Here is a 57091-nt window from a genome sequence, read left to right as displayed (position 1 = left end):
CCGTGGTACAGCGAGATGCCCCCGGGGCGCCGGTCCGCCGTGGGCCTCGTCGCCCAGGCGGGGATCACCTCGTTCATCTCCTGGCTCGAGGGCACCGCGTCGACCCCGTGGATCGCCGCCGCCGACGTCTTCGGGTCCGCCCCGCGTGAGCTCCTGCGTTCGGTGAGCCTGCAGCAGACGCTGCAGCTCATCCGCGTCGTGGTGACCGTGGTCGAGGAGCGCGCGAAGGACGACGAGATGCTCCAGGAAGCGATCCTGAAGTACTCGCGGGACATCGCCTTCGCAGCGGCCGACGTCTACGCCCGCGCCGCCGAGGCCCGCGGCCTGTGGGACGCCCGGCTCGAGGCACTGGTCGTCGACTCGATCCTGTCGGGCGAGTACGACGACGAGCTGCCCTCCCGCATCGCCGCGCTCGGCTGGCACGGCCACGGCGAGGTCGCGGTGCTCGTCGGGAACGCACCGAAGCAGCTCGAGGTCGACCAGATCCGCCGCACCGCGCGCCACATGGACGCCGACGTGCTCATCGGCGTGCAGGGCTCTCGGCTCGTGGTCGTCATCGGGCGGGCCACCCCGCGTGACGACGTCCCCGAGGGCGAGGAGCCGGTGTCCTTCACCGCCATCGCCCAGGCCCTCGAACCGTCGTTCGGCGAGGGGCACCTGGTGCTCGGCAACGAGGTCCCCGGGGTCGTCGACGCCTCGACCAGCGCGAAGGGCGCCCTCGCCGGGTTCGCCGTCGCACGGGCGTGGCGCGGTGCTCCCCGTCCGGCACTCGCCGACGACCTGCTGCCGGAGCGGGCCCTGGCGGGTGACCCGCTCGCTCGGTCGGCACTGGTGCAGCGCATCTACGTCCCCCTCAAGGACCAGTCGACCGAGCTCCTGCAGACGCTCTGGTGCTACCTCGACACCGGCCGGTCGCTCGAGGCGACGGCGCGCGAGCTGTTCGTGCACCCGAACACCGTGCGCTACCGGCTCCGCCGCGTCGCCGACGTCATCGGGTGGGACGCCACCCACGCGCGTGACGCCCTGATCGTGCAGTCGGCGCTCATCCTCGGCGCGATGTCCGAGTCGAACGCCGGTCGACGGCGCCTGCCGCCGCGTCGCTGACCCGACGGTAGGGATCGCACAACGTCCCCGCCGGATCGCTGTCGGATGTCCACACGGGCCGACAGCGGCGCGGCGACGAGGATTGACCGGTGATCGTCGTCGTCGCGCCCGGACAGGGCTCCCAGACCCCCGGCTTCCTCGCCCCCTGGCTCGAGGACTCCGCCGTCCGTGACCGCGTCGGAGCGTGGTCCGAGGCGATCGGCGTCGACCTCGTCGAGCACGGCACGAACTCCGACGCGGACACCATCAAGGACACCGCCCTCGCGCAGCCGCTCATCGTGGCTGCCGGGCTCGTCACCGCCGACGCCCTGCTCGCCGACGGCCGTCGTGCCCTGGTCGGTGGCGTCGCCGGACACTCGGTCGGCGAGTTCACCGCCGCCGGTGTCGCCGGGATCCTCGAGCCGACCGACGCCGTCGCGCTGGTCGCCGAGCGCGGCCGGGCGATGGCGGACGCCGCAGCGCTGGAGCCGACGTCGATGGCCGCCGTGCTCGGCGGCGACGCCGACGCGGTCGCCGCAGCCCTCGAGCAGCACGGGCTCGTGCCGGCCAACCACAACGGCGGCGGCCAGACCGTCGTCGCCGGTCCCGCCGCCGCCGTCGCAGCACTGGCCGCCGATCTGCCGGCTCGCGCCCGGGTCGTGCCGCTCGCCGTCGCCGGCGCCTTCCACACGCGGTACATGGCCCCCGCGGTCGACCGGGTCGCACCGGTCGCGGCCGGGGCGTCGGTGCAGGACCCGACGCTGCCGATCTGGACGAACGCCGACGGATCGCGCGTGGACGACGGCCGACGGTTCGTCGACCTGATGGTCCGCCAGATCGCGAGCCCCGTGCACTGGGACGCCGTCATGGCGTCCTTCTCCGCCGCCGGTGTCACCGGCATCATCGAACTCGCGCCGGCGGGCGCGCTCGTCGGGCTGGCCAAGCGTGGCCTGCGCGGCACGCCCACCGTCGCCGTCAAGACCCCCGACGACCTGCCCGCCGCCGTCGAGCTCCTCGAGCAGGACGCGCGCGCAGCAGCCGTCCCGGACGATCAGCCGGTGGGCGAGCAGCCCGCAGGCGAGGAAGCAGACGCAACCGCATGACCGACGCCACCACGCCGTCCCCCGCAGCCGACGGGACCGACGCGCCCCGCGCCTCCCGTCCGGTGCTGCAGCAGCGTCGCGGCCACGAGTACACCCGCATCATGGCGTTCGGTGCCGCCCGCGGTGAGCACGTCGTGCCGAACGAGGACCTCGTCGGTCCGATCGACTCCTCCGACGAGTGGATCCGCCAGCGCACCGGCATCGTGACGCGCAAGCGTGCCGGCGCCGACGTCGAGGCGGTCGACCTCGCCGAGGCCGCGGCGCGCGAGGCCATCGAGAAGGCCGGCATCACGCCCGAGCAGGTCGGCGTCGTGCTCGTCAGCACCGTCACCCACACCGTGGCGACGCCGTCGATGGCGTCGTTGCTCGCGGAGCGCATCGGCGCGACGCCCGCGGCGGCCTACGACGTCAGCGCGGCCTGCGCCGGCTACGCGTACGGCATCGCCCAGGCCGACTCGTTCATCAAGTCCGGGCTCGCCGACCACGTGCTGGTCGTCGGGGCCGAGAAGCTCAGCGACGTCGTCGACCCGACCGACCGCTCGATCTCGTTCCTGCTCGGTGACGGTGCGGGTGCCGCGATCGTCGGCCCGAGCGACTTCCCCGGCATCGCCCCGACGATCTGGGGCTCGGACGGCTCGAAGTGGGACGCCATCGGCATGACGGCGACGTACAACGAGTGGGCCGCCGGAGCCCCGCGTCCCACGATGCGCCAGGCCGGTCAGACGGTGTTCCGCTGGGCCGTCTGGGAGATGGTCAAGGTCGCGCGGCAGGCGCTCGAGACCGCTGGCGTCCGTCCGGAGGACCTCGCCGCGTTCGTGCCGCACCAGGCGAACATCCGCATCATCGACGAGTTCGCCAAGCAGCTCGGCCTGCCCGAGACGGTGACGATCGCCCGCGACATCACCACCACCGGCAACACCTCCGCCGCGAGCATCCCGCTCGCCACGCACCGCCTGCTCGAGGAGCACCCCGAGCTCTCCGGCGGTCTCGCGCTGCAGATCGGCTTCGGTGCCGGTCTCGTGTTCGGCGCGCAGGTCGTCGTCCTCCCCTAGTCCCCCATCCCGGCTCGGCTCCGGGCACCCGTACCACTCGTGCCCTAGGCTGGTCCACGGTCAAACGACACCCCCCTCAAGGAGAACACCCATGGCCCTGTCCAACGAAGAAGTCCTCGCCGGCCTGGCCGAGCTGATCAACGACGAGACCGGCATCGCGACCGACACCGTCGCCGCCGACAAGTCGTTCACCGACGACCTCGACATCGACTCGATCTCGATGATGACCATCGTCGTGAACGCCGAGGAGAAGTTCGACGTGAAGATCCCGGACGAAGAGGTCAAGAACCTCAAGACCGTGGGCGACGCCGTCGACTACATCACGAAGGCCCAGGCCTGACGCGAGCTTCCTGAGCGCCGCGGACCGCGCAGATCCCGCGGGCCGCGGCGCTCACCTCGTCCACCAGCGGTGGAGCTCCCACCGGCGCTCGACCACACCGGACGGGCGCCCACCGGCGCTCGACCACACGGACGGGCGTCCACCGGCGCTCGACCAGTCCACACGAAAGACACGTCGTTCCATGACCAAGAAGACCGTCGTCGTCACCGGGATCGGTGCGATCACACCCCTCGCCGCGACCGCCCCGGAGACCTGGGACGCGCTGCTCGCCGGCGGGTCCGGCATCACCCGCATCGAGGACGAGCGCTACTCGTCGCTCGAGATCCCCGTCGAGTTCGCCGGCCAGGCACGCCGCTTCCTCACGGACCAGCTCACGCGCCCGGAGACCAAGCGCCTCGACCCCTCCTCGCAGCTGTCGCTCGTCGCCGCTCGTGAGGCCTGGGCCGACGCCGGCATCGACCCCGAGACCGTCGTCCCCGAGCGCCTCGTCGTCGACTGGGCGACCGGCATCGGCGGCGTCAACACGCTCCTCGACGCCTGGGACACCCTGCGCGAGAAGGGTCCGCGTCGCGTCATGCCGATGACGGTCCCGATGCTCATGGCGAACGGCCCCGCCGCCGCCATCGAGATGGAGTTCGGCGCGCGCGGCGGTGCCCGCACGTACCTCTCCGCCTGCGCCTCGTCCACCGAGTCGCTGGCCGAGGCCTACCGCCACATCGCCGACGGCGACGCCGACATCGTCATCACCGGTGGCGCCGAGGCCGCACTGCACCCGCTGCCCCTCGCCGCGTTCGCCGCGATGCAGGCACTCTCGCGACGGAACGACTCCCCCGAGACGGCCTCGCGTCCGTACGACGTCACGCGCGACGGCTTCGTGCTCGGCGACGGCGCCGCAGCGCTCATCCTCGAGTCGAAGGAGCACGCGGAGGCCCGCGGCGCGACGATCTACGCCGAGGTCGCCGGTGCCGGGATCACCTCGGACGCCTTCCACATCACCGCGCCGGACCCCGAGGGCAGCGCCGCCGCCCGCGCGGTCATCACGGCGCTCGAGCACGCCGACGCCGCCCGCGAGGACGTCGTCCACGTCAACGCCCACGCCACCTCGACCCCGGTCGGCGACGTGGCCGAGTACCACGCGATGCGCCGCGTCTTCGGCGACCACCTCGACAACGTGGTCGTCTCGGCCACCAAGGCGTCGACGGGGCACCTGCTCGGCGGTGCGGGTGCGATCGAGGCCGCGTTCACGGTCATGGCGCTGCACCAGCGCGTCGCGCCGCCGACGATCAACCTGACCGAGCAGGACCCGGAGATCGTGATGGACGTCGCGACCGCGCCGCGCGAGCTGCCCGCAGGTGACCTGCTCGCGGTGAGCAACTCGTTCGGGTTCGGCGGGCACAACGCCGTGGTGGCGTTCCGCACGGCCTGATCCGTCGTCGCCGACCCGTCGTCGGCCTGGAGGCCCGTCCTGCGTCCGCAGGGCGGGCCCCCGTCCGTCACGGGGAGCCGCCCGTCCATCGGCCGCCGGTGCCCGGGCCGTTCCGGTCCCAGGACCTGCCGCTCATGTTCCGCGACGACGGCGTGTCCTGCGACCGGGACGTCCGCAGGCGGCACGTCGTGCGACCTGAACGAGGCCAAGGGCACAGCTCCTCGACGACAGGCGTGCCGCACGCGGGGACGACGGACGCCGCCGACTCCGGAGGGAGCGGGCGGCGTCCGAGTGGTGCGGAGGGCGCGGGAGGGGTCAGCCGACGCGGTGCAGCCAGACGACGGGGTTGCCCTCGGCGGCGTGCCGGAAGGGCTCGAGCTCGTCGTCCCAGGCCTGCCCGAGGGCGAGACGGAGTTCGCGGTGGAGTTCGAGGGCGTTGCTGCCGGCGACCTCCATGGCGTAGCGCACACGGTCCTCGGGGACGACCATGTTGCCGGACACGTCGGTCTGCGCGAAGAAGACGCCGAGGTCGGGCGTGTGCATCCACCGCCCGCCGTCGGACTGCGCGGTCGGTTCCTCGGTGACCTCGTAGCGCAGGTGTTCCCACCCGCGCAGGGCAGAGGCGATCGCCGCACCGGTGCCGACCTGGCCCGTCCACGTGAACTCCGTCCGGCGGGAGCCGTCGAGTGCGGGCTGGTCGAGCCACGAGAAGTTCACGGCGCGGCTCATCGCGCGACCGGCCGCCCATTCGACGTGCGGGCAGAGCGCGCGTGGTGAGGAGTGCACGTACAGCACCCCTGTCGTCGTTCCGTTCACGATTCCTCCGCTTCGTCAGGTGCGACTTCCCCATCGACCTGTGGTGCGGAGTCCCGGTAGCGGAACCATCGGTATCAGATTGTGATGTCCCTGCGGACACGCCCATTATGCAGCGTCCGCGCTGGGAACGCCACACCCGGCCAGCAGACCGCGCGGGCGGACCGGGCGGGCCTCAGTGCAGGACGGCGCCCTGCTCGTCGACGGGGTGCCGCTCCCCCGCGGTGAGTGCGACCGGGAGGCGGTTCTCCTCCGGGGGCACCGGGCAGGCGTACTGGTACGAGAACGCGCAGGGCGGCAGGACGAGCCGGTCCCAGTCGAGCGCGACCTCGGCCGCGCCGTCGGGCTCGGGCAGGTACAGGAAGCGTCCCATCGAGTACGAGCTGCCCGGGTCGCTCTCGGGCAGGGCGCTGGTGGTGTCCTGCACGATGAGCTGCAACCGCGGCCGGCCGTGGTACGGCGCGGACCGCACCGCGGTGAGCCGCACGGGAACGTCGTCCACCGTGGTCTCGATCGTCCCGGCGACGGGCAGGGGGTCGCCGGCGGCGTCGGTGAGGTGACCGGGTGCCTCCTGACCGGACCAGGGTTCGTACCTGCCGGCCGTGACCCACCCGCCCGGCCGCGGGGCGAACCGGGCGATGCGTGCGAAGCGGGAGACCGCGTCGGAGGCCGGGTCCCAGACGCGCAGCGTGGAGCCGTGCACCGTGCCGGCGAGCCCGTCGGCGAAGGCGACGGTCGACGGCACGACGGCGGTGTCACCCGCGACCAGCACCGTGCCGTCCACCGGGACGCCGTCGACCACGACGCCGTCCGCCGCCGCGGCGGTGACGGTGAGACCACCAGGGACCGGTGCCCACTGCCCGGCGACCGGCCACACGGGCTGCGGGCGGTCGACGTGCTGCGCGTTCACCAGGGCGAGCGGGCCGCGCGCGCTGCGGGCCCAGGCATCGCGGGCCGCGACGTGCTCGGCCAGGTCCGGGTCGACGGTGCTCACGACTGCTCCTGGCGGGGGTAGATGACCTTCTGCACGATGATGATCACCGACGCGGCGACCGGCACGGCGACGAGCGCCCCGAGGACCCCGCCGATCGTGCCACCGGCGACCGCGGCGATGACCACCAGGGCGCCCGGCACCTGCACCGCGCGCGACATGATGCGCGGGGAGATGAGGTACGCCTCGACCTGCATGTAGACGAGGTAGTAGATCGCGGCCGCGAGCGCCGTGGCCGGCGAGGCGAACAGGCAGAGCAGGGAGATGACGACCGCCGCGGCGAGGGTGCCGACGAGCGGGATGAGCGAGCCCAGGAACGCGAAGGTCGCCAGCAGCACGGGCAGCGGTGCACCGATGATGAGCAGGAACACGAGGCTGAGGATGCCGTTGATCAGCGCCTGGCTGATCTGTCCGACGACGTAGCGGCCGACGGCCTGGGTGATCTGCTCGCTGACGTCGACGAAGTTCTGCCGACGTGTCGCCGGCACGAAGCGGTAGGCCATCGACTTCAGGCCCCGCATCGACGCCAGGAAGTACAGCATCAGGATGATGACGATGATCGCGCCGGTCAGGCCGGACAGGATACCGCTGCCGACCGCCAGGATCCCGCCACCGAGGCTGAGGAGGTTGCCCGGGTCCTCCACGAAGGACTGCAGCGACTCCAGCGCGTGGTTGACGTCGACGGCGCCGGCGAACTGCTGTGACAGGTCCTGGACCCACTCCTGCTGCGAGATGTCCTGGACGATCTCCGGGAAGTTCTGGACGAGGTTCGTCGCCTGCTGGATGAGGATCGGGACGACCGCGAACACGACGCCGGCGAAGGCGGACAGGACACCCACGACGACGATCGTGATCGCCGACCAGCGCGGGATGAACCGTTCGAGGAAGGACACCAGCGGGTCGATGCCGAGCGACAGGAAGAGCGCGACGCCGATGTAGACCAGGACCGTGCTGAGCTGCTGGACGATCACGCCGGCCAGCAGGGCGATGAGCACGCCCAGGGCTCCCATGAAGCCGATGCGGAACGCGTTCACGCGCACGCCGGTGCCGACCCGGGTCGCCTCGAACGTCACGTTCGGGGTCGGCGCGTGGTCGTCGGGGGTCTCACGTCGTCGCGGCAGGTGCACGTAGGGCGGGCGGGACTTGAACCCGCGATCGTTCGGTTATGAGCCGAGTGCCTTGACCAGCTTGGCTACCGCCCCTCGTCGGGGACCGTCAGGCCACCGACTCCCCACGATACAGCGACTCGAACGTCGCGAGCGTGCGGTTGATGTCGTGTGCCTCGATCATGGCCAGGCTGCGCTCCCGCATCGCCTGGTAGTCGTCGTCGGACGCCTGCAGCACCTGTGCGAGCTTCGCAGCGAGGTCCTGCACGTCGCCCGGCGTGAAGAGGTACCCGTTGCCGTCGATGAGGTGCGGCAGTGCCATCGAGTCCGCGGCGACCACCGGCAGCCCGGACGCCATAGCCTCGAGGGACGAGATGCTCTGCAGCTCGGCGGTGGACGGCATCGCGAAGACGGTGCCGTTCGTCAGCGCCTGGCGCTTCGCCTCGTCCGACACGAAGCCGGCGAAGCGCACCCGGTCCTCGAGTCCGAGTTCCTGCACGAGCGTCTTCAACTTCGGGATCATCTCGCCGCCACCGACGATGGTGAGCGTCGCGTGCAGCTCACTCGGCAGCAGTGGGAGCGCTCGGACGAGCACGTCGAGGTTCTTCTCCGGCGCGACCCGGCCGACGAACACGATGTCGTTCCCCGCGGGGCGACCACTGCGGGCGCTGTAGCGCGACGCGTCGATGCCGCAGGAGATCGCGAGGACCTGCTGCCCGGCGATGGCCTCGCGGAGGTAGTCCGCGGCCAGCACCGTCGGCGTCGTGATGGCGTCGGCGAGCCGGTAGGTCTTGGCGGCGTCGTTCCACGCGATCTTCAGCGCGATCGGCAGCGTGCGACGGCCGAACGGGACGTACTCGAGCAGGTTCTCGGGCATGAAGTGGTTGGTGCCGACGATGCGGATGCCGCGCTCGTGGGCCTCCTGCACGATGCCGCGCCCGATGACGATGTGCGACTGGATGTGCAGCACGTCCGGCTGGACGGCGTCGAGGATCGGACCCGTCCACTTGCGGACGCTCCACGGCCACACGAAGCGGAGCCACGCGTGCCACGGCCACTTGTACGACTTCAGCCGGTGGACGGTGAGGACGACGCCGCGGTGCTCCTCGTCGAACGTGCCGTGGTGGGCGCTCGACGCCGGGGCCACGACGTGGACCTCGTGGCCGCGCTCCGCGAGCCCGACGGCGAGCTGCTCGGCGAAGGTCGCGGCGCCATTGACGTCCGGCGGGAAGGTGTCGGCCGCGATCATGACGCGCAGCGGTCGGGACCCGCCCGTCGCACCCGTCGACTCGGCGGTGGCGGTGGTGGCGTCCTCTGACACGGCTGGCATCGTCCTCTCGTGGGCGGTTGCTGGTCGGGCCTCGACGGTACCGCACGGGCCCGAGCGCCCGCGTCAGCCGCGCGGACGACGCCGATGGCCGACAGCGACCACCGACGCCGTCAGCAACCGCGTCAGCCGCGCGGACGACGCCGACGGCTGACAACGACGACCGACGCTGTCAGCAACCGCGGACACGACCGCCCACGCCGCGAGCCGACCGCGGTCAGCGCCGCGTCTCGGGGTGGTGCTTCGCGAGCAGGAACACGCCCGTGATGGCGATCACCGCAGCGACCAGGAAGCCGACCACCGCGATCCACGGCGCCCCGGCAGCCTCGCCGAGCACGATCACGCCGATGCCCACGGCGACGATCGGGTCGATGACGGTGAGGCCGGCGATCACCAGGTCGGCGGACCCGCTCGAGTACGCGTTCTGCACGAAGTACCCGCCGAGCACCGCGGCGACGATCACCCCGACGACGGCGATCGCGGTCAGCCAGTCGAACGTGCCGTGCAGGAACCGGTTCAGCACGACCTTGGCCAGCGTCGCGACGAAGCCGTAGAGCACCCCGGCCACGACGATGTAGTACATGGCGCTCGCCCGCTTCGCCGCGAAGCGGAACGACAGGAACACGGCCACCAGGACGATCGCCAGCACCACCAGGATCGTCACGAGCTGCTCGTGGGTGATCGCGCTCTCGCGGCCGACGACGGCGGCGATGCCGACGAAGATCCCGACACCGATGATGCAGGTCCAGACCGCCCGTCGCGCCTGCTGTCCGAGCGGCACCCCGGAGGACCGTGACGAGAACCACGTGGTGATGACGAGCGCGACGGCGCCGAGCGGCTGCACGACGATGAGCGGGGCGTTCGTGATGCTGATGAGCTGGAGCACGACGGCCAGACCGAGCATGAGCGTGCCGAGCACCCACCAGCCGCTGCCGAGCAGCCCGAGGACGTGCCGCACCGACAGCCCCTTCGACTGCCGACCGAGCCGGGCCTCGACGCGCTGCACCCCGCGGCTCTGGAACTGCGCTCCGAGCGACAGGAAGACCGCACCGACGAGCGCGACGGGGATCATCAGGGCCTGGAACGGGGTCAGGTTGACCGCGTCCGGGATCGGGAGGTCCGTCGTCACGCGACGAGGCTACCGGTCCTCGCCGGATAACCTGGGTGGATGCCCGTCCTCCCCATCCGCATCACCGGCGAACCCGTCCTCCACGAGCGCGCTGCCGAGGTCACCGCGTTCGACGACGACCTCCGCGCACTGGTGCAGGACATGTACGAGACGATGGACCTCGCCCCCGGGGTCGGTCTCGCGGGTCCGCAGGTCGGGGTCGGCAAGCGCCTGTTCGTGTACTCGTGGACCGACGACGACGAGGTCCTGCACCGCGGGGTCGCGATCAACCCGGTGCTCTGGACCACTCCGCCCGTGCCGGAGACGGTCGAGGAGCTCGACGAGGACGAGGAGTCCGAGGGCTGCCTCTCGATCCCGGGTGAGCGCTTCCCGCTGCGTCGGGCCGAGGGCGCCCTGCTCCGTGCGGTCGACGAGCACGGGAAGCCCTTCGAGGTCGAGGCCCACGGGTGGCTCGCCCGCGTCTTCCAGCACGAGTACGACCACCTGGACGGCTACCTGTACGCCGACCGGCTCGTGCACCCGTACGGCAAGCAGGTCGCGAAGGCGATCCGCAAGAGCAGCTGGGGCGGCCCGGGCAAGTCCTGGCTCCCCGGTCGCGACCACCCCGAAGGCTGACCGCGCGGTCGGCTCCGGCGCACGTCCCAGGGCGGCACCGGCGGTCGGCCGGGAGGCCCGGCTCAGCCCCGGTAGGCCGTCAGCGACTCCTGCAGGCGGTCCCGGTCGGGGTGACCGGGGCAGTACGCGACGAGTCCGGCCGCCAGCTCGGCCTGGTCCGGCGTCGAGACGCCGTCACGCCACGGCGACGCTCCGCGCTCCGCGCAGGTCGCCGCGAGCTCCTCGAGCGTGGCGGTACCGTCGGCCGCCCGGACCGCGGCCCGCTGCTGCGCCGACATCTCGGTGCCGGTGATGCGCTCGGCCCGGCAGTCGGTGCGCTCGGCCTCCCACACGGCGGCGTACGTCGTGTACGTCTCCCCAGTGCCGTCGGCGTCGACACCCGTCGTGTCGCTGCTGCCGTCCGCGGCGCCGCTGCACACGAACGCGAAGACGATCGGCGCGCTGCCCGTCGCGGAGACCTCGGACCGTGCTGCGGAGTCGAGCGAGTCCTCCGGCTCCGGTTGCCCGGCGGTGCACGCGGTGAGCGCCACCGCTCCGAGGACGACGAACGCCGCGGCGAGGGTCCGGCGCACGGTGATCACCTGTGAACGCTAACAGCTTGCGACCGGGCGGCGCCTGCGAGCCAGCCGGAAGCCGAACACCGGCCGCCGCCCAGCGCCGGCTCCGCGCGAGACTCGGCCGTGCGGACACGTTCGTGGTCCGGTGCCCGAGAAACCGTCCGCGGAGCCGAGTCTCGCGGTAGCGGCAAGGGCGCCGAACCCCGGGAACGCAAGAGGCCCCCACCCCGGAGGGTGAGGGCCTGTCGCTCCCCGAGTTGGACTCGAACCAACAACCTGCCGGTTAACAGCCGGCTGCTCTGCCAATTGAGCTATCGAGGATCACTGTCCGCTGGCGAATGTGGTGCGAACAACGGGTAACAGCATAGCAGCACCCCGAGCCCGCTCCGCGCATCGGCCGCGCATCCCGGGCGCGCCGCGTCGTCGAGCTCTCCGGCCGGGCCCGGCACCGTCGGTGCTCAGTAGCCCGCGACGGGGTCCACGACGCCGACGAACCCGTCGCCCGAGCCGGACAGGAACGCGGCGGTGTTCGCCCGGACGCGCTCGGCCAGCAGCGGCGCGACCATGTCCGGGGTGTCGGCCTGGTGCGGCGTGACGACCACACCCGGCTCGTCCCAGAGCGGGTGGCCGTCGGGCAAGGGCTCCGGGTCCGTCACGTCGAGGCCGGCGGCGGCGATCGTGCCCTCGCGCAGCGCCGCGACGAGCGCGTCGGTGTCGACCAGTCCCCCGCGCGCGATGTTCACGAGACGCGCCGAGGGCTTCATGAGTCCGAACCGGCGCGCGTCGAACAGCTTCGCCGTCCCCGAGGTCATGGCCGCCGCGACCACGACCACGTCGGCGTCGGGCAGCACCTCGTCCAGGGCGTCGGTCGTGACCGTGCGGTCGGCTCCCGGCACCGGGTCGTCCGAGCGGCGCACGACCGTCACGGAGACCTCGAACGGGGCGACGAGCCGGATGTACTCCAGGGCGATCCCGCCCGCGCCGATCAGAACGACGTTCCGCCCGTAGAGCGACACGCCCTCCGGCTCGGTCGCCCAGGACGTCGCGCGGGCGCGCTTCTGCAGCACCCGGAGCGTCGCGAGCGTCAGCGCGAGGGCGTGCTCGGCGACGGGTTCCGCGTAGGCACCCTTGGCCGACGTGAAGAGCACCCGGTCCCCGTGCTCCTGGATCAGGTGGGCGAAGGCGTCGACGCCCGCGAAGGGCAGCTGGACCCAGCCGACCGAGGGCCCCTGGTCCAACGCTGCCGCGAGCCCGTCGGGGTCACGGGCGTCGAGCCAGACGATCCCCCGCGTGTCCGCGCCGAGGTCGCCGACCGTGCCGCCGGCGGCCCGCACGGCGTCCGCGTGCAGGTCGGCCGCGGTCGGCAGGATCGCGACCGGTCCGGCCGTGGGTGCGTCGACGGGGAGCGGCGCGCCCGCGTCGGTGACGACCGCGCGGTGTCCGCGGCTGCCCGCGGTGTCGGGTGCGGTCGTGGTGCTCATGCGTTCTCCTGACGCTCGGTCCGGGGAGCGGTGCCCGCCCCGGCACCGACCGGACGACGGGGGGCGGACGAGCGCCGCGGGGCGGTGGTCGCGGTCGGACGACGCTTCACGGGGCGCGACGCGGTCGCGGCGAGCGTCTGCACGTAGGGGTCGACGGGGTTGTCGAGGACCTCGTCGAAGGTGCCGAGCCCGACCAGGCGGCTCTCGGCGAGCACACCGACGCGGTCCGCGAGCGCCCGGGCCTCGCGGAGGTCGCTCGACACCACGACGGCCGAGAACTGCCGACCGCGCTGCAGGTTCGTCAGGGCCTCGAGCACCGACTGACGGACCAGGACGTCGACGCCGCGTGCGGGTTCGTCGGCGACGAGGAGCTGCGGCTCGAGGATGAGCGCGCGTGCGAGGGCGACACGCTGCCGCTGCCCGCTCGACAGCTCCCACGTGTTCAGGCGCATGACGCCGAGGGGCAGGTGCACGGCGTCGACCAGTCGCGCGACCATGAGCCCGGCCTCCTTGCGGTCGAACCGCCGGTCGCGCAGGTAGATCGGTTCGGCGATCGCCTCGCCCACGGTCAGGTCGGGGCTCAGCCGGTCGGCGCCGTCCTGCGGCAGGTACCCGATGCGGCCGGTCAGCCGCTGCGCCTTCCGCGAGGACGGGCGGAGCCCGCGCACGTGCTGACCGAGCACGGTGAGCTCACCGCCGACGATCTGTCGCCGGTGCGCACCCTCGCCCTCGCCGGTCGCACCGAGCTGCCCGGCGATCGCGGCGGCGAAGGTGCTCTTGCCGGAACCGGACTCACCGATGAGCGCGAGGATCTCGCCCTGGCGAACGGTCAGGCTGACCCCGTCGACCGCGCGGATCGGCTCCGATCCGCGCACGCCCCGGTACTCGATCGAGACGTCGTCTGCGACGACCGCCGGGCCGTTCACCGCGATCATGGGTCCCCTTCCGCGCCGCCCCCTGGCGGCGGTTGCGCGACGGACCGGTGTCGCGTCGTCGGTGGTTCGCCGGAGGTGACCGGCCGGGAGGCGCGGCGTGCGTCGACGACGCAACGCCGTGCCTCCAGGCCGGTCGCGTCGGGTCAGGACCCGGCGTTCTCCAGTGCCACCAGCGTACGCCGTCGCTCCGCCTGTTCCGCCGGGTCCGGCACGGGCAGCGACGCGAGCAGCCGCTGCGTGTAGGGGTGCTGCGGCGCACCGAGGACCTCGGCGGTGGTGCCCGTCTCCACCAGGTCGCCGCGGTACAGCACCGCGATGCGGTCCGACAGTGCGCCGACGACCGCGAGGTCGTGGCTGATGAACAGCGACGCGAACCCGAGGTCCTGCTGCAGCTCGAGGAAGAGCTCCAGCACGCGGGCCTGCACCGACACGTCGAGCGCGCTCGTCGGTTCGTCCGCGATGAGCAGCTTCGGCCGGAGTGCGATCGAACGCGCGAGCGAGGCGCGCTGCCGCTGGCCACCGGACAGCTCGTGCGGGTACCGGTCGCCGTAGGACGCCGGGAGCTGCACCATCTCGAGCAACTCGCCGACGCGCTTGCGGGCGGCTCGGGGGTTCCGCACCTCGCCGTGCACGACGAGCGGCTCGGCGACGCACTCGGCGATCGTGAGCAGCGGGTTGAACGAGGTCGCCGGGTCCTGGAACACGAACCCGATGTCCTTGCGGTGCCGCTTGAAGTCCCGCTCGCGGTACCCGAGCATCTCGGTGCCGAGGACCTCGAGCGACCCGCCGGTGACGCGGGTGAGCCCCGCGATGGCCCGACCGATCGTCGTCTTGCCGGAGCCCGACTCCCCCACCAGCCCGAGCACCTCGCCGGGACGGACGTCGAGGTCGACGCCCTTCACGGCCCTGAAGGCGGGTGAGCCGAGGCGGCCCGGGTACTCGATCTCGAGCCCCTTCGCGCTGACGAGGGGCTCGACGTCGGTCGCGACCACCGCTCGGCGGGCCGTCCCGGTCGAGGCCTCCAGCCGGGGCACGGCGGCGAGCAGGCGCTTCGTGTAGTCGGCCTGCGGGTCCGCGAAGAGCTGCGCGACCGGTGCCTCCTCCACGACCTCGCCCTGGTACATGACGGCGACCCGGTCGGCCAGGTCGGCGACCACGCCCATGTTGTGCGTGATGATGACGATGGCGGCGCCGAACTCGTCGCGGCAGCGCCGGAGCAGGTCGAGGATCTCGGCCTGCACGGTGACGTCGAGCGCGGTGGTCGGCTCGTCGGCGATGATCACGCTCGGCTCGAGGGCCAGTGCACTCGCGATGACCACGCGCTGCTTCTGCCCGCCGGAGAACTGGTGCGGGTAGTGGTCGACCCGCGTCTCCGGGTCGGGGATGCCGACGCGTCGCAGGTAGTCGATCGCCTTCGCGCGGGCGTCCTTCTTCGAGACGCCGCCGTGCGCCCGGAGGCCCTCGGCGATCTGCCACCCCACCGTGAAGACCGGGTTGAGCGCGGTCGACGGCTCCTGGAAGACCATCGCACCGGCCGTGCCGCGGAGTTCGCGGAGCTTGGCCGACCCGACGCTGACCACGTCGGTGCCGTCGAGGTACACCGCACCACCGAGCGTCGCCGTCTCGGGCATCAGCCGCAGCATGCTGCGGGCCGTGACCGACTTGCCGGAGCCGGACTCGCCGACCAGCGCGAGGACCTCGCCCGGACGGACGTCGAGACTGACGCCCTTGACCGCGTCGACGGCACCGCCGTCGGTCGCGAAGGTGACGGTCAGGTCGTCGACGACCGCGACCGGTCGGTCCTGCTGGTCGTTCGCTGCGTCGGTCATGCCGTCGCCCCTTCCGTGCTGGCGGCCTGCTTCCGCGAGACCAGCTGCTTCAGCCTCCTCCGGGCGCGCAGGCGCGGGTCCGAGATGTCGTTGAGGCTCTCGCCGATGAAGGTCACGCCGAGCACGAGCACGACGATCGCGACGCCGGGGAACACACCGGTCCACCAGACGCCCGACGCGACGTCCGACAGCGCGCGGCTGAGGTCGTAGCCCCACTCCGCGCCGCTGGTCGGGCCGATGCCGAACCCGAGGAAGCCGAGGCCGGCCAGGGTGAGGATCGCGTCGGAGGCGTTCAGCGTCAGGATGAGCGGCAGGCTCCTGGTGCTGTTGCGCAGCACGTGGCGGGTCATGATGCGCCACGGGTTCGTGCCGATGACCCGCGCGGACTCGACGAACGCCTCGTTCTTCAGGCGCACCGCCTCGGCACGCACGACCCGGAAGTACTGCGGGACGTAGACGACGGTGATCGAGATCGCCGCCGCGACGATGCCGCCGGTGTAGCTCGAGTTGCCGCCGGAGATCACGATCGACACGACGATGGCGAGCAGCAGCGAGGGGAACGCGTAGATCGCGTCGGCGACGACGACGAGGACCCGGTCGAGCCAGCCGCCGACGTACCCCGAGACCATGCCGAGGATGACCCCGATCGTGATCGACACGACGACCGCGACGATGACGACGAGCACTGCGGTGCGCGCGCCGAAGACGACGCGGCTGAACACGTCGAAGCCACCGACCGTGGTGCCCCAGACGTGCTCGGCGCTCGGCGGGGCGGTGCGCGGGAAGCCCTGGCCGTCGGCGCCCTGCAGCTGACCGAAGCCGTACGGGGCGATGAGCGGCGCGGCGAGGGCGACGATCAGGTACAGGGCGCAGATGACCACGCCGGTGATGAGCATGGCGCGCTGCCAGCCGGTGCTCCTGCGGAGCTGGACCACCACGGGCAGCCGCTTCCAGAGCGGCTCGTGGCGGTCGACGAGCGAGGTGTCGGCCATCGCTAGAACCTCACTCTCGGGTCGATCAGCGCCGCGACGACGTCGACGACGAAGTTCGTCACGGCGACGATCACGGCGAGCATCGCGACGATGCCCTGGACCGCGACGAAGTCGCGGGCCGACAGGTACTGGTTGAGCTGGAAACCGAGCCCGCGCCAGCCGAACGTGGTCTCGGTGAGCACCGACCCACCGAGCAGCATGGCGATCTGCAGACCCATCACGGTGATGATCGGGACCAGCGCCGGACGGAAGGCGTGCGTCCGGACGAGCCGGGCCTCCCGGACGCCGCGCGAGCGGGCCGCGTCGACGTACTCGGACCCGAGCGAGCCGATCATGTTGGCACGCACCAGACGCAGGAAGATGCCGGCGGTGAGCAGACCGAGCGTCAGCGCGGGCAGGACGGCGTGCGACAGCACGTCGCCGATCACCTGCGCGTTGCCGGTGCGGAGTGCGTTGATGAGGTAGATGCCGGTCGCACCCGGGATGTTGTCGAGGATGAGCGACACCCGGGTGGAGGCGCGGTCGCCGAGCGGCAGCCAGCCGAGCCAGACCGAGAAGACGAGCTTGAGGAGCAGACCGCCGAAGAACACCGGCGTCGCGTACGTCAGGATCGCGAGCGCTCGGAACAGCACGTCCGGCCACTTGTCGCGGACGTACGCCGCGAGCATGCCGAGCGGGATGCCGAGGACGAGGGCGACGATGAGCGCGTAGAAGACCAGCTCCGCGGTCGCGCCGCCGTACGTGACGATGACCTCGGTGATCGGACGGTTGTCGGTCGACGTCGTGCCGAAGTCCCCGCGCACGATGCCGCCGAGGTACTCGAGGTACTGGACGATGACCGGCCGGTCGTAGCCGGCGGCGTGCAGACGTTCCTGGAGCTGCGAGGGCGTCAGACGGCCACCGACCGAGGCGGTGATCGGGTTCCCGATGACGCGCATCAGGAAGAAGACGAGCGTCACCAGGATGAACACCGTCGGGAAGATGAGGAGGAAGCGGACCAGGATGTACCGACCGAGCCCGCCGCCCTGCCCACGGGCACGTCGCTGTGCCTGGGGCTTGGTGGGGTCGGTGGCCAGCTCCGGTGTCGCCTCGGGGGTGCTGAGGGTCACGGGGACGGGTGCCTTTCGGTGCCGTTCGGGACGTGGCCACGGGGGCGCTCCTCGTGGGAACGCCCCCGTGGGCCGACGCCGGTGTTACTTGGAGAGGGTGGCGTAGCGGAACTTGTACGAGGAGTCGAGGGTCAGGCCCTTGACGTCCTTGCCTGCGACCGCCACGGACTTGCCCTGCAGGAGCGGCAGCGTCGAGATCTGCGTGGCCTCGCGCTCCTGCGCCTGCTCGATGAGCTGCGCGCGCTTGTCCTTGTCGGACTCCTGCTGCTCCTCGGAGATCAGCTTCTGGATCTCCGGGTCGTCGTAGTGGTTCTGCACGAAGTTGTCCTTCGTGAAGAACGGCGACAGGTAGTTGTCGGCGTCCGAGAAGTCCGGGAACCACCCGAGCTGGTACACCGGGTAGGAGTCCTTCGTCCGCTCCTGCGCGTAGGTCGTGTAGACCGTCGACTGGATCTTCACGGAGAAAAGGCCCGAGTTCTCGAGCTGCGTCTTGAGCTCGGCGTACTCGTCGTCCGACGTCGAACCGTAGTGGTCGGGCGCGTACTGGATGTCGAGCTGCACCTTGCCGGTGACACCGGCCTTCGACAGCGTCTCCTTCGCCTTGTCGACGTCGGGGCCGCCCTTGCCGTTGCCGTAGAGCTCCTCGAACGGCTTCGCGGCACCGGTCAGGCCGTCCGGCACCATCGAGTAGACCGGCGAGTACGTGTTGTTGTAGACGTCCTTCGCGATCTTCTCGCGGTCGACGACGTCGGCCACGGCCTGGCGCACGGCGAGGGCCTTCGCCTCGTCCGCGTCGGACTGGCTCGCGCCGAACGGCTGCGTGTTGAAGTTGAAGACCAGGTAGCGGATCTCGCCACCGGGGCCGTCGGTGACCTTGACGGAGTCGTCCTTGCGCAGGTCGGCGATGTCGGTCGGCGTCAGCGAGCGGTACGCCACGTCGACGTCGCCCTTCTGCACGGCGAGCTTCAGGTCGGTCTCCTTGGTGTAGTAGCTGGCGGTGACCTCCTTGGTCTTCGCCTTGCCGAGGAGCCCGTCGTACTCGGGGTTCGCCGAGTACTGGATGGTGTCGTTCTCCTTGTACGAGGTGATCTCGTACTGCCCGGCGAACGCCTTGCCCTTGACGATGTCCGCCGCCGGGGTGAGCTCGTCCGCCGAGAAGACCTGCTCGTCGACGATCGGGCCTGCGGGGCTCGAGAGCACCTGCGGCCAGGTCTGGTCGGCGTGGTCGAGGTTGAAGACGACCGTGGTGTCGTCCGGGGTCTCGATGCTCTTGAGGTTGGCGAGCAGCGACTGCGGACCGTTCTCGTTGTTGATCTTCAGCTCGCGCTCGAACGAGAACTTGACGTCACTCGAGGTGAGGTCGTTGCCGTTCGCGAACTTCAGCCCGCTCTTGAGCTTCACCGTGTAGGTCGTGTCGTTCGTGAACTCGCCGCTCTCGGCGATGTCCGGCTTGACGTCGGGGCTGCCGACGGGGGTGTTCATCAGGAACGGGAACACCTGGTTCTGCACGGCGAAGGAGCCGTTGTCGTAGGACCCGGCCGGATCGAGGGACGTGACCTTGTCCGTCGTGCCGATGCTCAGGCCGTTGAGGTCGGTGTCGGAGACGCTGCTGCTCGCGCAGCCCGTCAGCACCAGCGCCGTCGCTGCTGCCCCGGCGCCGAGCGCGATGCCGCGCCTGCCCCACTTGGATACGGATGCCATGTCCGCTCTCTCTCTCGGTGATGGTTCGCAAGGGGTCCCGCGGAGGGCGGTGGATCGACTGTGAGGCCCGCCGGGAACGCTCATTGGTACCACCCTGACACGGAACTCCACGATTCGAGGGACATTTGTTTACACCCTTGTAATGCACGACCGCGTCGCGTGGCGCATGATGCGCGCGTCACCGAGCGGCGTGTCGCGCACGAAAGTTGCGTGGTGCAACGGGGGCCGGAGGTCGGGCCGCTGCCTGCCACCGGGCGGGCGAGCGGCTGCCCGCTGCCCGCTGCCCGCTGCCCGCTGCCGAGCGGGCGAGATCCGTCACGCTCGACCTCCCCGGCCGACATATCCCACCCACCCGACGTCACGCGCGCGGCACGTCCTGCCCGCCCGGCGCCGGTCGGTGGTGCTCGCGTTCGGGTTGCACGACTTGCCGCTCAGTTCGGGCCGCGGCGGCGGGTCGTGCGACCAGGACGACCGCACACGGCACGTCGTGCGACCGGAACGGCCAGTGCGAGTGGCCGGGCCACGGCGGGACACCGAGCGGGCGGAGTACGGCACCCTCGGCGTCTCCGGGCACCGATCCCCACCCGCTCGACGTCGTCCACGCGGCGATCCCTGCCCGCTGCGGCGGCTGCGGTGGATGACGCTCGTGTCCTGGTCGCACGACCTGCCGCTCAGTCCGGGCCGCGGCGGCGAGTCGTGCGACCAGATCGACCGCACGTGCAGGTCGCGCGACCGTGAGGTCCAGCACGAGTGGTCGCGCGACCCTGGGGTCCAGCACGAGTGGCCGGGCGACCGTGGGGCCCAGCACGAGTGGTCGCGCGACCGAGCGGCCCAGCACGAGTGGCCGCGCGACCGAGCGGCCAGCACGAGTGGCCGGGCGACGACGCGCTGCCGCCCCTCGCAGGACGGCTCAGCCCTGCGCTGCCGCCTCGGCGTCGGCGCGGAGGCGCATCCGCTGCGCGTCGATGTCGACGAGCTGGCGCTGGATCTCGGCGCGCCGGTCGGACTGCTCGTGCGGGTCGGCCCGCTGCAGCTGCCCGAGCAGCGAGGCCTTGCGGGCGAGCAGGTCCCGCTCGACCAGGGCCACGACGATGCTCCGGGCGTAGAGCGCCAGGTCCTCGTCGGTGCGAGCCGGGATCGGTGCGAGTGCGAGCTCCTGCACGAGACCGCGGAACGGCGCCGGCACGTCCTGCAGCAACCGGTCGAGCCAGTCCCCCGCACCGATCGAGTCGACGTTGGCGACCACGGCGTCCCGCACGACCGACAGCATCGGCGCCGAGAACGTCGCGCCGGCCGCGAGCCAGATGAGCGGTGCGCCCACGTACCCGGGCTGCTGCACCATCGCCATCACGGCATCGCGCTCCATCCGGGTGATCGGGTCGTTCGGCAGCAGCCGCAGACCGGCCACGGGCTCCTCGGGCGGGGCGACCAGCTCACCACCGGGACCGGCCTGACCGACCGGCACCGGGCCTCCCGTCCGGTCGGTGCGCGCTGCGGACGCGCGCTGACGCGCCGAGTCGACCGCCCGCCGGACGTCCGGGATGTCCATGCCGAGCCACCCGGCGAGTTCGCGGACGTACCCCTGCGTGAGGGAGCGGTCGCGGATCCCGGCGAGGACCGGCGCGGCGGCCCGCAGTGCGCTGACCCGCCCCTCGACGGTCTCGAGGTCGTGGCCGTCGAGCGTCCGACGGATCATGAACTCGAACATCGGGCGCTTCGCGCTGACGAGCCGGCGGATCGCGTCGTCGCCCCGCGCGAGTCGGAGGTCGCACGGGTCGAGTCCGCCGGGAGCCACCGCGACGTAGGTCTGCGCGGCGAAGCGCTGCTCCTCGGCGAACGCCCGCGAGGCGGCACGCTGCCCGGCCTCGTCGGGGTCGAACGTGAAGACCACCTCGCCGTTGGCGTTCGGGTCGGCACCGCTGACGTCGCCGAGCATCGGCCGGAGGACCTTGATGTGGTCGACACCGAACGAGGTGCCGCACGTCGCGACGGCGGTCGTCACACCGGCGAGGTGGCACGCCATGACGTCGGTGTAGCCCTCGACGATCACGACCTGCTTGCCCTTGGAGATGTCCTTGCGGGCGAGGTCGAGCCCGTAGAGGACCTGGCTCTTGTGGTAGATCGGCGTCTCGGGGGTGTTGAGGTACTTCGGGCCCTTGTCGTCGTCGAGCAGCCGACGCGCGCCGAAGCCGATCGTCGCACCGGTCACGTCGCGGATCGGCCACACGAGGCGTCCGCGGAACCGGTCGTACGGCGAGCGGTCGCCCTGTCCGGCGAGTCCCGCCGCGAGGATCTCGTCCATCGAGAACCCACGGCCCCGCAGGTGCTCACGCGTGGCGTCGTACGACTGCGGCGCGAAGCCCACGCCGAAGTGCTGTGCTGCCGCGGGGTCGAAGCCGCGCTCCCCGAGGAAGCGTCGCGCGGGCTCGGCAGCCGCCGAGGTGAGCTGCGACTGGTAGAACTCGAGCGCTGCCTCGTTCGCGGCGATCAGCCGCGCGCGCTGGTTGTAGTCGGTGCGCGGGCCGTCGCCCTCTTCGTAGTGGAGCGTGAAGCCGATCTTCGCGGCCATCCGCTCGACCGCTTCCTGGAACGTCGTGTGGTCCATCTTGATGATGAACTCGAAGACGTCGCCGTCCTCGCCGCACCCGAAGCAGTGGTACCGGCCGACCTGCGGCCGCACGTGGAACGACGGGGAGCGCTCGTCGTGGAACGGGCAGAGCCCCTTCAGCGAGCCGACGCCCGCCGACTTCAGCGTGACGTGGTCGCCGACGACGTCGGCGATGTTGACACGCGAGCGGACCTCGTCGATGTCGTTCCGCGCGATCCTGCCAGCCACCCCTCGATCCTAGTTCGTGCGGCCGGTGCCGGAGGACGGTCCGTGTCCGCCTGTGGAGAGCACGACGGCCGGGAGGCGCGGTGCACGATCAGCACGCGCCCCACCTCGGTCGGTGCGCACGTCGACACGCGCGGCGGCCGGGCAGGAGCCACTTCGGTCCCACCGAGACGGCGCCGTCCGCCCGAGACGGTGCCGGGTCGGCGAACCGGACCCAGATCCGGCGGCGTCTCGCCCTCACGGCGGCGTCGCGTCCACACGGCGGCGTCTCGCACGCCGGCGTCAGACCGCGATGTGCGTCGTCTCCCGGTCCCCCACCACGAGTCGCTTGTGCCACGCCAGCGCCCCCTGGTCCGTCAGGCTCGCGACCTGGTCGACCACGGCCCGCAGCCGCCCGGCGTCGTCGGACGCCGAACGCCAGTCCGCCGCGAAGCCCGGCTCGAGGTCCGCACTGCCCGTCGCCGCCAGGGCGTCGAGCAACTCGGTGAGCACGCGACGCTGGTCCTCGTACACGGGCTGCCGATTGCCCTGCGTCATGACGAACGCCGCGACGATGCCCTTCAGCACCGCGATCTCGCCGATGATCTCCGGCGGGGTGACGACCGAGGCCGCGAACCGCACGAGGGACCCGGACGCGTAGGACTCGCGAGTCGCCGCCGTCGCCGTCCGCGCGAACCGTCCGATGAGCTGCGAGGTGAGGTTCTTGAGCCGCGCCATGTCCCGCCGCGACCCGTCGTACGACGTCATCCACAGCGGCAGCGACCGGAGCCGGTCGAAGGCCTCGAGCAGTTCGTCACGGCTGAGGTCCGACCCGACCCAGGCGTGCATGGCGGTGACGATGTCGTTCTCGCCGACCCGGTCGCCCAGGGCCGCGACGTCGATGAAGCCCGCGACGACGGCGTCCTCGAAGTCGTGCACCGAGTAGGCGATGTCGTCGGACAGGTCCATGACCTGCGCCTCGATGCACCGCTGCCGACGCGGAGCACCGCGCCGGAGCCACGCGAAGGCGTCGTGGTCGTCGTCGTAGAACCCGAACTTGGTGCGCCCCGACGATGCCTCGGCGACGCCCTGCGCCGCCGGCCACGGGTACTTGCAGCTCGCGTCGAGCGAGGCCCGGGTGAGGTTGAGCCCGTACGGACGCTCGTCGTCCGGCCCGTCGCCGTAGACCTTCGGCTCGAGGCGGGTCAGCAACCGCAGCGTCTGGGCGTTGCCCTCGAAGCCGCCGATGTCCGCCGCCCAGGCGTTGACGGCGGTCTCGCCGTTGTGCCCGAACGGCGGGTGCCCGATGTCGTGCGCCAGGCACGCGGTGTCGACGACGTCGGGGTCGAGCCCGAGGGAGTCGGCGAGCTCGCGCCCGACCTGCGCGACCTCGAGCGAGTGCGTCAGGCGGTTGCGGGCGAAGTCGAGTCCGGTGGTCGGGCTGAGCACCTGGGTCTTCGCGGCGAGGCGTCGGAGCGCGCTCGAGTGCAGCAGGCGGGCACGGTCCCGGGCGAAGTCGGAGCGACGGCTGCCGTGGGTCTCGGGCAGCCAGCGCTCCGCGTCGGCCGGCCCGTACGAAGCGGTGGCGCTCATCCGCCGCTGTGGTGCAGCTCGGCGGCGGCGAGGACCTTGCGGAACTCGGCGTCCACGTCGCGCGACTCGAGCCAGCGGTCCGGCAGCGCCGTGCGCTTCGGGTGGCCGGCGCGGCCTCGCGGGCCCTCGACGTCGGCACCGGGGTACGGCGCCGACCAGTCGAGCTGCCCGAGCAGGTCGTCGATCTCCTGCAGGCTCGAGGCCATGGAGAGCGCCGAGCGGACGTCGCCGCCGATCGGGTACCCCTTGAAGTACCAGGAGACGTGCTTCCGGGCGTCGCGGCACCCGTGGTCCTCGGACCCGAAGAACTCGACGAGCAGCTCGGTGTGTCGACGGAAGGCGGTCGCGACGTCGCCGAGCGAGGGCATCGCGCGCACGTCCTCACCGCGGAACGCCGCCGCCAGGTCGCCGAACAGCCACGGCCGACCCAGGCAGCCGCGGCCGACCACGACACCGTCGCAGCCGGTCTCGTCGACCATGCGCAGGGCGTCGGCGGCGGACCAGATGTCGCCGTTGCCGAGCACCGGGATGTCGGTGATCGTCTCCTTCAACGTGGCGATCGCGGACCAGTCCGCCTGCCCCGAGTAGTGCTCGTTCGCGGTGCGGGCGTGCAGCGAGATCGCGGCGACACCGGCGTCGCGGGCGATGCGTGCCGCGTCGAGGTAGGTCAGGTGGTCGGCGTCGATGCCCTTGCGCATCTTCACCGTGACCGGGACGTTGCCGGCGGCCTTGACCGTCTTCTCGACGAGGTCCTTGAAGAGGTCGGTCTTCCACGGCAGGGCCGCTCCCCCGCCCTTCCGCGTGACCTTCGGCACCGGACACCCGAAGTTGAGGTCGATGTGGTCGGCGCGGTCCTCGCCCACCAGGATCGTCGCCGCCTCGGCCACGGTGTTCGGCTCGACGCCGTACAGCTGGATGGACCGCGGCGTCTCCGACTCGTGGTGCTGGATGAGCTGCATCGACACCGGAGTCCGTTCGACCAGCGCCCGCGAGGTGATCATCTCGCAGACGTACAGTCCGGCGCCGTACTCGCGGCAGAGCCGGCGGTAGGCCATGTTCGTGATGCCCGCCATCGGCGCGAGCACGACCGGCGCCTCGACCTCGATGGGGCCGATGCGCAGGGGCTTCGCCGTGCGGGGCGCCGTGGTGGGCGCGTCGGTGATCGTCATACGTGCTCCATTCTCCCACGCGTGTCCGCGCCGGTAGCGTTCTCCACATGACCGACTCCGCGATCGCCCGGTTCGACGCCGACGCCGCCGCCCGAGGGCTCGCGGTGGACGTGGTCCAGCGCCCCGCCGCCGACTCCCTCGAGGGTGCCGCAGCCCTGCTCGGCATCGACCCGGGCGACATCGTGAAGACGCTCGTCGTCAAGCGTCACGACGGTGGCTTCCTGCTCGCGCTGGTGCCGGGCGGCCGCAGCATCGCCTGGAAGAAGCTCCGCACCGTCGTCGGCGTCAACAAGCTGTCGATGCCCGACGCAGCCACCGCGCTCGAGGCCTCGGGCTACGAGCGCGGCACGATCACGCCGATCGGCGCGAGCGGCGACCTGCCGGTGTACGCCGACGAACGCGTCCTGGGCCGCCGCATCGCGCTCGGTGCCGGTCGCCACGGCGCGAGTGCCTTCGTCGACGGCGACGCGCTCGTCGCCGCCTACGACGCGACCGTCGCCGACATCACCGACGAGGAGCCCGTCCGCTAGCGGACGGCTCAGTCGGGGACCTCGGTCCAGTCGCCCTCGGCACCGGGGACGAAGCAACTGTCACCCTCGCAGACCGGCGCACCGCCGGGCGTGACGAGCGTGAGCAGGGCGGGTCGCGCCTCCCGGTCGTCGGCCTGGAGGCCCGGCTCGACCGGGCCGGTCGTCGTCACGCCGGTCACCGGGTCGCCTCCGCGTCCGCGGTCGCGTCGTCCGCGGCACGCTGCTGCTGCGCCGCGAGCTCCTCGGGCGTCACGTCGCGGAGCGCGACGACCTGGCGGAGCACCTGCTCGAACGCCGCCGGGTCCTGTGCGCCGGAGACGCCGTACTTGCCGTCGATGACGAAGAACGGGACGCCGTTGATCCCGAACGCCTGCGCCTGGGCCTGGTCGGCCCGGACGGCGGCGAGCTGGGCGTCGTCGCGCAGGGTCGCCAGGACCTCGTCGCGGTCCAGACCGATCGAGGCGCCGAGGTCGGCCAGGGACTCGTCCTGTCCGACGTGCTCGCCGCGCTCGAAGTACGCGGTGAAGAGGCGCTCGACCATCTCGAGCTGCTTGCCGTGCTGCTTCGCCAGGTGGATGACCTGGTGCGCCTTGACGGTGTTCGTGTGGCGCAGTGCGTCGTAGTCGTAGTGCAGCCCGACGGACGAGGCGATGCCGGCGACCTGGTCGATCATCTGCTGTGCCTGCTGCACCGGCAGGCCCTTGTGCTGCGAGAGGAACTCGGCCTCGGTGCCCTCGAAGTCGACCGGGGTGTCCGGGCTCAGCTCGAAGGAGTGGTACTCGACCTCGACCGGCTGGGCGTCGGGCGAGGAGGCGAACGCGGCGACGCCGGCCTCGAACTTCCGCTTGCCGATGTAGCACCAGGGGCATGCGACGTCCGACCAGACATCGACCTTCACAGACTCGTTCACACGAGGTGCAAGCCCGGCCCCTGCCCGCGCATTCCCGCGGTCACGACCCGCTCCTCGCGCACCGTGTCTCGTGCGCCGTGTCTCGTGCGCCGTGTCTCGTGCGCCGTGTCTCGTGCGCCGTGCACAACGAGAGGCACCCCGAACAACGGGATTCCGTGGTCCGGGGTGCTTTCGGTTGTGCAGCGGCAGGTCGCACCGGCGATCGCTGACCGCGGCAGCGGCAGCGGCAGCGGCAGCGGCTGCCGCAGCAGCCGCGCGCGCTACGCGCCGAGGAGGCGCTGCGCCAGGTAGCCCTGCAGCTGGTCGAGCGAGACGCGCTCCTGCGACATGGTGTCGCGCTCACGCACCGTGACCGCCTTGTCGTCGAGCGTGTCGAAGTCGACCGTGATGCAGAACGGCGTGCCGATCTCGTCGTGGCGACGATAGCGACGACCGATCGCGCCGGCGTCGTCGAAGTCGACGTTCCAGTGCTTCCGCAGGTCGTCGGCGAGCCCGCGCGCCACCGGCGACAGCTGCTCGTTGCGGGACAGCGGGAGCACCGCAGCCTTCACCGGCGCCAGCCGCGGGTCGAGGCGCAGGACGGTGCGCTTGTCGACGCCGCCCTTCGCGTTCGGGGCCTCGTCCTCGTGGTACGCGTCGAGCAGGAACGCCATGAGCGCACGGGTGAGCCCGAACGACGGCTCGATGACGTAGGGCACGTACTTCTCGTTCGCGGCCTGGTCGAAGAAGCGCAGGTCCTTGCCCGACGACTCGATGTGGTTGTTCAGGTCGAAGTCGGTGCGGTTCGCGACGCCCATGAGCTCGCCCCACTCGGAGCCGGCGAACCCGAAGCGGTACTCGATGTCCGCGGTGGCGTCCGAGTAGTGCGCGCGCTCGCCGTCGGGCACGTCGAAGCGCCGCAGGTTCTCGGGGTCGATGCCGAGGTCGGTGAAGAACGCCACCGCGTCGGCGATCCACTGCTCGTAGTGCGTGTCGACGTCGGCCGGCGGCACGAAGTACTCGATCTCCATCTGCTCGAACTCGCGCGTGCGGAAGATGAAGTTGCCGGGCGTGATCTCGTTGCGGAACGCCTTGCCGACCTGGCCGATGCCGAACGGGGGCTTCATGCGGCTCGTCGTGACGACCTGCGCGAAGTCGACGAAGATGCCCTGCGCCGTCTCCGGGCGGAGGAAGTTCAGCCCTTCCTCGGACTCGACCGGGCCGAGGTAGGTCTTGAGCATGCCGGAGAACTCGCGCGGCTCGGTCCACTCACCCCGGGTGCCGCAGTTCGGGCACGGCACCTCGGCCATGCCGCCCTCGGGCGCTCGACCCTTCTTCGCCTCGAACGCCTCGAGCAGGTGGTCTTCGCGGAACCGGTGGTGGCAGTGCAGGCACTCGACGAGCGGGTCGGTGAAGGTGGCGACGTGACCCGAGGCCTCCCACACCTTGCGGGGCAGGATCACGGCGGAGTCGAGGCCGACCATGTCGCCGCGGCCGCGGACGAACCGCTGCCACCACTGGCGCTTGATGTTCTCCTTCAGCTCGACGCCGAGGGGCCCGTAGTCCCACGCGGAGCGGGATCCGCCGTAGATCTCCCCCGACTGGAAGACGAAGCCACGGCCCTTGGCCAGGGCGATGACGCTGTCGAGACGGGAGGACGGTGCCAAGAGGACTCCTGAGTTCGCCGGACTGGGTGCCCGGTGCGGGAACGGTACCGGGCAAGCGTACCGGCCCCGCGGCGACCGACGGACGCCGGTCGCGGCACCCGTGGACGGGCCGGCTCACCCCGCGGGACGGAACCCCTCCACCGCACCCAGCACCGCGACGACCCGGTCGACGTCGGCGTCGTCGTTCCACAGGTGGAAGGCCAGGCGCAGCCGGCCCGCCCGTCCGCTCGCCGTGACCCCCGCCGCGGACAGGGCGCGGAGGGCCGACCCGTCCGGGTCGGGGAAGGTCGTGATCGCCTGACCGGACCGGGGCGTCCCGAGCGCGTCGGCGAGCCGGTCCGTGCGACCGGTCGCGTGCCTCCAGGCCGAACCGGCGTCGACGGACGCGAGGTGTCGCAGGGCGGCGACCGCCCCCGGCCACGCCTGCCATGCCGGGGACACGTCGAAACGGCGGGCGTCGTCGGCGAGCTGCATGGTCGGGCCGTAGCACGATGACCAGACGTCCGCTCCCGCGTACCAGCCGGCCTGCACGGGGCGGACGCGCTCCAGCGCCGCGTCGGAGAACGTCGCGAAGGCGACGCCGCGCGGTGCGCACAACCACTTGTAGGCGTGCGTGACCGTGACGTCGAACGGCGCGGCGGACACCGGCAGGACGCCCGCGGCCTGGGTGAGGTCGCAGAGGGTGAGGGCACCGGCGGCGCGCGCCGCGTCCAGGACCGGGGCGGGGTCGGTCACCACGCCGGTGGCGGACTGCACGGCGGACCAGGCGACGAGCGCGGTGCCCGGGCGGACGGCGTCGGCGAGTCGCTCGAGCGGGACACTGCGGACGGTGACGCCGCGGTGCGCCTGCACGAGGAACGGGAAGACGACGGACGAGAAGTCGCCCTCGGGGACGACGACCTCCGCCCCGTCCGGCAGCGACGCGGCGACGACCGCCACCATCGCCGAGGTCTGCGACCCCGTCGCCACCCGTGCGGCGTCCACGCCGACGATGTCGGCGAAGAGCGCGCGGCCCTCCTCGACCAGGGCACCGTACGTCGCGGGCGAGGTCGCGGCGCGCGACCACGCATCGAGGTCCGCCCGCTGTGCGGCCAGGGTGCCGAGCGTGGGGAGCCCGGCGGTGCAGGCGGCGAGGTAGCCCGATCCGTCGACGAAGGAGTCCATGCCCCCAGGCTCCGACAGCCGGCGCCATCACGCCAGGGCAGGCTTCTTCGGGGACCCATAACATCGTGTTGTGGAGTCCATCGAACCGCAGCTGCTCCGGGTCCTGCTCGCCGTGCGTGACGGCGGGTCGATCAGCCGTGCGGCCGCGGCGCTCGGCTACAGCCAGCCCGCCGTCAGCCAGTTGCTCACACGCGCCGAACAGCGGCTCGGGCACGACCTCGTGCTCCGCGGCGGCCGCGGCGCGACCCTGACGGAGTCCGGGCGCGTCCTCGCCGACCACGCCCTGCACGTCGAGGCGGCCCTGGCCGCAGCACGCGAGGACCTCGACGCGGTCGGCGGTCTCGCCCGCGGGCGGGTGCGGCTCGCCGGCTTCCCGAGCGCGTCGTCGACCCTCGTGCCCCCGGTGCTCGCGGCGCTGGCGACGGACAGCCCCGGGGTGGTGACGTCGTACGTCGAGGCCGAGCCGCCCGAGGCCGTCGAACTGCTCCGGCGCGGCGAGGTCGACGTCGCCCTGACCTTCTCGCACGCACTGCAGGACGACGCCGCGAACGATCCGACCCTGACCACGCGCGTGCTCGGGCGCGATCCGCTCGCGCTCGTCACCGCCGCGGATGCGGTGCCGACCGGGGACCGGGCAGCCGACCTCGCCGCGTTCCGGGAAGCCCGGTGGATCGGCGGTTGTCCGCGGTGCCGCGGGCACCTGCTCGCGTCGTGCGCGGCGTCCGGGTTCACGCCGGAGATCGTGCTCGAGACCGACAACGCCGCGGCGGTCGTCGGGCTGGTCGCGGCCGGACTCGGCGTCGCGCTGCTGCCCCGGCTGGCGCTGTCGACCACCGTCGTGCCGTCCGGTGTGGCGGTCACGCCGGCCGACGACGCGCTGGCACGACGGGTCGAGGTCGTGGTCGCCCGCGGCGCGGACCGCGTGCCGAGCGTGCGGGCGGCGCTGGAGGCGGTCCGTGGGGTGGCGCACCTGCTCACGTGAGGCGCGGCGCGCTGTCCGTGGCACGGGTCTCGCGTCGGCACCGACGGCCGCCCGGCCGGCCACGGGTCGGACGGGAGGCCCGTGGCGGCGCCGCCACGGGCCTCCCGTCAGGCGGTCGGTGCGTCCACCGCGCCGCCGTAGCGTCGGTCGCGGCGCGCGTACTCCTCGATCGCTCCCCACAGGTCGGTGCGGCGGAAGTCCGGCCAGAGCTGGTCGAGGAACACCATCTCCGCGTACGCGGACTGCCACAGCATGAAGTTCGACGTCCGCTGCTCGCCCGAGCTCCGCAGGAACAGGTCCACGTCGGGCAGCTCGGGCACGTAGAGCCGCTTCGCCAGGGCCTTCTCCGTCACCTGGCTCGGCTTCATCCGACCGGCGGCGACGTCCTCGGCCATGCCCCGGACCGCGTCGACGATCTCGTTCCGCCCGCCGTAGTTGACGCACATCGTGAGGGTGCAGACGTCGTTGTCGGCGGTCATCCGCTCCGCGGTCTGCAGCTCGTCGACGACGCTCCGCCAGAGCCGGGGTCGCCGGCCCGCCCACCGCACCCGGACACCCCACGCGTGCAGCTGGTCGCGACGGCGGTGGATGACCTCGCGGTTGAAGCCCATCAGGAAGCGGACCTCGTCCGGCGACCGCTTCCAGTTCTCGGTCGAGAACGCGTACGCCGACACGTGCTTGACGCCGATCTGGATCGCGCCCGCGACGACGTCGAGCAGCGAGGCCTCGCCGGCCTTGTGCCCCTCGACCCGCGTCAGGCCACGCTGGTTCGCCCAGCGGCCGTTGCCGTCCATGACGATCGCCACGTGCTCCGGGACGAACTGCGCCGGGATCGCCGGCGGCTGCTCCCCCGTCCAGTCGACGGGTCGCAGTCCCTCGGACACGGCTTCGGACGCGGACCGGCGTGGGCTCATGCAGGTGTTCCTTCGTGATCGGACGTGACGGGCACGGCGGGCGCCGGGGTGGCGGCCACGGCTGCCAGAACCCCACCGGGGGTCGGTGCGACCGGAGCGGGGTGTTCACTGCGGTCCACGTGGGGCAGTGACCGGAGCGATCGTTCCAGGTGCCACTGGGCGTAGGCCGCCACCACGCCGGAGGCCCGCGACCGCGTCCGCTCGTCGGAGGCGTCGACGGTCGACCAGTCCCCGGCGAGCAGTGCCCCGAGCAGGCCGAGCGTGTCGGTGTCGAGCCGGGGCGTCCCGGGCGGCGCTGCACGGTCCGCCACCACCCCGCCGAGCTGCACGACGAAGGCGGTGTGCGGCCCGGGCTCCCCCGTCACCGCACAGTCGCCGAACGACGGCGCCCACCCCGCGATGCTCATCGCCCGGAGCAGGTACGAGTCGAGCGTGGCGCTGACGACGTGCTCGTGCCTGGACAGTGAGCGCAGGGCACCGACGAGCAGCAGGTACTGCTGGAGCCCGGCGTCCGCCTCGCTCAACCGGTCCGCCGTCTCGACCATGGCGCTGGCCGCCGTGTAGGCGCCGTAGTCGGTGACGATCTGGGCACCGTACGAGCCGAGGCTCTCGGCCTGGGTGACGATGTCGAGCGACCGACCCTCGTAGAACTGCGCGTCGACGACCATGAACGGCTCGAGTCGCGACCCGAACTTCGACGCCGTGCGCCGTACCCCCTTGGCCACCGCCCGGATCTTGCCGTGCTGCCGGCTCAGCATGGTGACGATGCGGTCGGCCTCGCCGAGCTTGTGGGTGCGCAGCACGACGCACTCGTCCCGGTACAGCGGCATTGCCCCAGTATCCCCCGCGGCGCCGACAGCGGGTGCCGGCGGCGCGGCCGGCGCGGAGCGCGGTCTCAAGAGCGGCGAGCGCGGAGCGGCGAGCGCCGAGCGAGCGGGACGCGCCGCGCGCGTTCTCCCGAGAGGGCAGATCCCGTCGCCGGACGACGCCGAGCGTGACCGAATCCGCCCGCTCGACGCACCGCCGTCGCCGGACGACGCCGAGCGTGACCGAATCCGCCCGCTCGAGGCACCGCCGTCGACGGACGACGCCGAGCGTGACGGGATCCACCGGCTCGCGGCACCGCCGATGCCGCGCGACGACCGGTCGTCGGCGTCCTGTCCGGTCGGCGCCGAGCGGGCACGACACACCGCGTGAGTTCCGTCCGGCGGGCAGATCCCGTCGACGGACGACGCCGAGCGTGACGGGATCCGCCCGGTCGACGACGCGTCCACAGACGGGAGGCGCGGTGTGGGACGGACCCGCACCGCGCCTCCCGAGAGCGCTGGCGTCCTACGCCGTGACCAGCTCCGGCGTCCCGGTCGCGGCTCCGGCGCGTACGGCCCGGTTCACCGCGGAGACGATCGCCTTGAGCGAGGCGGTCGCGATGTCGGCGTCGATCCCGACGCCCCACAGCCGGGTGCCGTCCACGTCGAGCTCGACGTAGGCGGCGGCCTTCGCGTCACCCGAGGCGCTCATCGTGTGCTCGGAGTAGTCGTACAGCGTGACCGCGACGCCCTGCTCCCGCATGACGGTGAGGAACGCGTCGACCGGACCGGTGCCGACTGCATCGGCGGCGACGGACCCCTCGTCGACACGCATCGCGACGTGGAGCTCCGTGGTGCCGTCGAAGTCGCTCGACGTCGCCGTCTTCGTGATCTCGTACCGGCCCCACTTGTCCGACTCGTCGTCGGCGGGCAGGTACTCGTCGCGGAACAGGTCCCAGATCCGGTCGGACGAGAACTCGCCGCCCTCGGTGTCGGTGCGCTGCTGCACCACGCCGGAGAACTCGATCTGCAGCTTGCGGGGCAGGTCGATCGCGTGGTCGGTCTTGAGCAGGTACGCGACGCCGCCCTTGCCGGACTGCGAGTTGACGCGGATGACGGCCTCGTACGAGCGGCCGATGTCCTTCGGGTCGACGGGCAGGTACGGCACCGCCCAGGCGATGTCGTCGACGGACTTCCCCGCGGCGGTGGCCTTGGCCTGCATCGCCTCGAAACCCTTGTTGATGGCGTCCTGGTGCGAACCGCTGAACGCCGTGTAGACCAGGTCGCCGGCCCAGGGCTGCCGCTCGGGCACCGGCAGCTGGTTGCAGTACTCGACGGTGCGCTTGACCTGGTCGATGTCCGAGAAGTCGACCTCGGGGTCGATGCCCTGCGTGAACAGGTTCATGCCGAGGGCGACGAGGTCCACGTTGCCGGTGCGCTCGCCGTTGCCGAACAAGCACCCCTCGATGCGGTCCGCCCCGGCCATGTAGCCGAGCTCGGCGGCGGCGACGGCGGTGCCGCGGTCGTTGTGCGGGTGCAGCGACAGGATGACGTCCTCGCGGTGGTCGAGGTTGCGCGACATCCACTCGATCGAGTCGGCGTAGACGTTGGGCGTGGCCATCTCGACCGTCGCCGGGAGGTTGATGATCACCTTGCGGTCGGAGGTCGGCTCGAAGACCTCGAGCACGGCGTTGCAGATCTGCGCCGCGACCTCGAGCTCGGTGCCCGTGTAGGACTCCGGCGAGTACTCGTAGAACACCTGCGTGCCGTGCTGCAACCGGGCCTCGGCCGCCTTGCACATCCGGGCGCCCGCGACGGCGATGTCGACGACGCCCTGCACGTCGGTGCGGAAGACGACCTCGCGCTGGACGATGGACGTCGAGTTGTAGAGGTGCACGATGGCCTGCTTCGCCCCGTCGATCGCCTCGTACGTGCGGTCGATGAGGTGCTCACGCGCCTGGGTCAGCACCTGGATCGTGACGTCGTCCGGGATCGCGCCGTCCTCGATGAGCGACCGGACGAAGTCGAAGTCGGTCTGCGATGCGCTCGGGAAGCCGACCTCGATCTCCTTGTAGCCCATCCGGACGAGCAGGTCGAACATGGCCCGCTTGCGCTCGGAGTCCATCGGGTCGATCAGGGCCTGGTTGCCGTCACGGAGGTCCACCGCGCACCACCGAGGCGCCCGGTCGATGCGCTTCGTCGGCCAGGTGCGGTCGGGCAGGTCGACGCGGATCTGCTCGTGGAAGGGAACGTACTTGTGGATCGGCATCCCGGAGGGGCGCTGGGTGTTCTGCATGGTCGTCGCTTTCGTCGTCTCGCCGGCATCGGCGCTGTGGGGGGCCACGACGGACTCCGCGACGAGGTGGGCCGTGTGTCAGGCCTCGTCGCGGCAGCGAAGGAGGAGGAGCGCCGAGTACATCGCTGCCACCGTAGCACTGGTACACCAGCGCGGTGCAAGTGGATGACGTCCCGGACGCTCCTCCCGACCCGTGCGATCAGTCGACGGCGAGCGCCTCGGTCGGCGACACCCGCATGGCCCGCCGGACCGGTGCGACCGTGGCGACGACCGCGAGCACGAGGGCCCCCACCACCACGACCGCGACGGTCAGCGGCGGCAGCACGGGCGTGACGACCGTCCCGAGCGAGCCGAGCATCGTCTGCCCGCCGACCCAGCCGTACAGGGTGCCGAGGACGAGTCCGGTGACGACCGCGGCGACGACCATCTGCACGGCCTCGGTCACGATCATGCGTCGGACCTGCGCTCCGGTCAGCCCGAGGACGCGCAGCAGGCCGAGCTCACGACGACGCTGGAGCACGCCGAGCGCGAGGGCGTTCACGACGCCGACCGCGGCGATCACCGCGGAGAACCCGACGATCACGCTCACGACGGCGTTCAGCTGCACGAAGAAGTCCCGCTGCGCCTGGACCGCGTCCGCCGGCAGGGAACCGTCGCCCATCGCCGCCATCTGGGTCTCGACCACGTGCTGCATGATCCCGAGCGCGACCGCGAAGGTGACGAGCAGGGTCACGCCGATGACGAGCCCGATGGTGGCCCGTGACGACCGGCCCGGAGCCCGCATCGCGTTGCGACCGGCGAGCAGGACGACCGGGTCACGGGACCCGATCCGACCGATGAACTGCAGGACCGGGGGCATCACGATCGTCGCGCCGACCGCGACCCCGGCGAAGGAGACGAACCCGCCGAGGGCCGCCGGCAGGACGGCCGCGGGCGTGGCGGGGCTGAGGACCAGACCGAGCACCATCAGCAGCGCACCGACCGTCATGAGCAGGACCGCCCAGACCGTCCGCGCCCGGCCCGACCGGACGTCGGCGTGGCTCGGCTCGACGGTCGATGACAGCGCCTGCAGCGGCGTGACCGTCAGCACCCGGCGGGACCCGGCCGCGAACGCGCCCCAGGTCGCCAGGACCACGGCGACGAGCGGCAGCACGAGTTCCCACGGGACGAGCGTGTAGGTGGTGTCGGGGATAAAGCCGGTGCTCCGCAGGACCGCGACGAAGCATGCGGCCAGCCCGGTGCCGACGACGGTGCCCACCGCGCCGCCCACGGCACCGACGACGAGGCCGGTGCGGGTCGTCCGGGCACGCAGGGTGGCGCCCGTCGCCCCGATCAACCGCTGGAGTGCGATCGTGCGGGTCTGCCCCGCGATGATCGTGGCGCAGGTGTTCGCCGTCACGATCGCACCGACGTAGAGGGCGATGCCGAGGAAGAGCCACCCGACGACGGACAGGATCGCCCGGACGGGTGCGAGGCCGTCGAGACCCGCGGCAGCCATCGCCTGGGTCACGATGCCGGGAGCGATGACGAGGGCGGACCCGAACGTCGTGCCGAGGGCTGCGACGAGGACCGTCGGGGCGAACGTGCGCAGGCCGGTCACGCGGCTGCCTCCATCCCGAGCATCGTCGCCGAGATCTCGGCGGCGGTCATCGACGGGCGGTCGTCCACGATCCGCCCGTCGGCGAGGAAGAGGATGCGGTCCGCGTTCGCGGCGGCCGTCGGGTCGTGCGTCACCATGACGACGCTCTGCCCCCACTCCTGCACGGCGCCGCGGAGGATCGCGAGGACGTCACGCCCGGTGCGCGAGTCGAGGGCGCCCGTCGGCTCGTCCGCGACCACCACGGCGGGACGCGACGCGAGCGCACGCGCGATCGCGACGCGCTGCTGCTGTCCGCCGGAGAGTTGGTGCGGCCGGTGGGTCAGACGGTCACCCAGGCCGAGCAGGTCGACGAGCCGGTCGATCCACGCCGACTCGTCCCGGCTCGGCTGGTGCCCACCGAGCAGGAACGGCAGCCGGATGTTCTCCCGCACGTCGAGCGTCGGGACGAGGTTGAAGGACTGGAACACGAACCCGAGCCGGCGACGGCGCAGTTCGGTGAGCTCGCGGTCCCCGAGGCCGGTGATGTCGACCCCGTCGATCGTGATCCGCCCGGTGCTCACCGCGTCGAGCCCCGCGGCGACGTGCATGAGCGTCGACTTGCCGGAGCCCGACGGCCCCATCACGGCGGTGAACTCCCCCGCCCCGATGTCGACGCTGACGTCGTCGAGCGCGGTGACGCGGCGGGCGGCGTCGCCGTAGTGCTTGGACACGTGGTCGAGCCGGATGATCGGGGTGTGGTTGGTGGTCATGCTCCGAGCCTGGCGGCCGGGAGGCGCGTCCCGCGTCCGTCGCGCGGCTCCTGTGGATGGTCCGCTCGGCTCGACGTGCTGTGGAGGGGTCATCCTGTCGGATGACAGCGGGTCGCTCCGCCGGTCGACGCCGGGGTCAGTCGGCCCTGGGCACCAGCCCGTGCTCGTGCGCGAACACGACGAGCCGGACGCGGTCCCGCAGGTCGAGCTTGCTGAGCACGCGCGAGATGTGCGTCTTCACCGTCGCCTCGCTGACGTACTCGTGCTGGGCGATCTCGCTGTTGCTGTACCCGCGTGCCGCGAGGTCGAAGATCTCCCGCTCACGGGGCGTCAGCTCGGCGAAGGCGGCGGGCACCGCGGCGGCCTGGGCCGCGCCGTCGTCGTACCGGCGGAGGAGCTCGCGGGTGGCGGAGGCGGCGAACACGGCGGTGCCGGCGTGCACGGTCCGGACCGCGGCGAGCAGGAACTCCGGGTCGGCGTCCTTGAGCACGAAGCCGCTCGCGCCCGCCCGGATCGCCTTCGCGGCAGCCTCGTCGAAGTCGAAGGTGGTGAGCACGAGCACCTTCGCGGCGTCTGCCCCGCCCTGCTCGACGATCCGTGCGGTCGCGGTGATCCCGTCCATCACGGGCATCCGGACGTCCATGAGCACCACGTCCGCCCCGGTGCGCCGCACGAGCTCGGCGCCCTCGGCCCCGTCGCCGGCCTCACCGACGAACTGCAGGTCGGGCTGTGAATCGATGAGCATCCGGATCCCGGTGCGGAAGAGCGCCTGGTCGTCGACGAGGGCGACCCGGATCGGGCCACCGGTCGGCTGGGACGTGGTCATCTGGTGCGCTCCTGCTCCATCTGGGTGATGCGGCCGCGGGGGAACTGGCCGCTCGCGGGGACCGCGGGCATGCGCACGGCCACCACGAAGTCGTCACCGCGGTGCCCGGCCGTCATCGACCCCCCGGTCATCGTGACACGCTCGCGCATGCCGACCAGTCCGTGCCCGGTGCCGGGGCCGCTGGAGCCGTCGTCGGCGCGCCGGTTCACGACGGTGATCTCGACGGTGTCGGGACGGTAGGTCAGCGCGGTGTGGACCGGTGTCCCGCTCTCCCCGTGCTTCCACGCGTTCGTCAGGCTCTCCTGGACGATCCGGTACACGGCGAGCTGGGTCGTCGTGGGCAGACCGGTCGGGTCGCCTTCCCGGTCCACACGGACGTCGAGGCCGACCTCGCGCATCTCGGCCACGAGCACCTCGAGGTCGGCTGCCTCGGGCGTCGGGGCGGTCCCCTGCTCGTGCCGCAGGGCGCCGAGCAGCTCGCGGACGTCACCGAGGGCACTGCGAGCGGTGCTCGAGATGGTCTCGAGCGCCTGGTCCGCGATCGCGGGGTCGGTCTTGGCGGCGTAGCGTGCCCCGTCCGCCTGGGCGATGACGACAGCCAGCGAGTGCGCGACGATGTCGTGCATGTCGCGGGCGATCCGCACCCGCTCCTGCTCGACCGCGACCGCACGGTCGGCGCGTGCGGCATCCCGTTCGGCGACCAGCTGGGCCTCCCGGCTCATGCTCGCGGACCGGCGGGCGCGGCGGACGAGTCCGGCGAGCCACGGCAGCAGGAGCAGCAGCAGGACGCCGGCGAACGTCGCGAGCACGACCTGCAGGGTCTCGAGCGTGGGCGACGAGGCGGTCTCGATGCCGGAGCGGCGCTGGTGGTCGTACAGCCCGACGTACGCCGCCGCGACCGCGGATCCGCCGATGGCCGAGACCAGGCCGGCGATGCGGACGCGCTTGCTGCCGTAGGCGCTCGTGGTGAAGAGCACGCCGGCGAGCAGCGCGTTCGAGTAGTCCGGCACCTGCATGGTCACCATCTCGAAGACGGCGATCACCCACGAGAGTGCGAGCGACAGCCCCGGCGACAGGCGACGGATCGCGAGGGCGATGCTCAGTCCGACCACCGTCACCAGCCAGAGGGACGGCAGGTCGGCGGACGCACGCAGGAGCGTCAGCAGCCCGCCGAGCAGCACCGCTGTGGTGACGTCGGTGACGAGCTGCGCGCGCAGCAGGGGGCGGAACACCACCCCACGGTACGACGCGGCCGGAGGACGCGCGTCCGACCAGGGGATGACCCGGATCAGAAGCCCAGACGGCCGAGCTGCTTCGGGTCGCGCTGCCACTCCTTGGCGACCTTGACACGGATGTTCAGGTAGACGTGGCGACCGCCGAGCAGCGACTCGATCTCGGCCCGGGCACGTGATCCGACGTCCCGGAGCCGCTCGCCGCCCCGCCCGATGACGATCGCCTTCTGGCTGTCGCGCTCGACGAACAGGTTCGCGAAGATCCGCAGCGGTCCGTCGGGGTCGTCCTCGTCGTCGGGCTCGACGACGTCCTCGATGACGACCGCGAGCGAGTGCGGCAGCTCGTCGCGGACGCCCTCGAGCGCGGCCTCGCGGACGAGCTCGGCGATGCGGTCCTCGTCGGTCTCCTCGGTGACGGTGGAAGCGTCGTACAGCTGCGGCGACTCGGGCAGCAGCTTCGTGATCTCGGCGAGCAGCACCTCGAGCTGCAGGCCCTTCGTCCCCGACGTCGGGATGATCGTGTCCCACTCCCGCAGCTGGGACACCGCGAGGAGCTGCTCGCCGACGCGGTCCTTCGGGGTGCCGTCGATCTTCGTGACGATCGCGATCTTCCGCGCCCGCGGGTACTGGTCGAGCGACTCGTTGATGAACCTGTCGCCCGGCCCGATCGGCTCGTCGGCCGGCACGCAGAAGCCGATCACGTCGACGTCACCGAGCGTCGACTGCACGAGGTCGTTGAGCCGTTCGCCGAGCAGGGTGCGGGGCCGGTGCACGCCGGGGGTGTCGACGATGATGACCTGGCCGTCGGGCCGGTGCACGATGCCCCGGATGGCGCGTCGCGTGGTCTGGGGCTTCGACGAGGTGATCGCGACCTTCTCGCCGACCAGGGCGTTCGTCAGCGTCGACTTGCCGACGTTCGGACGCCCGACGAAGGAGACGAAGCCGGCGCGGTACGGCTGGCCCGGTGTGTCGGTCCCCGTGGTCGCGTCGGTGTCCGTACCCGTGTCGGTGCCGTGGTCGGGTTCGTGATCGGTCATGCGTTCGGGGTTCCCGTCGTGCTCGGAGTGGTCTCGTCGAGGGCGTCCTCGGCGTCCTGCAGGGCGGCGCTCCGCTCGGCGAGGACGGTGATCAGGTGGCGGCGCTTGCCCTCGACACGGTCGGCGGTCAGCGCGACCCCGGAGACGGTGACCTGCTCGCCGCGGACCGGCAGCCGGCCGAGCTCCTTCGTCAGCAGGCCACCGGCGGTGTCGACGTCGTCGTCCTCGAGCTCGACGCCGAAGAGGTCGCCGAGCTCGTCGATCGGCATGCGGGCGGAGATGCGCCAGACGCCCGGGCCGACCTCGGTCCGGTCGACCACGGTGCGGTCGTACTCGTCGGAGATGTCGCCGACGAGTTCCTCGATGAGGTCCTCCATCGTCACGAGCCCGGCGACGCCGCCGTACTCGTCGACCACGAGCACCAGGTGGTTCTTGGCGACCTGCATGTGCCGGAGGGTGTCGTCCGCGGGCTTCGACTCGGGGACGAACTCGGCCGGTCGCAGCAGCGCCGTCACCGGTTCCCGCTCGCTGCCGGGCTGCTCGTACAGGGCGCGGGAGACGTCGCGCAGGTAGAGCACGCCGAGCACGTCGTCGCTGTCCTTACCGGTGACCGGCATGCGCGAGACGCCGGCGACCAGGAACCGTTCCATCCCCGCGGCCAGGGTGGCCTCCCCGTCGACCGTGAGCATGTCGGTCCGGGGCACCATGACCTCGCGCACCAGGGTGTCGCTGAACTCGAAGACCGAGTGGATGAGCTCGCGGTCGTCCTGTGCGAGCACGTTGCTCTCGGTCGCCTCGTCGACGAGCGAGAGCAGTTGCTCCTCGCTCGACACCGTCGATGCGCTGCGGCCACGGCCGGGGGTCACCCGGTCCCCGATCGCGACGAGGAGCCCGGCGAGCGGACCGAGCACGATCCGGACGGCGCGCACGAGTCCTCCGGTGGCGCCGATGAGGCGCTCGGCGTGTGCGCGTCCGACGCTGCGCGGGCTCGACCCGACGAGCACGAACGACACGGCCGTCATGATCGCAGCGGACACGACCAGGGCCACCCACCAGGTGTCGAACACCGTGACGAGGGCGATCGTGACGAGCACCGCGGCGGCGGTCTCGGCGAGCACGCGGACGAAGTTCAGGGCGTTGACGTGCGCGCCGACGTCGTCGGCCACGGCCTCGATCGCACGACGGTTACGGCTGCCACGGGCGATCTCGTCGAGGTCGGCGCGGGACAGCACGGTGAGCGCGGCGTCGGACGCGGCGAGCAGACCGCCGACGACGACCAGGACGAACGCCGCCGCGAGCAGGACGGCGACGAGCACCATCAGGTCACCGCCCGCGTCGCTGTGCCGCGAAGGCGGAGAGGATCTCGCCCTGCAGCCCGAACATCTCGGCCTTCTCCTCCGGCTCGGCGTGGTCGAAGCCGAGCAGGTGGAGGATGCCGTGGCACGTGAGCAGCAGCATCTCGTCGGTGGTGGTGTGCCCCGCGGTCTTCGCCTGCTCGGCGGCGACCTGCGGGCACACGACGATGTCGCCGAGCAGCCCGGCCGGTGTCGGCTCGTCCTCGGTCCCCGGACGGAGCTCGTCCATCGGGAAGCTCAGGACGTCCGTCGGACCCGGCTCGTCCATCCACCGGACGTGCAGCTGCTCCATCGCGCCCTCGTCGACCAGGACGATCGCGAGCTCCGCGTCCGCGTGGACGTGCAGCGCGTCGAGCGCGAAGGCGGCGAGGCGCTGGACGGCCTGTTCGTCGACCTCGACACCCGACTCGTTGTTGAGCTCGATGCTCACCGGTTGCCTCCTCGGGCGTCGTTCTGGGGGTACGTGGACTGCTGGCGGTCCTGCGGCGGGCGCCCGCGACGCTCGGCTCGGTTCGCTCCGGCGGGGTTGCCCGTCGGCGCGGTCCCCCGGCCGGCGGGGCGGTGCCCGGCCTGCTCCGCCAGACGTTCCTCGTCGTACACGGTGTAGGCGTCGACGATCCGTCCGACCAGGGTGTGGCGGACGACGTCCTCGCTGCCGAGCCGGGCGAAGTGGATGTCGTCGACGTCGCCCAGGATCCGCGTGACGAGCCGGAGACCCGACAGGTTGCCGGGCAGGTCGACCTGCGTGATGTCACCGGTGACGACCATCTTCGAGCCGAAGCCGAGGCGCGTCAGGAACATCTTCATCTGCTCGGGCGTGGTGTTCTGCGCCTCGTCGAGGATCACGAACGAGTCGTTCAGCGTCCGGCCGCGCATGTACGCCAGCGGTGCGACCTCGACGGTGCCGGCCGCCAGCAGCTTCGGGACCAGCTCGGGGTCCATCATCTCGTTGAGGGCGTCGTACAGCGGGCGCAGGTAGGGGTCGATCTTGTCGGTCAGCGTGCCCGGCAGGAACCCGAGCCGCTCGCCCGCCTCGACCGCGGGACGGGTCAGGATGATGCGGGTGACCTCGCGCCGCTGCAGTGCCTGGACGGCCTTCGCCATCGCCAGGTAGGTCTTGCCGGTGCCCGCGGGGCCGATGCCGAAGGTGATGGTGTGCTGGTCGATGGCGTCGACGTAGGCGCGCTGCCCGTCGGTCTTCGGCCGCACCGACTTGCCGCGGCTCGCCACGATCGGGGTGCCGAACGTGTCCGAGGGCTTGCGGTCCTCGTCGAGGATCCGCGCCGACGTCGGGATGTCGGCCGGACCGATGTCCTGCCCGCGCTTCACCATGCCGACGAGCTCGTCGACGAGCGCGTGGGCACGGGCGACGTCGCGCTCGGGTCCGGTGAGCGAGACCTCGTTGCCGCGGACGAGCACCCGGACGCCCGGGTACTGCCGCTCGACCGTCTTGAGCAGGCGGTCCTGCGGGCCGAGGAGCTGGACCATCGCGATGCCGTCGACCCGGATGTCGACGACGACGTCGGACGGGTCGGACACGGGTCGGGTCGTGGGTCGGTCCGGTGCGGGCGCGTCGGACGCGGGGTGGACGGAGTCGTCAACCGGCAAGGAGATTCCCTTCGTGCAGATCACCTGCGAGGACGTGCGCGTGCACGTGGAACACGGTCTGACCGGCGGCTTCGCCGGTGTTGAAGACGAGACGGAACTGGCCGCCGGCCCGCTCGTCCGCGATGCGGCGGGCGGTCGCGACGACGTGCGCCAGCAGCTCGGGGTCACCGGCGGCGAGCTCGGTGACGTCGCGGTACTCCTCGGTCTTGGGCACCACGAGCACGTGGACGGGTGCCTTCGGGGCGATGTCCTCGAACGCGATCACCCGGTCGTCCTCGGCCACGATGGTCGCGGGGACCTCGCGCGCGACGATCCTCGAGAAGATGCTCGGCTCGCTGCTGCTCATGGAGACCATCGTAGGACCCGCCTCCGACGCCGCTACCAGCGCCCGAGCATGGTCTGCAGGACGGCCAGGGCGGACGGTCCGGCGGTCGAGGTGCGGAGCACGGTGTCCCCGAGCCGCACGCGGACGGCGCCGGCGGCCTCGAGCCGGTCGAACTCGGGACCGTCGATCCCGCCCTCGGGTCCGACGACCAGGACGATCTCGTCGACGTCGGCCGGCGGCTCCCACGCCGAGAGCCGCACCGCGCCGACCGGGTCCAGCACGACCAGCGCACGCCGCGCCTCCCGGCCGACCGCGGCCAGCTGCGCCGTCGTCACCGGTGCGTCCACCGTCGGGACGCGCGACCGGACCGCCTGCTTCGCGGCCTCCTGCGCGATCGCCGCCCACCGGGCGCGTCCCTTCTCGACCTTCGCGCCGTCCCACCGCGACACGCTGCGCGCTGCCGCCCAGGGGACGATGCGGTCGACGCCGATCTCGGTGGCTGCCTGCACCGCCATCTCGTCACGCCCGCCCTTCGCGAGCGCCTGCACGAGCACCAGCGCCGGACGCGGTTCCGCCTCGACGTCGACGTCGGCGACCGTCAGGGTCAGCGTGTCCTTGCCGGTCGACGCGACCGCGCCCGTGACGACCGTGCCCCGGCCGTCGGAGAGGCGCAGCGTCTCGCCGACGCGGACCCGCGCGACCGAGACGGCGTGTCGGCCCTCCGCGCCGTCGAGCGACACCGCGTCACCGGCGCCGAGGTCGTCGAGGGTCCCCGGACCGACGAGGTAGAGCGATGCCATCAGAAGTTGAAGAAGCGGTCGCGGAGCTTGCCGAACATGCCCTGCTGGAAGCGGGCGAGCTGCGGTCCCGGTGCCTTGTGCGTCTTCGCGAGCTGCTCGACGAGCCCACGTTCCTTGTGCGAGAGCTTGGTCGGGGTCACGACCTGCACGCCGACGCGGAGGTCGCCCCGGCCGGTGCCGCGCAGCTTCGTCACGCCGCGGTCCTTGATGACCAGGACGTCGGCGCTCTGCACGCCCGGACGGATCTCGAGCTCGACCGGCCCGTCGAGCCCGTCGATCGTCGTGTGCGCGCCGAGGATCGCATCGGTCATCTGGACCTCGAGCGTCGCGAGCAGGTCGTCGCCGTCGCGGCTGTAGACGTCGTGGTGGCGCACCTTGACCTCGAGGTACAGGTCGCCGGACGGGCCGCCCGCGGGTCCGACCTCGCCCTGGCCCGGCATCTGCAGGCGCAGCCCGGTCTCGACGCCGGCGGGGACGTCGACGGGGATGGTCCGGCGGGCACGGACGCGCCCCTGGCCCTGGCACGTCGGGCAGGGACTCGGGATGACGGTGCCGTAGCCGCGGCACGTCCCGCAGGGCGCGCTGGTCACGACGTTGCCGAGGAGCGAGCGGACCTGACGCTGGATGTGCCCGGAGCCGCCGCAGATGTCGCAGGTGCGCGGGCTGGTCCCCGGCGCGCAGCACGAGCCGTGGCAGGTGTCGCAGACGACGGCCGTGTCGACCTCGACGTCCTTGTGGGTGCCGAAGACGACCTCGTCGAGGTCGACCTCGATGCGCAGCAGGGCGTCCTGCCCGCGCTCGGCACGGCTGCGCGGACCGTTGCCGCGTCCGCCGCCGCCACCCCCGCCGAAGAAGGCGTCGAAGATGTCGCTGAAGCCACCGGCGGCACCGCCGCCGAAGGGGCTCTCCTGCGGGCCGGCGTCGTAGCGTCGGCGCTGCTCCGGGTCGCTCAGCACGTCGTACGCGTGCGTCACGTCCTTGAAGCGCTCGGCCGCGTCCGGGCTCGGGTTGACGTCCGGGTGGAGCTCGCGCGCCAGCCGTCGGTAGGCCTTCTTGATGTCGGCATCGGAGGCGTCCGGCTGGACGCCGAGGACGTCGTAGTGGTCTGCCACGGTTCCCTCAGTCGGTTTCGGTTCGGTCGGTGGGTCGCGGCGGTCGCCGCGGTCCGGTCTGGAGGCGCGGAGCCGGTCCGCTGGACACCGCGCGTCGGGCGCAGGGTCCGGTCAATGTTCGCCCAGCAGCTTGGACAGGTACCGTGCGACCGCACGGACGGCCGCCATGTTCGTGCCGTAGTCCATGCGGGTGGGGCCGAGGACCCCGAGTCGGGCGACCGCTCCGCCGCCGGCGAGGTAGCCACCGGCGACGATGCTCGTCGCGTCGAGGCCGTACTCGGCGTTCTCGACGCCGATGCTCGCGGCCACGGCCACGTCGTCCACCTGCATCTCGCCGAACAGGCGGAGCAGGGTCACCTGCTCCTCGATCGCCTCGAGCACGGAGAACAGTCCGCCGGAGAAGTCGCGTTCGCTCTTCGCCAGGTTCGCCGCGCCGGCCATGACCAGGCGGTCCTGCCGGTTCGCCGCGACCTGCTCGATGAGCGTCGCGACGACGACGCCGCCGAGGGTCTGCGCGTCCGGACGGAGCTGCTGCGGCACCTCGCGCAGGGCACGCGGGACGTCCTGCAGCAGGAGCCCGACGCTCGCCCCGTTCACGACGGTGCGGAGCTCGGTGAGCGACCCCTCGTCGAGGGGGACGTCCGTCTCGACCACGCGCTGCTCGACCCGGGCGGTGTCGGTGATGAGCACGACCATCAGGCGGGTGTCACCGAGCCGGACGAGCTCGACGTGCTGCACGCGTGCGCGCACCATCGACGGGTACTGCACCAGCGCGACCTGGTTGGTGAGCTGGCTGAGCAGGCGGACCGTGCGACCGAGGACCTCGTCGAGGTCGTTCGGCGTGCCGAGGAAGGTCTCGATGGCGTGGCGCTGCGCGCTCGACAGCGGCCGGGCTGCGGCCAGGTGGTCGACGAAGAGTCGGTACCCCTTGTCGGTCGGCACCCGCCCCGACGAGGTGTGCGGCGCCACGATCAGCTGTTCGTCCTCGAGCTGCGCCATGTCGTTGCGGATCGTCGCGGCGCTGACCCCGAAGGCGTGACGCTCGACGATCGTCTTCGAGCCGACGGGCTCGCGCGAGGCGACGTAGTCCCGCACGATCGCCTTGAGGACCTCGAGGGAGCGTTCGCTGACCATCCGGACCCCTTCCGTTCGATGCTGGCACTCGGACGTGTCGACTGCTGATCCTACGCCCGACCGCCGACCGACCGGGACCGCCGGGGCCCACGCCGGTACGCTCACGGCATGAGCTACGGACAGCAACCGGGCGGCCCGCAGGACGGCCGCTACGGCCAGCAGCAGGGCGGACCCCAGAACCCGCAGGGACCGCAGTACCCGGCCGGCTTCACGCCGCCCCAGCCGATGTCGCCGGAGGACCAGCGACTCTGGGCGACGCTGACGCACGTCGGCGGCATCTTCTTCAGCCTGGTCGTGCCGATCATCGCCTACCTGGTGCTGCGCGACCGCGGGCAGTTCGTGAAGGAGCACACCCGTCAGGCACTGAACTTCCACATCACGATGGCGATCGCCGGGTTCGTGTGCAGCCTGTTGGCGTTCGTCGTCATCGGACTCGTGCTGCTGCCGATCCTGTACGTGATCGTGATCGTCTTCGCGATCATGGCCGCCCTCGCGGCGAACCGCGGTGACTTCTACCGCTACCCGCTCACCATCGAGTTCATCAAGCAGTAGCGCGCGAGCGACCGCCGGCGCGTCAGTCGAGCAGCTCGCGGACGACCGCGTCCGCGAGCAGCCGGCCCTGCAGGGTGAGCTCGATGCGTCCCCGCACCGCGGCCGTGCCGTCCACGAGGCCACGCGCGATGAGACCGGCGACCCGGCCACGTGCCTCCCGGCCGAGCTCCGCGGTGGTGAGCTCGCCGCGGACGCGCGCGGCGAGCAGCACCCGTTCGACGTACCGGGTGTCGGCGTCGAGCGTCTCGCGCCCCGCCGCGGGCGACTCGCCTGCCAGCACCCGGTTCGCGTACGCGGCCGGGTGCTTCACGTTCCACCAGCGGGTGCCGGCGACCGCGGAGTGCGCACCCGGGCCGACGCCCCACCAGTCGTGGCCCTTCCAGTAGGACAGGTTGTGTCGGCTCGCGTGGCGCTCCGGACCACCGGCCTCGTCGGTGCGCGCCCAGTTCGAGACCTCGTACCAGGAGTACCCGGCGTCGGCCAGGGTCCGGTCGGCGAGCTCGTACATGTCGGCGGCGAGGTCGTCGTCCGGGGCCGGCAGGTCGCCGCGGGCCACCATGCGCCCCATCGCCGTGCCGTCCTCGACGATGAGCGAGTACGCCGACACGTGGTCGGGCGCGCAGGCCAGCGCGGCCTCGAGCGAGGTGCGCCAGTCGTCGAGCGACTCCCCCGGGGTCGAGTAGATGAGGTCGAGGCTGACGTCGAGGCCCTGCTGCTTCGCGAGGTCCACCACGACCGGAACCCGCTCGGGGTCGTGGGTCCGGTCGAGCGTCGCGAGGACGTGCGGGACGGCCGACTGCATGCCGTAGCTCATCCGGGTGAACCCGCCGCGCTGCAGGGTCGCGATCGCGTCCGCGTCCACGGAGTCCGGGTTCGCCTCGGTGGTGACCTCCGCCCCCGGCAGGATGCCCCACGTGTCGTCGATCGCCCGGAGGATCATCACCAGGTCGTCCGCCGGCAGCATCGTCGGCGTGCCACCGCCGAAGAACACCGTCGAGACCGGGCGTCGCGGCACCCCGGAGCGGTCGAGGACCTCGGCCGCCCACCGGATCTCCTGCACCGCGTGGCCGGCGTAGTCGTCACGGCGCACCCCGCGCAGCTCGGACGCCGTGTAGGTGTTGAAGTCGCAGTAGCCGCACCGCACCCGGCAGAACGGCACGTGGACGTAGACGCCGAAGGGGACGTCGCCGGCGCCGGGGCCAGGGGTGAGCAGGCCGTCCGCGGGAGCGGGATCGGCGATCGGGAGCGCACTCGGCATGGACTCCATTCTCGGCCATGATGGAGCCATGGAGCACCACACCGTCCCCACCACGGTGCTGTGGGACATCGACGGCACCCTCGTGCTGAACGCGGCGTCGCCCGGCAACCTGTACCACCTGGCCGTCGAGCGCGCGGTCGGCCGCGACCTCGTGCTGAAGGTCGGACACCAGCACGGCCGGACCGACGCCGGGCTCATCGCGGACCACGTCCGGGCACACGACCTCGACGACGCGCTCATCCCCACGGTCAGCCGGCACCTGCGCGACCTGACCGACGAGCGCTACGGCCGGGGCGAACGCCGCTCCCCCGCCCCCGGAGCCGCCGCGCTCGTCCGCCGGTTCGCCGGACTCGGCTGGCGGAACGGCCTGCTGACCGGCAACTCCGAGCACCGGGCCCGCGTGAAGCTGGGCGGGGCGGGCTTGGACCTCGGCGCCTTCGACTGGGAGCACTCGTACTTCGGGGACGCGGAGGTCGAGCGCACCGGCGTCACCGCACGCGCCGCCGCCGCCCTGTCCGGGGAGCGAGCCGTCATCGTCGGCGACACCCCGCGGGACGGCGAGGCGGCCGACGCGGTGGGGATCCCGTTCGTCGCGGTCGCGACCGGGGTCTACGAGGTCGACGCCCTGCGTGGGACGAGCGCGGTGTGCGTCGCGCGGGACTGCGTGCAGGACGCCCGACTGCTCGAGGAGGCGATCGCCGCGCTGCCGCCGCTGCGCTGAGCGGCGGCGGCGGTGGCGGTCGGTCGGTGCGCCGTACCGAGCACGCGGTCGGACGCCTCGTGTCGACCGGTCAGTCGCCGCGCAGTGCGCTGAGGTACTTCGCTGCCATGACCCGCTGCTGTCGACGGAGCAGCGGCGCCACGAACGCCCACTTCCGGCTCGACGGCTGCGAGAACTGGCGGACCTGCAGCCACACCGAACCGTCGCTCGTGCGCTCGACCACGAAGGACTCCTCGCCGGACAGCGGGTGCCCCTCGAGCGTGCCGTAGGCGAAGCCCTTGCGGTCGGTCTCGTCGATGATCGACACGACGCGGACCGGCGCGTGCACGGTCTGCCCGAACGCGTGCATCTCGAGCGTCGCCGTGGTGCCCGCCGTCAGCAGCGGGGTGCCGTCGGCGGCGAACTTCTCCACCCGGGGCGTGCCGATCGAGGCCGGTGCGATCGGGACACCGTGCTCGTCGAACGTCACCGGGTTGTAGCGGACCTCGTCGTCGTCGGGATGGTCCTCGACCTGCACCCGGATGCCGCTGCGCTCCTGGATCTGCCAGGTCAACGCCTGCGTCACCGCGGTCTCGAACCGGGCGTCGCCGTGGCCGATGCGCGCCCGCGACTCCGCCGGGGTGAAGCCCTCCGGCGGGTAGGTCATGAGGTCCGCCGCCTGCGTGGCACCGACGGCACCGTAGGTCAGGGCGGTCCGGTAGCTGCCGCGGGAACTCATGGAGCCATCGTACCGGGGCCGCTCGGCCCGACCTGTGTCAGCGTGGCGTGACGGCGAGGTTCCGCCACTCGGCCTCGGTGCCCTGCTCGCGGATCCCGACCGCGCCGCTCGTCGACGAGCAGGCACCGAAGGACACGCGACCCTGGACGGGTGTCCCGCCGTCGGCCGGTGACGCGGTGGCCGTGATCGTGCAGCCGACCGCCTCGACGGTGAGGTGCCACCACTCCTCGGCCTGCACCGTCCGACCGAAGGACACGAACGACCCGACGAACCCGGGCGACCGGTGCTCGCCGATGGTCATCCCGGTCGCGGTGATGCCGACGGAGTAGGCGCGCATCGAGTCGATCCCCGTGGACGGGTCGTTCACCCGGACGACGAGACCCGCGTCGCTGCCCGACCTCGGGGTGCGCATCAGGCGCACGTCGCCCGTCAGGGTCATGTCGCCCCAGACCCGGTTCAGGACCTGCTTGTCCCCGGTGTTCGCGTAGGCCGTGCTGCGGATCCGTTCCTCCTGCTGGTCGATCGCCCACGTGCCCCCGAACACCCGCGCGGGCGCTCCGTCCTCGAACCGGCCCGTGGCGAGGGTCGAGTTGTACGGGTCCGCCGCGAGCGAGGGTGCGAGGGCACCCGCTGTGGCCGTCACGAAGCGGTAGCCGGCTGCGCTGCCGTTGCCGCGCAGCCCGATCGCGCCCGACGTCAGGCAGTCGGCCGACGACTCAGAGACGCTCGCCCGCGTCCAGTCGTTCGCGCCGACGGTGGTCGACCAGGCGGTGATGCCGCACCCGGCGGCCTGCACGACCACGTGGTAGAACTGTCCGTTCGCGAGCCTGCCGGGGATCGTCGCGGACGCCAGTCGGGTCGTCGCACCGTGCTTCGTCCGGCTGATCGACAGCGTGTTGTCCGTCCGGTCCAGACCGATCGAGTACCCCGTGAACGCATCGGCACCCGGAGCGGGATCCGTGACGCGGACCAGGAGCCCTGCGTTCGTCCCGCTGTTCACCTGGACGTCCGCCTGCATCGTGTAGTCCGTCCACGACGGGTCACCCGTGACGGCCTTGGGCCCGTCGGAGGAGCCTGCCGTCTCGGTGAACGTGCCGTAGCCGAACTGCGTCCGGGTCGTCCAGGAGCCGCCGTAGGTCCTCCACGCCCCCTGCCCTCCGGCGAAGGAGTCACGGAACGGCAGGCCCGTCAGGGCGTAGTCACCGACCGTGCTCGCGGTGCTCCGGTTCGACGACGCGGCCGTGTACGCGGCGAGGGTGGGATCGGCCGTCGTGGTGCCACCGGTCGCCACGATGAGCGCCACGACGAGCGCCCCGGTGAGCACGCCCGCCGTCCTGGCACTCACGACGACACCGCCGGGAGGTCCGTCGCAGGGTCCTCCGTGTGCCCGGGATCGGGGAGGCGGAGGCTCTGCGACCGGGCCAGGAGGACCCCGACGACGAGGGGTGCGGCACAGAGCAGGGCGAGCACCGCCCAACCGAGCGGGGAGAGGTCGAGTCGAGCGGCGAGCGCGACCGCGCCGTCCGACCCCGGAGGCAGGGGCACCTGACCGACGGCACCGCTGACGAGCCGGTCGGACGCACCGGACGGTCCGACCGCCCGGATCGGCAGCAGACCGGTCGAGACCACGTGTGCCACCGGCCGCGTCCCAGGGTCGACGCCGGTCACGACGAGGGCGGCGAACGGTCGGAAGACCGTCACCACGCCGGCCAGCACCGCGGCCGAGCCGAGCAGGCGAGCGGCGGTCCGCGGAGCGCCCGCGCCGAGGAGCCCGGTCAGGAGCCAGACGAGACCGACCCCGCCGACGGACCACGGCAGCATGCGGAGCGCCCACCCCGCACCGGGCAGGACTGCGACGACCCTGCCGACGACGTCAGCGCGGCTGACGGTCCAGCCGTCGGCGGCACCGTTCGCGTCGCCCTTGGTGGTGAACGCGCCGTCCTCCACCGCGCTGATGCGGTGCGTGTAGGGCAGTCGAGGCGCCGTCCCCCCGCCCTCGGCGTCCGGTGGGACGAAGGTGATGACGTCGCCGACGGCCAGCCGGTCCGGTCCGGGCGGCAGGGTGACGACGAGCGAGCCGACGGGTGCCGCGCGGCCCATCGACGGCGTCCGGACGTCGAACGTCCGGACGCCCGCGGCCGTCGCGGCCCCGACACCGAGCAGCACGAGCAGGACGACGGCGACGGTGACGACGAGCCGCACCGGCACCGCGCGGCCGGGAGCACGCCGGCGACCAGTCGCGGGGACGCCGATCGCCGCCCCGGTCTCCGCCACCGTCATGCGGTGAAGGTCCACACGAGCGACTGGCTCATGCTCTGCGCCTGCGAGTCGTTCGGAGCCGCCGGGTCGAGGGCGACCGACACGACGGCGGTACCGCCCTGACCGGCCGCAGGCGCCGGGCTGACGGGGAAGGTCCGCCCGCCGAGCGCCGCGGCGCTCTCCCCCGAGACCACGGTCGTGGTCCCCGTCGGCGTCGTCCACGTCACGGTGACGCGCAACCAGGAGCAGATGCTGTTCGACGTCGAGACGGTGCCGATGCAGGTGCCGGGGGTGAGCGAGAAGGCGGACGCGGTGACCCCTCCGGTGTTCCTGATCACCGTGGAGGTGCCGCGCGTCGTGTCCCCCGGCCGGAGGTCCTTGCCCGCGTAGAGGTCGGTCGAGCAGGTCGTGGTGGCCGTGGCGGTGCTCCTGCACGCCACGGTCGAGGCGTCAGGGCCCTGCGTCATCTCGATCGAGACGGTGTTGGCGGTGTTCGTGGTGTTCGAGATCGACGCCGTGTACGCCGACGTCGTGCCGGTCGCCGTCAGTGCGAGGGCGACCGAGGCGACGAGTCCCGCCGCCGTGAGGAGCCAGCCCGTGCGCACCGAAGCCCGCGGGACGATCGTCGAGTGCCTTCCCACGACGGCACCGTCAGGCCGAGAACGTGAACGTGAGGGCCTGTGAGAGGGTCACACCCGACGTCGGCGCGGTCGCCCCGTCCGGGAGCGAGACCTGCACGGCCAGCGGGTAGCGCTCGCCTGCGGCGGGTGGGTAGGGCAGCGTGATCGCGTTCGCCGCGAGGTACGCGGGCGTCGTGGACGCGGGCAGCACGTCGGCGCCGCGCCAGGTCATCTTCACGACGAGCTGGCGGCACAGTTCCGACCCGCTCTCGGGCCTGGTCGCGCACGGTCCGCCGATCAGCCGGAAGCCGGTGGGCGTCGCCGTCCCGGTGTTCTCGAAGAAGATTGTCTGGGATTCCGACCGGCCCCCTGGTCGCAGGGACTGGCCGCCGTAGAGGTCCGGGTCGGTGCAGCTCGCCGTGCCGTCGGCCGCGGTCGTGCACGCACCCGGCGAACCGTCCGCCGTCGTCTCCACGATCTGGATGGTCGAGGTCGCGACCGTGTTGGTGCCGTGCAGGAAGGCCTGCGTGAAGACCGACAGCGTGCCGCTGAAGCTCATGGCGAGCACCACCGCAGCAGCGACGCCGGCGGCGACCAGGACGAGTTCGGACCGTCGGCGCCGTGCGCGGGGGACGGTCGTTGCGTGACGGGACATCGTGGTTCGCACCTCCGTGTGCACCCCGGGTCCTCGAGCGCCGTGGCGCAGGAGCACGCACGGTCCGGGCGGCCGGGTCCACCCTGAACTGAGGGGTCTTCAGTCGCCCTCGGTACAGATGCGACCGTACAGATCGGGTGACCTGCCCGGTCCCCCAGAGTGCGGGCAGACTGCCCGGTCCACCCACCGCATCCGCGGAGGACCAGGCCGACTGCCCCTGAAGCCCCGGCGGACTGCGCCCCGATCTCGTCCGCTTCGCGCACCGGGACGAGCGGATCCGGGAACGACGGAGCCCCGCTCGTGGCGGGGCTCCGTCGTGCTGCTCGTGCTCGCTGCGGCTACTTCTTCTTCTCTTCGACATCGCCCGAGAGCGCTGCGATGAAGGCTTCCTGCGGGACCTCGACGCGACCCACCATCTTCATGCGCTTCTTGCCCTCCTTCTGCTTCTCGAGGAGCTTGCGCTTGCGGGTGATGTCACCGCCGTAGCACTTCGCCAGGACGTCCTTGCGCATCGCACGGATGCTCTCGCGGGCGATGATCCGCGCACCGATCGCGGCCTGGATCGGCACTTCGAACTGCTGCCGCGGGATGAGCTTGCGGAGACGCTCGGTCATCAGCGTGCCGTACGCGTACGCCTTGTCGCGGTGCACGATCGCACTGAACGCGTCGACCTGCTCGCCCTGCAGCAGGATGTCGACCTTGACGAGGTCGGCGGCCTGGTCGCCGGTCGGCTCGTAGTCGAGCGAGGCGTAGCCCTGCGTCTTGCTCTTCAGCTGGTCGAAGAAGTCGAACACGATCTCGCCGAGGGGCATCTCGTACCGGATCTCGACGCGGTCCTCGCCCAGGTACTCCATGCCGAGCAGGGATCCGCGGCGCGACTGGCAGAGCTCCATGATCGCGCCGACGTAGTCCTTCGGCGCGAGGATCGCCGCGCGGACCATCGGCTCGCGGACCTCGACGATGCGACCGCCCGGGAACTCGGAGGGGTTCGTGACCTCGGTCACGGTCGTGTCCTCGTTCGTGACCTCGTAGATCACACTCGGGGCCGTCGTGATGAGGTCGAGGCCGAACTCCCGCGACAGGCGCTCGGTGATGATCTCGAGGTGCAGCAGGCCGAGGAAGCCGCAGCGGAAGCCGAAGCCGAGCGCCACCGAGGTCTCGGGCTCGTACACGAGGGCCGCGTCCGACAGCTTGAGCTTGTCGAGCGCCTCGCGCAGGTCCGGGTAGTCGGAACCGTCGATCGGGTACAGCCCCGAGAACACCATCGGCTTCGGGTCCGTGTACCCGGGCAGTGCCTCGGTCGCCGGCTTCTGCGCCGTCGTGACCGTGTCACCGACCTTCGACTGCCGGACGTCCTTCACACCGGTGATCAGGTAGCCGACCTCGCCGACCGACAGCCCCTTCGTCGGCTTCGGCTCGGGCGACGACACACCGATCTCGAGGATCTCGTGCGTCGACCGGGTCGACATCATCTGGACCTTCTCGCGCGGGTGGATCGTGCCGTCGATCATCCGGACGTACGTCACCACGCCGCGGTAGCTGTCGTAGACCGAGTCGAAGATCATCGCGCGGGGGGCCGCCTCGACGTCGCCGACCGGCGCCGGCACGGTCCGGACCACGCGGTCGAGGAGCTCGGCGACACCGACACCGGTCTTGCCCGAGACGCGGAGGACGTCCTCCGGCTTGCCACCGATGAGCTGCGCGAGCTCGGCAGCGTACTTGTCGGGGTCGGCCGCCGGCAGGTCGATCTTGTTGAGGACCGGGATGATCTCGAGGTCGTTCTCGAGCGCCAGGTACAGGTTGGCGAGCGTCTGGGCCTCGATGCCCTGCGCCGCGTCGACGAGCAGGATCGCGCCCTCGCACGCCGCGAGCGAGCGCGAGACCTCGTACGAGAAGTCGACGTGCCCGGGGGTGTCGATCATGTTCAGGGCGAAGGTCTGTCCGTCGAGCTCCCACGGCATGCGGACGGCCTGCGACTTGATCGTGATGCCGCGCTCGCGCTCGATGTCCATGCGGTCGAGGTACTGCGCACGCATCGCCCGCTCCTCGACGATGCCGGTGATCTGCAGCATGCGGTCGGCCAGCGTGGACTTGCCGTGGTCGATGTGCGCGATGATGCAGAAGTTGCGGATCGCCTCGGCCGGGGTCGCGGCGGGCTCGAGCGGCGCGGATGCTTGTGGGCTCACGGTTCCTCAGGGGGTCGGTGCGGTCGAACGATTGTCCCACGGTTGCACACGGGCAGCGCGCACCGCAGGCCGACCTGTGGAGGCGCGCCGGGGCCCTGGACGGTGTGCAGGACGGACCGGAGGCGCGTGGTCGTGCCCGTCACGGGCCTCCCGTCCGTCAGACGGTCACGCTGGCGGGCGCCGGCAGCGCTCCCAGGCCGCGACGGAGGTCGTCGACGGTCGCCGCCAGGCAGACCCGGATCCACCCCTCACCGGACCGACCGAAGGCGCTGCCCGGGGCGACCGCGACGTGCTCGCGGTGCAGGAACGCCAGCGCCCACTCGGCGACGTCGCCCTGCGACGCGTGCGAGACGTCGATCCACAGGTAGAAGGCGCCGCGCGGGTCGAGGTAGCGGATGCCCGCTGCGTCGAGGACCTCCTTCGCGACGGCGAGGTTCGCTCGGTAGTGCTCGCGTGCGTCCTGCACCGCCTGGTGGTCGCCCACGATCGCCGCCAGCGCGGCCCACTGGTCCGGCTCCGCGACGCAGCTGATCATCGCCTCCTGCGTCGTGCGCATCGTGGGCCCCATGCCCTTCGGCGTCACCAGGTAGCCGACCCGGACACCGGTCATCGCGTACGTCTTGCTCAGCGAGAAGGCGGTGAAGACCCGGTCGTCGTCGTCGAGGGCCGCGATGCTCACGTGACGCGTGCCGTGGGTGAAGTACTCGTAGACCTCGTCGCTGATCACCCACAGGTCGTGCCGCTTCGCCAGGGCCAGGAGCGCGCGCAGGGTGTCCTCGCCGAACACCGAGCCGAGCGGGTTCGACGGCGAGTTCACCACGATCGCACGGGTGTGCTCGGTGACGCTCGCCTCGAGTGCCGCGAGGTCGGGTTCGAAGTCGTGCTGCGGCTCGAGCCGGTACGGCACGGGGGTGGCACCGATGATGTGCGCGTTCATCGTGAAGGTCGTGTAGCCGGGGTCGGGCACCAGGACCTCGTCCCCGGGGCTCAGCACGAGGGTCATCGCCTGGAACAGTGCCTGGGTCGCGCCGATCGTCGTCCAGACCTGCTCGACGTCGACCTCGATGCGGTTCTCGCGACGGAGCTTGTCGCGGATCGCCGCACGGAGCGGTGCGATGCCGCCGTTCGGCGTGTAGTCCGTGCGGTCCTCGGTCCACGCGCGGCGCGCGGCCTCGCCGATGTGCGGCGCGACCGGGACGTCGGGCTCACCGATCACGAGCATCGCGACGTCGGTGTCGTCGGCTCGCAGCAGGGCCGCCTGCTCGTAGACGCGACGGATGCCGGAGGCGGGGACGGAGTCGATGCGTGGAGCGAGGGATGGCACCTCGTCACGGTAGCCCGTCCGTGTTGCGGGGGCGTTTCCGCCGTGCGGCCCTGGCACGGAGCACGGCGCGTCGGGGCTTTGGCGGTCCGTGGGTCTGCTGGTAGGGTTGGTGGCTGGCTTCCGCGTTCCCCGCCCACGGGTGGAACGCGATGCGACAGAGGGCCCCTCTACCCGACGTCGCGACCACCCGTAGCAGACGAACAAGGAGCAACACGCATGGCGAACATCAAGTCGCAGATGAAGCGCATCAAGACCAACCTCAAGGCCCAGGAGCGCAACAAGGCCTACCGCTCGGAGCTCAAGACGGTCATCCGCCACACGAACGAGGCCGTCGTCGCCGGCGACAAGGACAAGGCCGTCGCAGCGCTTGCCCTCGCGTCGAAGAAGCTCGACAAGGCCGTGAGCAAGGGCGTCATCCACAAGAACCAGGCGGCGAACCGCAAGTCGGCCATCGCCAAGAAGGTCTCCGCGCTCTGAGCGTCTGACACCTGCACGAGAGCCCCGCACCGATGGTGCGGGGCTCTCGTCGTTGCGGGGCGTGTCCGGGCGGGGCGTGGCGGCGCGGCGCGCTCGTGGCGGCGCGGCGGCTGCGGCGCCGCGCTCGTGGCG

At 71.9% G+C, this 57091-nt stretch carries 53 protein-coding genes and 2 tRNA genes (1 of these 55 cut by a window edge); 11 read left to right on the top strand and 44 right to left on the bottom strand.

The window, feature by feature from the left end:
* The 5 genes from PIJ49_RS01830 to PIJ49_RS01810 all read left to right on the top strand — a co-directional run.
* On the top strand, nt 1-1104 hold the 3' portion of the coding sequence (locus PIJ49_RS01830) for a PucR family transcriptional regulator (RefSeq protein ID WP_066653930.1). The gene continues 126 nt to the left of window position 1, outside the view; only the last 1104 of its 1230 coding nucleotides appear in the window; its start codon lies off the left edge, out of view; it ends in the stop codon at nt 1102-1104.
* Nucleotides 1105-1193: 89 nt separating this feature from the next.
* Nucleotides 1194-2186, top strand: coding sequence for an ACP S-malonyltransferase (locus PIJ49_RS01825; RefSeq protein ID WP_271825407.1), 993 nt, complete (start codon nt 1194-1196; stop codon nt 2184-2186).
* Entirely contained in the window at nt 2183-3238 is a 1056-nt protein-coding gene (locus tag PIJ49_RS01820; protein ID WP_200884140.1) for a beta-ketoacyl-ACP synthase III, read from the top strand. The genes PIJ49_RS01825 and PIJ49_RS01820 overlap by 4 nt, the downstream gene beginning before the upstream one ends.
* Before the next feature lie 91 nt (nt 3239-3329).
* On the top strand, nt 3330-3578 hold the full coding sequence (locus PIJ49_RS01815) for an acyl carrier protein (protein ID WP_058729431.1): 249 nt from the start codon (nt 3330-3332) through the stop codon (nt 3576-3578).
* A 181-nt stretch (nt 3579-3759) separates the two neighbouring features.
* Nucleotides 3760-5004: a beta-ketoacyl-[acyl-carrier-protein] synthase family protein gene (locus tag PIJ49_RS01810; protein WP_066653928.1), complete on the top strand. Its 1245-nt coding sequence runs from the start codon at nt 3760-3762 to the stop codon at nt 5002-5004.
* A 315-nt stretch (nt 5005-5319) separates the two neighbouring features.
* Here the strand turns inward: PIJ49_RS01810 and PIJ49_RS01805 are convergent, their stop codons facing one another.
* The 6 genes from PIJ49_RS01805 to PIJ49_RS01780 all read right to left on the bottom strand — a co-directional run bounded on the left by PIJ49_RS01805 (nt 5320) and on the right by PIJ49_RS01780 (nt 10370).
* Nucleotides 5320-5799: a DUF3145 domain-containing protein gene (locus tag PIJ49_RS01805; protein WP_081984811.1), complete on the bottom strand. Its 480-nt coding sequence runs from the start codon at nt 5797-5799 to the stop codon at nt 5320-5322.
* Nucleotides 5800-5992: 193 nt separating this feature from the next.
* Complete coding sequence (locus PIJ49_RS01800; RefSeq protein ID WP_271825404.1) at nt 5993-6811, bottom strand: DUF1684 domain-containing protein; 819 nt, start codon at nt 6809-6811, stop codon at nt 5993-5995.
* Complete coding sequence (locus PIJ49_RS01795) at nt 6808-7929, bottom strand: AI-2E family transporter (RefSeq protein ID WP_200884164.1); 1122 nt, start codon at nt 7927-7929, stop codon at nt 6808-6810. The genes PIJ49_RS01800 and PIJ49_RS01795 overlap by 4 nt, the downstream gene beginning before the upstream one ends.
* Nucleotides 7930-7936: 7 nt before the next feature.
* Nucleotides 7937-8010 (bottom strand) — tRNA-Ile (locus tag PIJ49_RS01790).
* A gap of 13 nt (nt 8011-8023) precedes the next feature.
* Nucleotides 8024-9244: a glycosyltransferase gene (locus tag PIJ49_RS01785; protein ID WP_285841192.1), complete on the bottom strand. Its 1221-nt coding sequence runs from the start codon at nt 9242-9244 to the stop codon at nt 8024-8026.
* A gap of 214 nt (nt 9245-9458) precedes the next feature.
* A complete protein-coding gene (locus PIJ49_RS01780; protein ID WP_174234721.1) occupies nt 9459-10370 on the bottom strand; it encodes a DMT family transporter in 912 nt (303 codons plus the stop codon).
* A gap of 39 nt (nt 10371-10409) precedes the next feature.
* Here PIJ49_RS01780 and def point away from each other — a divergent pair, with 39 nt between their 5' ends.
* Nucleotides 10410-10985: a peptide deformylase gene (def, locus tag PIJ49_RS01775; protein ID WP_271825402.1), complete on the top strand. Its 576-nt coding sequence runs from the start codon at nt 10410-10412 to the stop codon at nt 10983-10985.
* Nucleotides 10986-11047: 62 nt separating this feature from the next.
* Here def and PIJ49_RS01770 read toward each other — a convergent pair whose 3' ends face one another.
* The 11 genes from PIJ49_RS01770 to dusB form a co-directional block, all read right to left on the bottom strand.
* The gene (locus PIJ49_RS01770; RefSeq protein ID WP_251154964.1) at nt 11048-11566 is read right to left on the bottom strand and encodes a hypothetical protein; all 519 of its coding nucleotides are present in this window, start codon (nt 11564-11566) and stop codon (nt 11048-11050) included.
* Nucleotides 11567-11790: 224 nt separating this feature from the next.
* Nucleotides 11791-11863: transfer RNA gene (locus PIJ49_RS01765), tRNA-Asn, on the bottom strand.
* A 137-nt stretch (nt 11864-12000) separates the two neighbouring features.
* Nucleotides 12001-13023, bottom strand: coding sequence for a D-isomer specific 2-hydroxyacid dehydrogenase family protein (locus PIJ49_RS01760; protein WP_271825401.1), 1023 nt, complete (start codon nt 13021-13023; stop codon nt 12001-12003).
* The gene (locus tag PIJ49_RS01755; RefSeq protein ID WP_271825399.1) at nt 13020-13958 is read right to left on the bottom strand and encodes an ATP-binding cassette domain-containing protein; all 939 of its coding nucleotides are present in this window, start codon (nt 13956-13958) and stop codon (nt 13020-13022) included. Before PIJ49_RS01755 ends, PIJ49_RS01760 begins: the two co-directional genes overlap by 4 nt.
* A 143-nt stretch (nt 13959-14101) precedes the next feature.
* A complete protein-coding gene (locus PIJ49_RS01750) occupies nt 14102-15787 on the bottom strand; it encodes an ABC transporter ATP-binding protein (RefSeq protein ID WP_271825397.1) in 1686 nt (561 codons plus the stop codon).
* Nucleotides 15784-16779 (bottom strand): ABC transporter permease, encoded by a 996-nt coding sequence (locus tag PIJ49_RS01745; RefSeq protein ID WP_066653922.1) that lies wholly within the window; start codon nt 16777-16779, stop codon nt 15784-15786. The genes PIJ49_RS01750 and PIJ49_RS01745 overlap by 4 nt, the downstream gene beginning before the upstream one ends.
* Before the next feature lie 2 nt (nt 16780-16781).
* Nucleotides 16782-17888: an ABC transporter permease gene (locus PIJ49_RS01740; protein WP_442874581.1), complete on the bottom strand. Its 1107-nt coding sequence runs from the start codon at nt 17886-17888 to the stop codon at nt 16782-16784.
* A gap of 84 nt (nt 17889-17972) precedes the next feature.
* Nucleotides 17973-19589, bottom strand: a complete 1617-nt coding sequence (locus PIJ49_RS01735) for an ABC transporter substrate-binding protein (protein WP_066653919.1) — start codon at nt 19587-19589, stop codon at nt 17973-17975.
* Between the two features lie 910 nt (nt 19590-20499).
* Entirely contained in the window at nt 20500-22425 is a 1926-nt protein-coding gene (dnaG, locus tag PIJ49_RS01730) for a DNA primase (protein ID WP_209683000.1), read from the bottom strand.
* 279 nt (nt 22426-22704) lie between these two features.
* On the bottom strand, nt 22705-23994 hold the full coding sequence (locus PIJ49_RS01725) for a deoxyguanosinetriphosphate triphosphohydrolase (protein ID WP_251160102.1): 1290 nt from the start codon (nt 23992-23994) through the stop codon (nt 22705-22707).
* On the bottom strand, nt 23991-25163 hold the full coding sequence (dusB, locus tag PIJ49_RS01720) for a tRNA dihydrouridine synthase DusB (protein ID WP_271825394.1): 1173 nt from the start codon (nt 25161-25163) through the stop codon (nt 23991-23993). Before dusB ends, PIJ49_RS01725 begins: the two co-directional genes overlap by 4 nt.
* 47 nt (nt 25164-25210) lie before the next feature.
* Between dusB and PIJ49_RS01715 the strand changes: the two genes are divergently transcribed.
* Entirely contained in the window at nt 25211-25693 is a 483-nt protein-coding gene (locus PIJ49_RS01715) for an aminoacyl-tRNA deacylase (RefSeq protein ID WP_209683002.1), read from the top strand.
* An 8-nt stretch (nt 25694-25701) separates the two neighbouring features.
* On the opposite strand, the gene PIJ49_RS01710 is transcribed toward PIJ49_RS01715, so the two are convergent.
* From PIJ49_RS01710 to PIJ49_RS01695, 4 genes are all read right to left on the bottom strand, one after another.
* Nucleotides 25702-25872 carry a hypothetical protein gene (locus PIJ49_RS01710; RefSeq protein ID WP_158407743.1) on the bottom strand — a complete coding sequence of 57 codons (171 nt, stop codon included), beginning with the start codon at nt 25870-25872 and terminating at the stop codon, nt 25702-25704.
* On the bottom strand, nt 25869-26603 hold the full coding sequence (locus tag PIJ49_RS01705; protein ID WP_271825391.1) for a DsbA family oxidoreductase: 735 nt from the start codon (nt 26601-26603) through the stop codon (nt 25869-25871). The genes PIJ49_RS01710 and PIJ49_RS01705 overlap by 4 nt, the downstream gene beginning before the upstream one ends.
* A 260-nt stretch (nt 26604-26863) precedes the next feature.
* On the bottom strand, nt 26864-28249 hold the full coding sequence (locus PIJ49_RS01700; RefSeq protein WP_066653905.1) for a glycine--tRNA ligase: 1386 nt from the start codon (nt 28247-28249) through the stop codon (nt 26864-26866).
* A gap of 114 nt (nt 28250-28363) precedes the next feature.
* On the bottom strand, nt 28364-29413 hold the full coding sequence (locus tag PIJ49_RS01695; RefSeq protein WP_271825390.1) for an aminotransferase class V-fold PLP-dependent enzyme: 1050 nt from the start codon (nt 29411-29413) through the stop codon (nt 28364-28366).
* A gap of 70 nt (nt 29414-29483) precedes the next feature.
* On the opposite strand from PIJ49_RS01695, the gene PIJ49_RS01690 reads away from it, so the two are divergent.
* Nucleotides 29484-30395 (top strand): LysR family transcriptional regulator, encoded by a 912-nt coding sequence (locus tag PIJ49_RS01690; protein ID WP_209683006.1) that lies wholly within the window; start codon nt 29484-29486, stop codon nt 30393-30395.
* A 107-nt stretch (nt 30396-30502) separates the two neighbouring features.
* On the opposite strand, the gene PIJ49_RS01685 is transcribed toward PIJ49_RS01690, so the two are convergent.
* The 15 genes from PIJ49_RS01685 to hrcA form a co-directional block, all read right to left on the bottom strand.
* The gene (locus PIJ49_RS01685; RefSeq protein ID WP_066653897.1) at nt 30503-31309 is read right to left on the bottom strand and encodes an isoprenyl transferase; all 807 of its coding nucleotides are present in this window, start codon (nt 31307-31309) and stop codon (nt 30503-30505) included.
* Nucleotides 31306-32139 carry a DNA repair protein RecO gene (recO, locus tag PIJ49_RS01680; RefSeq protein ID WP_271825388.1) on the bottom strand — a complete coding sequence of 278 codons (834 nt, stop codon included), beginning with the start codon at nt 32137-32139 and terminating at the stop codon, nt 31306-31308. The genes PIJ49_RS01685 and recO overlap by 4 nt, the downstream gene beginning before the upstream one ends.
* 502 nt (nt 32140-32641) lie before the next feature.
* Nucleotides 32642-34411: a 2-isopropylmalate synthase gene (gene leuA / locus PIJ49_RS01675; protein ID WP_271825648.1), complete on the bottom strand. Its 1770-nt coding sequence runs from the start codon at nt 34409-34411 to the stop codon at nt 32642-32644.
* 199 nt (nt 34412-34610) lie between these two features.
* The gene (locus PIJ49_RS01670) at nt 34611-36011 is read right to left on the bottom strand and encodes an ABC transporter permease (RefSeq protein WP_251154956.1); all 1401 of its coding nucleotides are present in this window, start codon (nt 36009-36011) and stop codon (nt 34611-34613) included.
* Nucleotides 36008-36760 carry an ABC transporter ATP-binding protein gene (locus PIJ49_RS01665; protein ID WP_251154955.1) on the bottom strand — a complete coding sequence of 251 codons (753 nt, stop codon included), beginning with the start codon at nt 36758-36760 and terminating at the stop codon, nt 36008-36010. The genes PIJ49_RS01670 and PIJ49_RS01665 overlap by 4 nt, the downstream gene beginning before the upstream one ends.
* 136 nt (nt 36761-36896) lie before the next feature.
* Nucleotides 36897-37586: a response regulator transcription factor gene (locus PIJ49_RS01660; protein ID WP_066653881.1), complete on the bottom strand. Its 690-nt coding sequence runs from the start codon at nt 37584-37586 to the stop codon at nt 36897-36899.
* Nucleotides 37583-38818 (bottom strand): sensor histidine kinase, encoded by a 1236-nt coding sequence (locus PIJ49_RS01655; protein WP_144411283.1) that lies wholly within the window; start codon nt 38816-38818, stop codon nt 37583-37585. The genes PIJ49_RS01660 and PIJ49_RS01655 overlap by 4 nt, the downstream gene beginning before the upstream one ends.
* Nucleotides 38819-38874: 56 nt before the next feature.
* Nucleotides 38875-39855, bottom strand: coding sequence for a GTPase Era (era, locus tag PIJ49_RS01650; protein ID WP_066653875.1), 981 nt, complete (start codon nt 39853-39855; stop codon nt 38875-38877).
* Nucleotides 39852-41174: a hemolysin family protein gene (locus PIJ49_RS01645; RefSeq protein ID WP_066653872.1), complete on the bottom strand. Its 1323-nt coding sequence runs from the start codon at nt 41172-41174 to the stop codon at nt 39852-39854. The genes era and PIJ49_RS01645 overlap by 4 nt, the downstream gene beginning before the upstream one ends.
* A gap of 4 nt (nt 41175-41178) precedes the next feature.
* Nucleotides 41179-41640: an rRNA maturation RNase YbeY gene (ybeY, locus tag PIJ49_RS01640; protein ID WP_066653869.1), complete on the bottom strand. Its 462-nt coding sequence runs from the start codon at nt 41638-41640 to the stop codon at nt 41179-41181.
* The gene (locus PIJ49_RS01635; RefSeq protein WP_245171450.1) at nt 41637-42698 is read right to left on the bottom strand and encodes a PhoH family protein; all 1062 of its coding nucleotides are present in this window, start codon (nt 42696-42698) and stop codon (nt 41637-41639) included. The genes ybeY and PIJ49_RS01635 overlap by 4 nt, the downstream gene beginning before the upstream one ends.
* A gap of 109 nt (nt 42699-42807) precedes the next feature.
* Nucleotides 42808-43164, bottom strand: coding sequence for a histidine triad nucleotide-binding protein (locus PIJ49_RS01630; RefSeq protein WP_066653863.1), 357 nt, complete (start codon nt 43162-43164; stop codon nt 42808-42810).
* 32 nt (nt 43165-43196) lie between these two features.
* A complete protein-coding gene (locus PIJ49_RS01625) occupies nt 43197-43943 on the bottom strand; it encodes a 16S rRNA (uracil(1498)-N(3))-methyltransferase (RefSeq protein WP_251154952.1) in 747 nt (248 codons plus the stop codon).
* Nucleotides 43943-45055 (bottom strand): molecular chaperone DnaJ, encoded by a 1113-nt coding sequence (dnaJ, locus tag PIJ49_RS01620; RefSeq protein ID WP_066653858.1) that lies wholly within the window; start codon nt 45053-45055, stop codon nt 43943-43945. Before dnaJ ends, PIJ49_RS01625 begins: the two co-directional genes overlap by 1 nt.
* A 111-nt stretch (nt 45056-45166) precedes the next feature.
* Nucleotides 45167-46189, bottom strand: coding sequence for a heat-inducible transcriptional repressor HrcA (hrcA, locus tag PIJ49_RS01615; protein ID WP_209683023.1), 1023 nt, complete (start codon nt 46187-46189; stop codon nt 45167-45169).
* Between the two features lie 108 nt (nt 46190-46297).
* On the opposite strand from hrcA, the gene PIJ49_RS01610 reads away from it, so the two are divergent.
* Nucleotides 46298-46741 carry a DUF4870 domain-containing protein gene (locus PIJ49_RS01610; RefSeq protein WP_235426567.1) on the top strand — a complete coding sequence of 148 codons (444 nt, stop codon included), beginning with the start codon at nt 46298-46300 and terminating at the stop codon, nt 46739-46741.
* 22 nt (nt 46742-46763) lie between these two features.
* On the opposite strand, the gene hemW is transcribed toward PIJ49_RS01610, so the two are convergent.
* Nucleotides 46764-47999, bottom strand: coding sequence for a radical SAM family heme chaperone HemW (gene hemW / locus PIJ49_RS01605; RefSeq protein WP_066658103.1), 1236 nt, complete (start codon nt 47997-47999; stop codon nt 46764-46766).
* A gap of 28 nt (nt 48000-48027) precedes the next feature.
* On the opposite strand from hemW, the gene PIJ49_RS01600 reads away from it, so the two are divergent.
* Complete coding sequence (locus PIJ49_RS01600; RefSeq protein ID WP_271825378.1) at nt 48028-48720, top strand: HAD family hydrolase; 693 nt, start codon at nt 48028-48030, stop codon at nt 48718-48720.
* 70 nt (nt 48721-48790) lie between these two features.
* Here the strand turns inward: PIJ49_RS01600 and PIJ49_RS01595 are convergent, their stop codons facing one another.
* The 7 genes from PIJ49_RS01595 to PIJ49_RS01565 form a co-directional block, all read right to left on the bottom strand.
* Nucleotides 48791-49438: a DUF1990 domain-containing protein gene (locus PIJ49_RS01595; protein WP_066653852.1), complete on the bottom strand. Its 648-nt coding sequence runs from the start codon at nt 49436-49438 to the stop codon at nt 48791-48793.
* A gap of 37 nt (nt 49439-49475) precedes the next feature.
* Complete coding sequence (locus PIJ49_RS01590) at nt 49476-50783, bottom strand: 3-keto-alpha-glucoside-1,2-lyase-like domain-containing protein (RefSeq protein WP_271825375.1); 1308 nt, start codon at nt 50781-50783, stop codon at nt 49476-49478.
* On the bottom strand, nt 50780-51718 hold the full coding sequence (locus tag PIJ49_RS01585; protein WP_271825373.1) for a S24/S26 family peptidase: 939 nt from the start codon (nt 51716-51718) through the stop codon (nt 50780-50782). The genes PIJ49_RS01590 and PIJ49_RS01585 overlap by 4 nt, the downstream gene beginning before the upstream one ends.
* Nucleotides 51715-52338, bottom strand: coding sequence for a hypothetical protein (locus PIJ49_RS01580; RefSeq protein WP_271825371.1), 624 nt, complete (start codon nt 52336-52338; stop codon nt 51715-51717). Before PIJ49_RS01580 ends, PIJ49_RS01585 begins: the two co-directional genes overlap by 4 nt.
* A 10-nt stretch (nt 52339-52348) precedes the next feature.
* Nucleotides 52349-52972, bottom strand: a complete 624-nt coding sequence (locus tag PIJ49_RS01575; protein ID WP_271825370.1) for a hypothetical protein — start codon at nt 52970-52972, stop codon at nt 52349-52351.
* 338 nt (nt 52973-53310) lie between these two features.
* A complete protein-coding gene (gene lepA / locus PIJ49_RS01570) occupies nt 53311-55158 on the bottom strand; it encodes a translation elongation factor 4 (protein WP_066653837.1) in 1848 nt (615 codons plus the stop codon).
* Between the two features lie 157 nt (nt 55159-55315).
* A complete protein-coding gene (locus PIJ49_RS01565) occupies nt 55316-56482 on the bottom strand; it encodes a pyridoxal phosphate-dependent aminotransferase (protein ID WP_066653834.1) in 1167 nt (388 codons plus the stop codon).
* Between the two features lie 216 nt (nt 56483-56698).
* On the opposite strand from PIJ49_RS01565, the gene rpsT reads away from it, so the two are divergent.
* Nucleotides 56699-56959 carry a 30S ribosomal protein S20 gene (rpsT, locus tag PIJ49_RS01560; RefSeq protein ID WP_058729393.1) on the top strand — a complete coding sequence of 87 codons (261 nt, stop codon included), beginning with the start codon at nt 56699-56701 and terminating at the stop codon, nt 56957-56959.
* Nucleotides 56960-57091: the final 132 nt, after the last annotated feature.

Origin of the sequence: Curtobacterium uvaldense, from assembly GCF_028307415.1 — a bacterium.
GTDB lineage: Bacteria > Actinomycetota > Actinomycetes > Actinomycetales > Microbacteriaceae > Curtobacterium.
The sequence above is the reverse complement of the archived record's forward strand: the minus strand, read 5'-3'. Positions and strand labels throughout refer to the sequence as shown.

Bases quoted from the DNA above. Each gene is read 5' to 3' on its own strand.
- PIJ49_RS01820 (WP_200884140.1), top strand. From the start codon at position 2,183: ATGACCGACGCCACCACGCCGTCCCCCGCAGCCGACGGGACCGACGCG.
- PIJ49_RS01815 (WP_058729431.1), top strand. From the start codon at position 3,330: ATGGCCCTGTCCAACGAAGAAGTCCTCGCCGGCCTGGCCGAGCTGATC.
- PIJ49_RS01810 (WP_066653928.1), top strand. From the start codon at position 3,760: ATGACCAAGAAGACCGTCGTCGTCACCGGGATCGGTGCGATCACACCC.
- PIJ49_RS01785 (WP_285841192.1), bottom strand. From the start codon at position 9,244: ATGCCAGCCGTGTCAGAGGACGCCACCACCGCCACCGCCGAGTCGACG.
- def (WP_271825402.1), top strand. From the start codon at position 10,410: ATGCCCGTCCTCCCCATCCGCATCACCGGCGAACCCGTCCTCCACGAG.
- PIJ49_RS01760 (WP_271825401.1), bottom strand. From the start codon at position 13,023: ATGAGCACCACGACCGCACCCGACACCGCGGGCAGCCGCGGACACCGC.
- PIJ49_RS01755 (WP_271825399.1), bottom strand. From the start codon at position 13,958: ATGATCGCGGTGAACGGCCCGGCGGTCGTCGCAGACGACGTCTCGATC.
- PIJ49_RS01750 (WP_271825397.1), bottom strand. From the start codon at position 15,787: ATGACCGACGCAGCGAACGACCAGCAGGACCGACCGGTCGCGGTCGTC.
- PIJ49_RS01745 (WP_066653922.1), bottom strand. From the start codon at position 16,779: ATGGCCGACACCTCGCTCGTCGACCGCCACGAGCCGCTCTGGAAGCGG.
- PIJ49_RS01735 (WP_066653919.1), bottom strand. From the start codon at position 19,589: ATGGCATCCGTATCCAAGTGGGGCAGGCGCGGCATCGCGCTCGGCGCC.
- PIJ49_RS01725 (WP_251160102.1), bottom strand. From the start codon at position 23,994: ATGAGCGCCACCGCTTCGTACGGGCCGGCCGACGCGGAGCGCTGGCTG.
- dusB (WP_271825394.1), bottom strand. From the start codon at position 25,163: ATGACGATCACCGACGCGCCCACCACGGCGCCCCGCACGGCGAAGCCC.
- PIJ49_RS01715 (WP_209683002.1), top strand. From the start codon at position 25,211: ATGACCGACTCCGCGATCGCCCGGTTCGACGCCGACGCCGCCGCCCGA.
- PIJ49_RS01695 (WP_271825390.1), bottom strand. From the start codon at position 29,413: ATGGACTCCTTCGTCGACGGATCGGGCTACCTCGCCGCCTGCACCGCC.
- PIJ49_RS01685 (WP_066653897.1), bottom strand. From the start codon at position 31,309: ATGAGCCCACGCCGGTCCGCGTCCGAAGCCGTGTCCGAGGGACTGCGA.
- recO (WP_271825388.1), bottom strand. From the start codon at position 32,139: ATGCCGCTGTACCGGGACGAGTGCGTCGTGCTGCGCACCCACAAGCTC.
- leuA (WP_271825648.1), bottom strand. From the start codon at position 34,411: ATGCAGAACACCCAGCGCCCCTCCGGGATGCCGATCCACAAGTACGTT.
- PIJ49_RS01665 (WP_251154955.1), bottom strand. From the start codon at position 36,760: ATGACCACCAACCACACCCCGATCATCCGGCTCGACCACGTGTCCAAG.
- PIJ49_RS01660 (WP_066653881.1), bottom strand. From the start codon at position 37,586: ATGACCACGTCCCAGCCGACCGGTGGCCCGATCCGGGTCGCCCTCGTC.
- era (WP_066653875.1), bottom strand. From the start codon at position 39,855: ATGACCGATCACGAACCCGACCACGGCACCGACACGGGTACGGACACC.
- PIJ49_RS01645 (WP_066653872.1), bottom strand. From the start codon at position 41,174: ATGGTGCTCGTCGCCGTCCTGCTCGCGGCGGCGTTCGTCCTGGTCGTC.
- PIJ49_RS01635 (WP_245171450.1), bottom strand. From the start codon at position 42,698: ATGGTCCAGCTCCTCGGCCCGCAGGACCGCCTGCTCAAGACGGTCGAG.
- PIJ49_RS01630 (WP_066653863.1), bottom strand. From the start codon at position 43,164: ATGAGCAGCAGCGAGCCGAGCATCTTCTCGAGGATCGTCGCGCGCGAG.
- PIJ49_RS01625 (WP_251154952.1), bottom strand. From the start codon at position 43,943: ATGGCATCGCTCTACCTCGTCGGTCCGGGGACCCTCGACGACCTCGGC.
- hrcA (WP_209683023.1), bottom strand. From the start codon at position 46,189: ATGGTCAGCGAACGCTCCCTCGAGGTCCTCAAGGCGATCGTGCGGGAC.
- PIJ49_RS01610 (WP_235426567.1), top strand. From the start codon at position 46,298: ATGAGCTACGGACAGCAACCGGGCGGCCCGCAGGACGGCCGCTACGGC.
- hemW (WP_066658103.1), bottom strand. From the start codon at position 47,999: ATGCCGAGTGCGCTCCCGATCGCCGATCCCGCTCCCGCGGACGGCCTG.
- PIJ49_RS01600 (WP_271825378.1), top strand. From the start codon at position 48,028: ATGGAGCACCACACCGTCCCCACCACGGTGCTGTGGGACATCGACGGC.
- PIJ49_RS01595 (WP_066653852.1), bottom strand. From the start codon at position 49,438: ATGAGTTCCCGCGGCAGCTACCGGACCGCCCTGACCTACGGTGCCGTC.
- PIJ49_RS01585 (WP_271825373.1), bottom strand. From the start codon at position 51,718: ATGACGGTGGCGGAGACCGGGGCGGCGATCGGCGTCCCCGCGACTGGT.
- PIJ49_RS01575 (WP_271825370.1), bottom strand. From the start codon at position 52,972: ATGTCCCGTCACGCAACGACCGTCCCCCGCGCACGGCGCCGACGGTCC.
- rpsT (WP_058729393.1), top strand. From the start codon at position 56,699: ATGGCGAACATCAAGTCGCAGATGAAGCGCATCAAGACCAACCTCAAG.